At 34.5% G+C, this 50,459-nt stretch carries 38 protein-coding genes; 5 read left to right on the top strand and 33 right to left on the bottom strand.

From position 1 onward, the window contains the following. Both B3L86_RS05720 and B3L86_RS05715 read right to left on the bottom strand, forming a co-directional pair. Positions 1-3,370 (bottom strand): lamin tail domain-containing protein (locus B3L86_RS05720; protein WP_291116173.1); only part of this gene is annotated, 3,370 nt, incomplete at its 3' end. A gap of 219 nt (positions 3,371-3,589) precedes the next feature. Next, positions 3,590-5,842 (bottom strand): inorganic phosphate transporter, encoded by a 2,253-nt coding sequence (locus B3L86_RS05715; RefSeq protein ID WP_291116172.1) that lies wholly within the window; start codon positions 5,840-5,842, stop codon positions 3,590-3,592. 394 nt (positions 5,843-6,236) lie between these two features. Between B3L86_RS05715 and B3L86_RS05710 the strand changes: the two genes are divergently transcribed. The 3 genes from B3L86_RS05710 (at position 6,237) to B3L86_RS05700 (ending at position 9,698) form a co-directional block, all read left to right on the top strand. Then, positions 6,237-8,261 (top strand): thioredoxin domain-containing protein, encoded by a 2,025-nt coding sequence (locus tag B3L86_RS05710; protein ID WP_291116170.1) that lies wholly within the window; start codon positions 6,237-6,239, stop codon positions 8,259-8,261. A 54-nt stretch (positions 8,262-8,315) separates the two neighbouring features. Beyond that, entirely contained in the window at positions 8,316-8,780 is a 465-nt protein-coding gene (locus tag B3L86_RS05705; protein ID WP_291116168.1) for a YtxH domain-containing protein, read from the top strand. An 81-nt stretch (positions 8,781-8,861) separates the two neighbouring features. Next, complete coding sequence (locus B3L86_RS05700; RefSeq protein WP_291116166.1) at positions 8,862-9,698, top strand: mechanosensitive ion channel family protein; 837 nt, start codon at positions 8,862-8,864, stop codon at positions 9,696-9,698. Here the strand turns inward: B3L86_RS05700 and tsaB are convergent. From tsaB to B3L86_RS05685, 3 genes are all read right to left on the bottom strand, one after another. After that, complete coding sequence (gene tsaB / locus B3L86_RS05695) at positions 9,695-10,357, bottom strand: tRNA (adenosine(37)-N6)-threonylcarbamoyltransferase complex dimerization subunit type 1 TsaB (RefSeq protein WP_291116164.1); 663 nt, start codon at positions 10,355-10,357, stop codon at positions 9,695-9,697. The genes B3L86_RS05700 and tsaB overlap by 4 nt on opposite strands. Before the next feature lie 88 nt (positions 10,358-10,445). After that, positions 10,446-11,738, bottom strand: coding sequence for an efflux RND transporter periplasmic adaptor subunit (locus B3L86_RS05690; protein WP_291116162.1), 1,293 nt, complete (start codon positions 11,736-11,738; stop codon positions 10,446-10,448). A 3-nt stretch (positions 11,739-11,741) separates the two neighbouring features. Then, a complete protein-coding gene (locus B3L86_RS05685; RefSeq protein WP_291116160.1) occupies positions 11,742-13,181 on the bottom strand; it encodes a TolC family protein in 1,440 nt (479 codons plus the stop codon). A gap of 135 nt (positions 13,182-13,316) precedes the next feature. On the opposite strand from B3L86_RS05685, the gene B3L86_RS05680 reads away from it, so the two are divergent. Next, positions 13,317-14,726 (top strand): DUF4403 family protein, encoded by a 1,410-nt coding sequence (locus B3L86_RS05680; protein ID WP_291116158.1) that lies wholly within the window; start codon positions 13,317-13,319, stop codon positions 14,724-14,726. Positions 14,727-14,732: 6 nt separating this feature from the next. Here B3L86_RS05680 and B3L86_RS05675 read toward each other — a convergent pair whose 3' ends face one another. From B3L86_RS05675 to B3L86_RS05595, 17 genes are all read right to left on the bottom strand, one after another. After that, complete coding sequence (locus B3L86_RS05675) at positions 14,733-14,966, bottom strand: hypothetical protein (RefSeq protein WP_291116157.1); 234 nt, start codon at positions 14,964-14,966, stop codon at positions 14,733-14,735. Beyond that, on the bottom strand, positions 14,956-15,501 hold the full coding sequence (locus tag B3L86_RS05670) for a DUF420 domain-containing protein (RefSeq protein ID WP_291116155.1): 546 nt from the start codon (positions 15,499-15,501) through the stop codon (positions 14,956-14,958). The genes B3L86_RS05675 and B3L86_RS05670 overlap by 11 nt, the downstream gene beginning before the upstream one ends. Before the next feature lies 1 nt (position 15,502). Further along, positions 15,503-16,234, bottom strand: coding sequence for an SCO family protein (locus tag B3L86_RS05665; protein WP_291116153.1), 732 nt, complete (start codon positions 16,232-16,234; stop codon positions 15,503-15,505). After that, positions 16,224-16,877, bottom strand: coding sequence for a hypothetical protein (locus tag B3L86_RS05660; RefSeq protein WP_291116150.1), 654 nt, complete (start codon positions 16,875-16,877; stop codon positions 16,224-16,226). Before B3L86_RS05660 ends, B3L86_RS05665 begins: the two co-directional genes overlap by 11 nt. A gap of 77 nt (positions 16,878-16,954) precedes the next feature. Then, positions 16,955-17,395, bottom strand: coding sequence for a cytochrome C oxidase subunit IV family protein (locus B3L86_RS05655; RefSeq protein WP_291116147.1), 441 nt, complete (start codon positions 17,393-17,395; stop codon positions 16,955-16,957). 19 nt (positions 17,396-17,414) lie between these two features. After that, on the bottom strand, positions 17,415-18,428 hold the full coding sequence (locus B3L86_RS05650; RefSeq protein WP_291116143.1) for a cytochrome c oxidase subunit 3: 1,014 nt from the start codon (positions 18,426-18,428) through the stop codon (positions 17,415-17,417). A gap of 47 nt (positions 18,429-18,475) precedes the next feature. Beyond that, positions 18,476-19,054, bottom strand: a complete 579-nt coding sequence (locus B3L86_RS05645) for a cytochrome c oxidase subunit 3 (protein ID WP_291116140.1) — start codon at positions 19,052-19,054, stop codon at positions 18,476-18,478. A gap of 2 nt (positions 19,055-19,056) precedes the next feature. Then, positions 19,057-19,974 carry a heme o synthase gene (gene cyoE, locus B3L86_RS05640; protein WP_291116175.1) on the bottom strand — a complete coding sequence of 306 codons (918 nt, stop codon included), beginning with the start codon at positions 19,972-19,974 and terminating at the stop codon, positions 19,057-19,059. 111 nt (positions 19,975-20,085) lie between these two features. Continuing rightward, a complete protein-coding gene (locus tag B3L86_RS05635; protein WP_291116137.1) occupies positions 20,086-22,197 on the bottom strand; it encodes a gliding motility protein RemB in 2,112 nt (703 codons plus the stop codon). 15 nt (positions 22,198-22,212) lie between these two features. Then, positions 22,213-22,956: a deoxyribose-phosphate aldolase gene (gene deoC / locus B3L86_RS05630; RefSeq protein WP_291116134.1), complete on the bottom strand. Its 744-nt coding sequence runs from the start codon at positions 22,954-22,956 to the stop codon at positions 22,213-22,215. Between the two features lie 55 nt (positions 22,957-23,011). Continuing rightward, positions 23,012-23,746, bottom strand: coding sequence for an energy transducer TonB (locus B3L86_RS05625; protein ID WP_291116131.1), 735 nt, complete (start codon positions 23,744-23,746; stop codon positions 23,012-23,014). Between the two features lie 94 nt (positions 23,747-23,840). Further along, the gene (locus B3L86_RS05620; protein WP_291116128.1) at positions 23,841-24,557 is read right to left on the bottom strand and encodes an energy transducer TonB; all 717 of its coding nucleotides are present in this window, start codon (positions 24,555-24,557) and stop codon (positions 23,841-23,843) included. 52 nt (positions 24,558-24,609) lie between these two features. Then, positions 24,610-24,990, bottom strand: coding sequence for a VanZ family protein (locus B3L86_RS05615; RefSeq protein ID WP_291116125.1), 381 nt, complete (start codon positions 24,988-24,990; stop codon positions 24,610-24,612). Continuing rightward, entirely contained in the window at positions 24,980-25,360 is a 381-nt protein-coding gene (gene gcvH / locus B3L86_RS05610) for a glycine cleavage system protein GcvH (RefSeq protein ID WP_291116121.1), read from the bottom strand. The genes B3L86_RS05615 and gcvH overlap by 11 nt, the downstream gene beginning before the upstream one ends. Before the next feature lie 70 nt (positions 25,361-25,430). Further along, entirely contained in the window at positions 25,431-32,687 is a 7,257-nt protein-coding gene (gene sprA, locus B3L86_RS05605) for a cell surface protein SprA (RefSeq protein ID WP_291116119.1), read from the bottom strand. A gap of 3 nt (positions 32,688-32,690) precedes the next feature. Then, a complete protein-coding gene (gene ruvA / locus B3L86_RS05600) occupies positions 32,691-33,272 on the bottom strand; it encodes a Holliday junction branch migration protein RuvA (protein WP_291116116.1) in 582 nt (193 codons plus the stop codon). Positions 33,273-33,349: 77 nt separating this feature from the next. Next, the gene (locus tag B3L86_RS05595) at positions 33,350-35,647 is read right to left on the bottom strand and encodes an NADP-dependent malic enzyme (RefSeq protein WP_291116113.1); all 2,298 of its coding nucleotides are present in this window, start codon (positions 35,645-35,647) and stop codon (positions 33,350-33,352) included. A 494-nt stretch (positions 35,648-36,141) separates the two neighbouring features. Between B3L86_RS05595 and B3L86_RS05590 the strand changes: the two genes are divergently transcribed. Next, positions 36,142-36,528, top strand: a complete 387-nt coding sequence (locus B3L86_RS05590; protein ID WP_291116111.1) for an outer membrane protein — start codon at positions 36,142-36,144, stop codon at positions 36,526-36,528. A gap of 80 nt (positions 36,529-36,608) precedes the next feature. On the opposite strand, the gene B3L86_RS05585 is transcribed toward B3L86_RS05590, so the two are convergent. From B3L86_RS05585 to B3L86_RS05535, 11 genes are all read right to left on the bottom strand, one after another. Then, entirely contained in the window at positions 36,609-37,172 is a 564-nt protein-coding gene (locus tag B3L86_RS05585; protein WP_291116108.1) for a hypothetical protein, read from the bottom strand. Positions 37,173-37,292: 120 nt separating this feature from the next. Beyond that, entirely contained in the window at positions 37,293-38,213 is a 921-nt protein-coding gene (gene queG / locus B3L86_RS05580; protein ID WP_291116105.1) for a tRNA epoxyqueuosine(34) reductase QueG, read from the bottom strand. Further along, positions 38,210-39,544, bottom strand: a complete 1,335-nt coding sequence (locus B3L86_RS05575; protein WP_291116102.1) for a cytochrome P450 — start codon at positions 39,542-39,544, stop codon at positions 38,210-38,212. The genes queG and B3L86_RS05575 overlap by 4 nt, the downstream gene beginning before the upstream one ends. Positions 39,545-39,565: 21 nt before the next feature. Beyond that, a complete protein-coding gene (ruvB, locus tag B3L86_RS05570) occupies positions 39,566-40,591 on the bottom strand; it encodes a Holliday junction branch migration DNA helicase RuvB (RefSeq protein ID WP_291116099.1) in 1,026 nt (341 codons plus the stop codon). A 112-nt stretch (positions 40,592-40,703) separates the two neighbouring features. After that, positions 40,704-42,500: a cytochrome c oxidase subunit I gene (locus tag B3L86_RS05565; protein WP_291116096.1), complete on the bottom strand. Its 1,797-nt coding sequence runs from the start codon at positions 42,498-42,500 to the stop codon at positions 40,704-40,706. A 31-nt stretch (positions 42,501-42,531) separates the two neighbouring features. After that, positions 42,532-43,686 carry a cytochrome c oxidase subunit II gene (locus tag B3L86_RS05560; RefSeq protein WP_291116094.1) on the bottom strand — a complete coding sequence of 385 codons (1,155 nt, stop codon included), beginning with the start codon at positions 43,684-43,686 and terminating at the stop codon, positions 42,532-42,534. Positions 43,687-43,705: 19 nt separating this feature from the next. Beyond that, entirely contained in the window at positions 43,706-45,040 is a 1,335-nt protein-coding gene (locus tag B3L86_RS05555) for a quinol:cytochrome C oxidoreductase (protein ID WP_291116174.1), read from the bottom strand. Between the two features lie 26 nt (positions 45,041-45,066). Further along, positions 45,067-45,630, bottom strand: coding sequence for a c-type cytochrome (locus B3L86_RS05550; RefSeq protein ID WP_291116091.1), 564 nt, complete (start codon positions 45,628-45,630; stop codon positions 45,067-45,069). A 9-nt stretch (positions 45,631-45,639) separates the two neighbouring features. After that, positions 45,640-46,164: a DUF3341 domain-containing protein gene (locus tag B3L86_RS05545; protein WP_291116088.1), complete on the bottom strand. Its 525-nt coding sequence runs from the start codon at positions 46,162-46,164 to the stop codon at positions 45,640-45,642. Positions 46,165-46,185: 21 nt separating this feature from the next. Continuing rightward, positions 46,186-47,586 (bottom strand): NrfD/PsrC family molybdoenzyme membrane anchor subunit, encoded by a 1,401-nt coding sequence (nrfD, locus tag B3L86_RS05540; RefSeq protein ID WP_291116085.1) that lies wholly within the window; start codon positions 47,584-47,586, stop codon positions 46,186-46,188. 36 nt (positions 47,587-47,622) lie between these two features. Continuing rightward, positions 47,623-50,459, bottom strand: a 2,837-nt coding sequence (locus B3L86_RS05535) for a 4Fe-4S dicluster domain-containing protein (RefSeq protein WP_291116082.1), incomplete at its 5' end; no start/stop codon positions are given.

Raw genomic sequence — 50,459 nt, 5'->3', positions numbered from 1 at the left:
TTAATGGCGTTGGGGTGTTGGCAATTACATCAAAATCCAAAATCACAATCTCAAAAGAGGCAGAATTTGAAACACATCCGGTAACGGCATCTTGAACCACAACTTCATAGTTTCCTACCGGTAAATTGGTAAAAGTAGGACTTGCTTGAAATATTCCGTTTGTAACACTATACACAAATTGGCTACCTAAAGGTGAAGTCACTTCTATACCGCCCGTTGTATTTTGACATCCTGCTTGAAACAACTGAAAGGATGGAACTGCCGGATTTGCCGGTAAATTGTCAATGGTTTGATTGGTAGGGTTGGAAATACAACCCGTAGTGCTATCTTGAACTAGGATGGAATAATTACCCGGAAGTAATCCTGAAAAAACAGGACTTTCTTGAAAAGCACCACCATTTATAGCATAATTGAAAGTATTTCCAACTGGAGATTGTACTTGAATGGAACCCAAAGGCTGAAAACAACTAGGCTGTTGAGCACTCACTACAGGAGCATTCGGATTAGCTGGAATTGAATTTATTAGAACATTCACAGCGGTTGAAACGCATCCGGAAACGGCATCAAGAACAGTTAAAGAATAATTCCCGGAAGGAAGACCGGCAAAAGTGACAGAAGATTGATAGTTAATCCCATCTAATGCATATTGATAGTTGACACCTATAGGTGAAAGTACTTCGATAGTTCCTGTTGGTATTATACAATTCGGTTGAGCAAGCACTGAAAATGTTGCCTCCGGAACAACTGCTATTGGGTCAATAACAATCGTAATGCTATTGGAAACACATCCTGTTGTGGTATCAAGTACCGTAACGGGATAAGTTCCCGGTGGTAATCCTACAAAAATGGGACTAGTTTGATAAGTCACACCATCAATACTGTATTCATAAGCAGATGTTAAAAACTGATAAGCACCTATATTTGAATAATCTTGTGGATCAATTGCCAACCAATCAGAAGGATTCCAAATTAAACTTGGCGGATTAGAATTGCTTAACCTTCTGTAAGTATAGCCCGGAAGATTTGATGGTGTAAAAGCAACACCATCGGTTCTACCCCATAAATCTATCTCAACATCAGTATTTGTTGTTAATCTGATATTATCGTTATTATTGATGCCCGAACAAGATGCGACAACCAAATTAGGGATCACTCCTCCTTGATTAACAACAGAACCTACTGAAACAACATACACACTATTATTCGCTAAAATACCTGACAGTGGAATCTCACACGAAAAAAATGCATTGCCGTTATTATATATTTTGATTTTATAGTTAGCTAAATTAACCGGATTGCCGGTGCCATTAAAAATTTCTACATAAGTTAAAGCACCAACATCTTCATCAGTTACTTCAGAAATAAATAAGTTAGTTGGAGGTGGCGTTGCTGACAAAGGACTTACTACTTCAATTGACCCAACAGTTGTAACACAATTTGGTTGCGAGGTAACAATAACATCAGGTGTTGGAGGGGTGGGACTAATTTCAATAAAGAAAGAAGAACTGGCCCCATTCAAACAACCATTAGCCGTTATTAAATATACTACTTCATAAGTTCCCGGAGTGCTCAATGACGGTGAAATTGCTCCGGTCAAGGAATTAATTGCCAATCCACTTGGTGAAGCTGAAAATTGACCCCCTTCGGTAAAACCGGTAGCTAGGTTTGGCACTAACGTTGTTGAATTACTAGTGCAAACCGGAGTGGTATAATTAAATGCAGTTATTGGATCTGCGGTGGTTACTGTAACGGTTACATTTTCAGATAAAACACAGGTTACTGTAGAAGTAAAAGTAATATCATCTATAGCAAAATCATTTCCGTTTACTGTTGTAATTCTATCATATATGCAAATTTCTGCAGTGGTATTGGCTCCTGAATTCCATGTATAGCTCCGTTGCACCCAACCACAGGTTGTGGAAGGAGCAAATGCAATCCCCACTGAAAAGCCATTTATCAACACTTCAATATTAGCGGGATTTGGCATTGCAATGGTTTGTACCCAATAACTAAATGTGTAATTTTGTCCGGGCTGAACGGAAACCGTTTGACACCAAACTTTATCATTCCCTCCGTTAGAAGTTGAACCATCAACTATCATCATGTTACCTGAACCCGTTGTATGATCGAAACAATTCGAAAAAGGAGAAAACCAAGCTTGTGAATTGGTGGCAATGGTATATATTTTTTGACCTCCAGATGGGTTTGAAGGCGTATACAAATAGTCAGTAGTAAAACCAGTATTTCCTTGTGAAAAATCACCATTAAAAATTAAATTTTGGGTGGTTGATGTGCTGGAAGTAACCGTATATGTTGTTGTTTGAGTGGGTGAAACTGTTGGCGAATCGCTTGTTGGAGTCGTCAAAGAAGGGTCAGCAGGAGATGCTGTCCAATTATAAACATTTCCTCCGCTGACATTTAATGTTATGAAATCACTCAAACAAATTTCCGCATCAGGAGATACCGTTAATCCATTTGGTTGTGTAAGCACAACATTGGATAAACTCACTACGGATGGCGGAGTATTACTATCAGTAACTGACAAGGTATAAGTTCCGGGTAATAAATTATTGAAAACTCCTGTGCTGTTTGTTGCATTTACAGGACCACTTATGGAATAGGAAACATAAGGCTGCAGACCTCCGTTTCCGGAAACAATTAGTGAGGCATCATTTGCATTAAAGCAAGAAGAGTTTGTAGAAGTATAGGTTATTGAAAGCGGTTGTAACGGAGCTAGTACTGCAAAGTCATCCACAGCAAAATCATTACCAACTGCATTCGTATTATTGTTGAACAATTCTATATTAACACAAGCATTTAAAGGCACAAAACTATACACAACTTGTTGCCATCCTGCCGCCGGCAAAGGGGCCAAAGCTGAACCGGAAATTAAAGAGAAAGTACTAATATTACTAAATTGAACACCAATATCCGCTCTTGTTCCATTATCTACAACTGTTGTCGCAACCGATTTTATCCAATAACGAAAGGTATAAGTGGCTCCAATTGTCAATCCGCAAACACCACCACCTGAGTTTCCGGCTCTCCAAAATCGTTGTTGACCACCTGTGGTGTTACCGTCAATCACCATCATATTTCCGGTTCCGGTAGTGTGATCGCCACCACTAATAAAAAATGCAGTATTTAATGGTTGTGGGTTGGTTGTGAATGCATAATTTCCCGCTGTAGTAGTTCCTGAATATGGAGGCGTTAATAAAGTGTAACCCGCCCCATTTAAATTAAAGCCAACACCATTTCCACCACTTTCAAAATTGCCATTAAACAATAAATTTTGCGAAAAAGCAGGTATTGAAAAAAGTAAAAAAAGTAAAAGAATAAAATTTACTAGGGCTTTAAATGTATTATTCACGATTCTTTGAATTATTTTGAATTTTAAGACCCTTAAATTATGAAACTTCTAAATAAATAGTCTTAAAATTATTATTTTTAACCCTTTTAGCAAAAATACTTTTCAACTAAAACGTTTGCGTGACTTTTTAATTAAGTAATTACTTACGCTATTTAAATAAAAAAAATCCTGAGTTCTATAACTCAGGATTTGATATAAAATGTGAAGTATAAAAATTAATTATAACTTCGATTTTGCATGTAAGTTAAACTCCTGAAACAACTCGAGTAAGTTCATAGTCGCTTTTATTAAATCATTCGATTCTAATAGCAACGCAAAATATAACTTACTGTTTTTAGGGCTTGTCTCTACAGTTCTGATTCGTTCAATTTGTTTTTGAATCAAGTTAGAAACATGCATGTGAATTTCAGCTTTTTGTTTGATAACACCATCAAGCTTGTCAAATGTATTCTGATCAAATATGACTTGAATATCATCAAAAAGTTTTTGCAATTCTATATCAACACTTTTTAAATCTCTTATTTGATTGAATTTGAGCTGTTTGTGGTTGTTATTAACATGAGAATGACTGTTTTGAGTTATAAACCCTAACGATTGAATCATGTCTTGTAAATAACCCAATATCATGATATAAAACTTACTGGCTTCTACTGAGGTTTCGTCAAGATTTTTGATGAAATAATACACATTACTCTTAAGTTCATCAACTTCTTTTTCGAGTTTCTTAAGTGCTTTTTTATTTTCTTTTAATTTACCTAAATCTTGTAAACCTAAATTATCAATAACATCACTATAAATCTTGTTTGTAGTTCCAATTACTCTTGAAATTTGATCAGAACACTCACTTATAATTTCATTAATAGTAACAATGTCTTCTCGTTTCAATTTCAACAATTCTTCTTCTTCTTTCTTCTTCTTAGTGTGTCTTCTCGCACTTCTATAAAGCAATAAGGCTAGAGTTATTAATAACGCTATAAATGCAAACACTTCACCTATTTTTAAGAAATAGGCAACAACAAATGCAGAAACAAAAGCCACCAAAGCAGTCACAAACCATCCACCAATAACGTTAAAAACACCGGCAACTCTATAAACAGCACTCTCTCTATCCCAAGCTCTATCAGCAAAAGAAGAACCCATGGCTACCATAAAAGTTACATAGGTTGTAGATAACGGTAATTTTAATGATGTTCCTATTGAAATCAAAATACTGGCAACCATTAAGTTTACAGAAGCACGAACCATATCAAAAGCAGGTTCGTCTTTTTTCTTTTTACCTTTAACAACCGGTTTTTCAAACTGTTTATCAATTTTTAATTGCACAGATTGAGGTAAAAAATAGTTAATTCCTTGACCTAAATAAATCCCCGAACGAACTATAAATCTAGATAAAATATTTGGCGAAAAACGCTCTACACCATCACCTTGTCTTGATAAATTAACTCCTGTGTCAATAACACTTCTTGCTTTTTTTGAAGTCCATAATGTAACTACCATCACCAATCCGGCAAACAATAGAAAATAAAACGGAGCAACAATTGCCTCATCAGCCAAACCTCCCATCATGAAAGAATCTCCTGAAACACCTGAACCATTGAAAATTTGATAGGAATTAAAAGCAGCTATAGGGACACCAATAAAGTTGACTAAATCATTACCGGCAAAAGCAAGAGCCAAAGCAAATGTGCCAATAATAATAATAACTCTCAGAATATTTACCTTAAAAACACCTATTAACAATTGAGAAAGCAACGTGAAGAATAGAAAGTTAATCCCGATTATAACCCACTGATTGTCAACTATCATTTGATAATTTTCTTTTGAAATAAAAGAAACACCTTTTAATCCTTTAATCAAAATGAAAAAAGTTATGGCTGTAATGGCTAAGCCCCCAAAAATAGCCCCAATATATTTAACCCTCTTTTCATATTGAAAAGTAAATATCAGTCTGGAAATATATTGAACTAAACTACCGAGGGTAAACGATAACACAACTGACAAAAGGATACTGGTGACAATTTCTGTTGCCTTTTTGGTATTGATATAAGCACTTAAATTATCAAAAGTATCGTCTGTAGTATAAATTTTATAAAGAGCCAAACACACAGCAGCTCCTAACAATTCAAAAATAATGGATACTGTTGTAGAAGTTGGCAATCCCATTGAATTGAAAACGTCCAGAAGTAAAATATCCGAAATCATTACCGCCAGAAAAATGATCATAACGTCATTAAAACTGAACATGGAAGGGACAAAAATGCCACTTCTGGCAATTTCCATCATTCCACTTGAGAACAAAGCCCCAACCAAAACGCCTAGGCTGGCAACAATCATTATAGTTTTAAAGGAAACCGCTTTTGAACCAATTGCGGAATTAAGAAAATTAACAGCGTCATTACTAACACCTACAACTAAATCTGTAATAGCTAAGATGCCCAAAACAACAAGCATCACAATATAAATTTGTTCCATTATAATGGTTAAATAAGTTGTGCAAAATTCAGCTAACTATTTCAATTTAATGTTAAGTGAATGTTATCAATTAAAATTGAAATGATTTTATAAATTTAATAAAAAATAGCATACTAAAATCTCTAAATTATATAATTATGAACCTGTTGCAAGTCATCGAAGTCTTTGAGAGTTAGAAAATGAGTTAGAAAAAGACCACTCGAACAGCGGATATTAAGGCGACAAAATCCAAAAAAAACAATAGTTCTGCTAATGTGCAATAACAAAGTGCCGTTTTTAAAAAAGATCACTTCTATAAAACCTTTTCTAAATCTAAAGATCACTTTTGAATTAGAATAATCAATTAAAATTGTACTTTTAAGCATTCTCAAAAAGAACGCTTTTTTATAAAACCATGTCAAACGAACTACACAAAGAAACAAGTCCTTACCTACTCCAACACGCTACTAATCCTGTGCATTGGAAAGCTTGGGCACCGGAAATTTTCAAAACTGCCAAAGAAAAAAACAAACTCATATTGGTTAGTATTGGTTATTCAACCTGTCATTGGTGCCATGTGATGGAACATGAAAGCTTTGAAAATGTTGAGGTGGCAGAACTAATGAATCAAAAATTTATTGCCGTAAAAGTAGACCGTGAAGAACGCCCCGATGTGGATGCTATCTACATGAAAGCCGTTCAATTGATGACCGGTAGAGGCGGCTGGCCACTTAATGTAGTATGTCTTCCGGATGGGAAACCGGTTTGGGGGGGCACCTACTTCAGAAAAAACGATTGGACAAATACACTAGAACAACTTTACGAACTTTATGAAAACCAACCTGAAAAAATGTTGGACTACTCCGAAAAATTACACGACGGAATTGAAAATTTCGGATTAGTAGAGCAGCAATTGGCTTCAGAAGACATTGATCTTGATAAAATAAAAGACTTTATTGCCAAATGGGAAAAAAGTTTTGATTGGGAATTTGGAGGTTATACCCGTGCACCAAAGTTCATGATGCCTACCAACTACCAATTTCTACTTCAATATGGTTATTTAACAAAAAAGGAACGATTGCTTGATTATGTAAATTTGACGCTCACAAAAATGGCATTTGGGGGTATTTTTGATACAGTAGCCGGAGGTTTCTCCAGGTATTCGGTGGATTTAAAATGGCATGTGCCGCATTTTGAAAAAATGGCTTACGACAACGGTCAACTGTTATCACTCTATGCCGATGCCTATAAAATGAATAGAAACCCAATCTATAAAGAAGTAATAGAAAAAACAATTTCATTTATTGAACGCGAATGGCTTAACGAAAAAGGTGGCTTTTATTCCGCTTTAGATGCTGATAGCCTGAATACAGAAAATCATTTAGAAGAAGGTGTTTTTTATGTTTGGACTAAAGAGGAGTTGCATCACATTTTGAAAGACGATTTTGAATTGTTTAGTCAAGTTTTTAACGTAAATGAATTGGGTCATTGGGAAAACGAAAATTATGTTTTAATCCAAACGAAAACCCTTGAAGAACTGGCCAGTCAGAATAATTTAACACTAGAGGAACTTCAAGAAAAAAAGAGAAAGTGGGAAAAAAGCTTGTATTTAGAAAGAGAAAAAAGACCAAAACCAAGATTAGACGATAAATGCATAACCTCATGGAATGCTATTTTATCCAAAGGATATATTGACAGCAGTACAGCTTTAGAAAATGAAAACTATTTGAATATTGCCATCAAAAACACAAACTTCATTTTAAATCATTTAATGTCAGAATCAGGGAGTTTATTTCATACTTACAAAGGCGAAAAAGCAACCATCAATGGGTTCTTAGAAGATTATGCCTTTGTGATTGATACCTTAATAGCTCTTTATGAAACTACTTTTGATGACAATTGGCTTTCTCAAGCAAAAAATTTAACCAATTACTGCATGGATCATTTTTATGATAATGATAAAAAGTTTTTCAGATTTACTTCAAATTTAGATGCTGCTTTAATTTCAAATCATTATGAATTAGAAGACAATGTGATACCGGCTTCCAATTCAGTAATGGCATCCAACTTATTTAAATTAAGTATTTATTATGAAAACACTTTTTATGAAGCTATTGCCAAGCAAATGACAGCAAGTATTTTTGCCTCTATCGATTATCCTTCTGCTTTTTCAAATTGGCTCTCTGTTGCACTACATTTTTCGGGTTATCAAAAAGAATTAGCTATTTGTGGTGAAAATCATATTGACTTTTTAAAGGAAATAAACGCTAATTACTATCCAAAAGTTGTACTTGCAGGTTGTGATAAAAACAGTGACTTACCCTTTTTAAAAAATCGATATACCGGACCAAAAAACACATTTTATCTATGCCAAAATAAAAGTTGCTTGGCTCCAACAAACAGCATTGAACAAGTTTACAAAGATTTAAATTACTTATAATAAAATCGTTAGCTTTTTTTCGTAGATTTGACATTCACCAAAAAAATAAACACAATGGGATTAGGTAATTTTTTTAAGAATTTATTTGGCTCTGCCAAAGAAACAGCATCTGAAGTAACCGATAAAGCAGAAGCGGTTTTAGACCAAGCGAAAGAAAAAGCTTCGGAATATGCTGCCAAAGCAGAGGATTACATTGAAAAAACAGTTGAGAATGCTAAAGAGTCCTATCCTGAAGTTAAAGAGAAAGTAACAGATTTTGCCGAAAAAGCAAGAGAATCTGTAACTGATTTTGCTGAAAAAGCAGAAGAAAAGTTGGGTAATTTAGCAGATGATGTTAAGGAAAAAATCCACATCTACACGGCACCTGCTGCCGAAAAAACCGAAGAGGCTGTTTCTAAGTTTGCGGAAGAGGCGGAAGAAGTTGCAGAAGAAGTAAGAGAAAAAACAGACGAAGTAACGGAAGATTTAGAAGAAAAAATTGAAGAAGTTAGAAGAGCTGCAGATGAAAATGCGGACTAAATTTTAATCTTTTTTTAAAATAAAATAAACTTTAAAATAGTATATTGCACTCTCAAATTAAAGTTTTTGAGAGTTTTTTTTATGGATTTAATTACAGTAAACGCCGACCTTGTCACCAATTATTGGGATTATTTTACTAAAACTTTAATGGAGTATTCGCCTAGATTAATTTCTGCAGCCATCATTTTTTTTATAGGTTGGACTGTGATTAAATTAATCAAAAAATTAATCATGAGCGTCATGGTAAAACGTGAAATGGAACCAACCCTTTCAAAGTTTTTGGCTGATATTTTAATTTGGACTTTAAAAATATTATTGTTTGTAACGGTAATTTCCAGGTTGGGTGTTGAGAATTCTTCGTTTGTAGCTATTATTGGTGCTGCAGGTTTAGCAATTGGCTTGTCATTACAAGGCTCGTTAGCAAACTTTGCAGGTGGTGTTTTAATCATCATGTTCAAACCTTTTAAAGTTGGGGATTTTATTGAAGCTCAAGGCGTAATGGGAACAGTGAAACAAATTCAAATATTTGTGACGCAATTGTCAACAACAGACAATCAAACCATATTTATACCTAATGGAGCCTTATCCAACGGAACGATAATCAATTACACTTTTGCCACTACGCGTAGAGCAGATTTAACCATAGGAATAAGTTATAGTTCAAACATAAAATTAGCAAAAGAATTAGCACTAGAAGTAATGCTGAATCACCCTAAAGTTCTGGAGGATCCAAAACCAATAGTTTTAGTTCGTGATTTGGCAGACAGTTCAATAGATTTGGCCGTTAGACCGTGGTCAAAAATTGAAGACTTTTTTGAAATGCGTTCTGATATATTGGAGCAAATAAAACTTAAATTTGATGAAAATGGAATAAGCATTCCATTCCCTCAAAGAGATGTACATATCAAACAAAGCTAGCCTTTTGAAGTGTAAAACTCTTTTAAATAAAAAGGCTCAAAATAAGCTATATCAACAAATTCATTTTTCTTGAAACTAGCATAACTCAAATTACCCATTTGCAATGCAGATGGGTAATTTGCATTAGTAAATATTGTAAATTTTGGCTGATTTAAAATTCCTTCACACTTCATGGCTCCATCACCCAAAAGGGTTACTTTTCCATCTTTATTTTTATAAAAATCTTCAGAAATAATTTCCGCTTTTGTGGGACCTATTTTAATGTAATCTTTATCAAAAGTTGCCGTATACACCTCCATTCTTCTCGCATCAATCATTGGTACAATTACTCCTTCGCCTACTTGAATTTGACGTGCTAGTATTTCCATCGTATCAACAGCTATTAGTGGAATATTCGCAGCATAGGACAAGCCTTTGGCAGCTGCAACTCCAATACGTAATCCCGTATAAGACCCAGGACCCGAACTAATGGCTACAGCACTTAAATCAGAAACTTGAATAGTATGTTCTGCTAAAACTTCTGAGATAAACACATGCAATTTCTCAGCATGAGAATAACCCAAATCAGCCACTTCTCTACTGCTTATAATTTCGCCATGCAAAGCCAAAGAAACTGAACAGTTCTTTGTGGATGTTTCGATATTTAAAATATAGCACATACGTTCAATAAAGTCACAAAGATACTATAAAATAAAAAGGATTTAAAACCGAAACTTTAAATCCTTTTTTATATTAAACTCTAAAAAATTATTTTTTCTTTTTTTCTTTTTCCTCTTCCCCTTTTACAAAAACCTTATCTCCTGAATTCAACTCTTTAGTAACCATGGTATAGGAACCCACTATAATTACTTCATCCTTTTTCAAACCTTCTAAAACTTCTATATAAGTATCATCTTGAATGCCCGTTTTTATAACTCTGATTTTAGCTACATCACCAACTTTTACAAAAACGCATTCCATTTTCTTGTCTAATTTAGATGTGCCTTTAGTTTCGTCGGCTATTTCATATTTTTTTCCTCCCGTGGTATCTGTTTTTACAACTACCGAACTAATCGGAACAGCCAATACATTTTCTTTTCGTTTGGTAATAATATCAACTGTAGCTGTCATTCCGGGTCTGAAAGGCGAAAAATTTTCAGGCTTACCTTCTGTTAAATCAGCATACGATTCTTTTAAAATTCTAACTTTCACTTTAAAGTTAGTCACCTGATCAGCTGTTACAGCATTGCTGGCCGAGTTAGAAATACTAGTAACAACACCTTTAAATTGCTTTTTCAAATAAGCATCCACCTCAATATTGGTCGAATCGCCAATGTTTATTTTGACAATGTCATTTTCATTGACATCTACTTCCACCTCCATATTATTCAAATTAGCCACACGAAGAATTTCGGTTCCTGCCATTTGTTGGGTTCCAACAACGCGTTCTCCAAGTTCTGCATCTAATTTTGAAATAGTTCCGTCAACCGGAGCAAAAATGGTAGTTCTTCCTAAGTTTTCTCTGGCTTCAGTTACTGTTGCGGAAGCACTTTGAACCATATAATAAGCAGCATCTTTTGCAGCTTTAGACGATTCGAATGCAGCAACAAAACGATCCCATTCTGATTTTGAAATAACGCCTTTTTCAAAAAGTGTTTTGTTTCTTGAATAATTGGCCTGTGCTTCTCTAAATTGAGCTTCAGCCTGACTTAATCCGGCTTTTGTGTTAGACAAACTAGCAACAGAACGATTAAGTCCTGAAGTATAAAGATCTGGATTTACTCGAACTAACAACTGACCTTTTTTAACCACATCGCCTTCTTTTACAGCTAATTCAATAATCTCGCCCGAAACTTCAGAAGAAATTTTGATTTCTGATTCCGGTTGAATTTTTCCGGTAGCTGAAACAGTTTCAATTAGCGTAATGGATGTTACTTTGCTAATTTCCACTTCTTTTCCTTGGTCTTTTTTGCCTATTATACCCGCTTTTGACAACACAATTAAAAGAACAATCAACACTACAAAAACAGCAATAACTCTATATAATACCTTTTTTGACATAATTTATTTATTTTGAATAATTGGAATTCCGAAGTAAAACTCTAAAATTTTGGTTCTGAAAATATAATCATATTTGGTTCGCAACACTTCTGACTGAGCGTTTGCCAACAACGTTTGTGATTGATTAAAATCGAAAGCATTCATTAATCCCACATCAAAACGTTCTTTTGCATATAGAAACGATTCTTCTCTGGCTTCTAAAGTGGTCAACGCTGCTTCATGAGCATTTAAAGCTCCTTTAGCATCAGTAAAAGCGGTAAAGACATTTCGTTCTAAAGTTAACTCTTCTTGCTCATAAAAAATTTTACTTCGCTCTAAAGCCACTTTTGAACGTTGCACATTAGTTCTCACAGAGAATCCATTTAAAATTGGAATGGTTAATTGAAATCCAAAATTTTGTCCTTTGTTGTTTTCAAATTGATCTAATATGGGAAGAGCTCTACCTAAAACCGGATTAAAATTAGGTTGCACCACATTTTGTGAAGTGTCTTCAACAAATCCAATAACACTAGTTGGATTGGTAGGGTTTAATGCAATTCCTGTAACTCGCTCTAAACTGGTTGCCCTGGTACTAAAGCTATAAAAACCTTGCAATCTTGGTTGATAAGCTCCTCTTGACATGGCCAAATCACGCTGTGCAATTTCCAGATTTGTTTTTGCTATTTTTAATTCGGTTCTGTTTTCTTTAGCTTTTTCATAAATTGATTCAGGCGTTTGTAGCAACAATGGACTTTGCACCACATCATATTCCTGATCAATAATGTCGAAAGTTTTAAAATCTTCTAATTGTAAAAGTTGAGCCAAACTTAATTTAGATAGTAATAAAGCATTTTCAGCCAAAATAACACGTTGTTCATCTGAAGCAACGGTTGCTTTCATATCTAACAAGTCACCCCTTGGAATAACACCTGCATCAAGCAATTGTTCGGAACGGTTCAATTGTTTTTGATTATTGGCTAACTGTTCTTTTTGAACTTTAAGGTTCTCTTTGTTGAATAAAATTTGCAAAAACGAGTTGGCTACATTCAATGCGATATCTTCCTGCATTTTGGTCAACTGATACTGAGATGCTATTCTTGAAAGATTGGCTCTTCGCAATCTATTTTGATTCGCTAGACCATTATAAATATCTACTCCCACATTAAATCCGGCAGAGGTAAATTGTGTGGTTTGATTTTCTAACAAACCTGTTGTGATATTTTGATTTAATCCAATGTTCCAACTATGTGAAGAAGAGGCATTGGCCGAAGGTAGAAAGTTTCCAATTGCTCCTTTCTTTTCTATTTCAGCCAAATCGGTATCTAAAACAGAACTTTTTATAGAAATATTGTTCTCTAGAGCATAGTTAACACATTCTTGAAGCGTCCATTTTTTATTTTCCTGAGCTGAAATAATCGAAAAAGAAATCAGAAATAAAGCTAAAACTATATTTTTTATATTCATGTAAATTCTTTTCTAGTAATCTATTTAAAAATTATCTTGTCAACGTTGATTTGACGCATAAAAATTATTTGTGTTACAGATATATGGAAAATATTTCAAATAAAATTTACATTTACACAAAATTACTTATGTCAAATGAAACTACTTTTAATTATAGCTCTCTTTTTTTTAGTTCTTTTTGGGTTTATTAGTTGCTCCACTTTACAAAAAATTGAAACGTTAAAACCCGAACCCGATGAAGCCAAATCTGTAGCTGTTGAAAGTGAAACATCCTTTATAAATGTTCCGGTTACCATAAAAATTAAAGATATCGAATCTCAAATGAATAAGTATTTAACAGGCCTTATTTATAATGACAGTATTTTGTCTGATGACAATTTAGAAATGAAAATTTGGAAACAAGCTCCCATTAAAATTTCATCAGTAGTTGATGGAAAAACCACCAAAATTAAAACGGTATTACCACTAAAAGTTCAAGCAAAATACCGTTATGGCTTTGACAAAATGGGAATTCGACTCTATGACTATAAAGAATTCAATCTTAACGGAATTGTTACTGTTCTGAGTGATGTAGGATTAACAAATTGGCAATTAAAAACCAACACAACGCTTCAATCCTTAGAATGGAGCGAGAGTCCAAGTATTGTAATTGCAGGAAAAAATATTCCGATTACGTATATTATTAATCCAACTATTAGAATTTTCAAATCCAAAATTGAAAAAACAATAGACACTTCCATCAAAGAATCGCTAAACTTCAAACCACAAGTGCTTGACGCCTTAGACCAACTTGCTACTCCTTTTGAAATGAGCGAAACCTACGAAAGTTGGCTGCGATTAGTGCCAATTGAAGTCTACAGCAAAGAAGCAACAATTGATGCACAAGCAATTCAGATTGAAATGGGATTAAAATGTTTGATGGAAACCTTTGTTGGCAATAAACCCGAAAAAAAGTTTGAAAAAAACAAAGTGGTTCTAAAACCTGTCTCTTCAATGCCGGACAAAATTACGGCCAACATTATTGCCGTTTCAACTTATGCCGACGCTTCAAAAATTATGACTAAAAATTTTAACGGTCAAACCTTTGGTGATGGGAGTCGAAAAGTAAAAGTCACTAAGGTAAACTTATGGCATAAAAAAGGCAAAATGATTATTGCTTTAGACATGAGCGGCTCTATAAACGGAACCATTTATTTATCCGGATTTCCGCAATATAATGAAGCAACCAAAGAAATTTATTTTGATCAACTTGATTATGTTTTGGACACAAAAGGCGTTTTGACACGAACAGCAAATTGGTTGGCTCAAGGATATGTTTTAAGAAAAATTCAAGAAAGCTGTCGCTATTCCATCAAACCCAATTTGGAAGAAGGCAAACAAAATGTTTTGAATTATTTGAACAACTATTCCCCCATGAAAGGTGTCTTTTTAAATGGAAATTTGGATGATTTTGAATTTAAAAAAATACAATTAACAAACGAGGCGATTATTGCCTATTTGAAAACAAGAGGTCAATTGAATATTACAATTGATGGGATGGAATAAAGAAATTTAAATTTCTTTATTGGTTTTGTATTTCATTTTATACACCACATAAAACACAATAGCTACCATCACATAAGGAAAAATCATCAGGTAAACTATTCCGTCATTGACTGCTTCAGCTTTAACTCCACCTTCTTCACTTTCCAAAACTGCTCTACACATAGCACATTGAGCGGCTGTTGAAGCGGAGTATAAGAATAGTGAAATTCCGAGTAAGTATTTTACAAATTTATGAAACATAATACGGAGCAATCATCAAATATACCACAACACCTGTAATGGCAACATAAAGCCAAATAGGGAAAGTAATTTTTGCTATTTTTTTATGTTTATCAAATCGCTCTGCTAAAGCTTTCACATAAGTAATCAAAACCAATGGAATTACAGCTATAGACAAAAGTATGTGCGATAGTAAAATAAAAAAATACACATATCTAATAGCTCCTTCTCCACCATAAGGTGTGCTGTCAGATGTCATATGATAAGCAACATACATCACTAAAAATAAAACAGAAAGCATAATGGCGGATTTCATAAAGCGTTCGTGTGTTTTTCTGTTACCTTTCTTAATTGCCATTACTCCAAGTATTAGAAACAAGGCGGTAAAACCGTTTATTGTAGCATAAATTGGAGGCAAAAATGATAAGGGCTCTACATTGATTCCGTAATCTTTCAATTTTACTGTAAAAAGCAGTGCGACCACTACTGGGATAAGTATAGAAACTATAATTATCAATTTATTGAACTTGTTTTCTACTGAATAGTTTTGATCCATATTATTTTTCTTCTAATAAAACTTTGATATCTTGTTTTAGTGCTTCAATTCCAGGTTTAAATGGTCCTGAAAAATCTTCTTCAAATCCTTCAGCATCCAAATAATTTAATCCTGAATAATAAATTATCGGATTACCGAAATTATCTTTTCGGGAACGCATTTTCCCATTTTTATCAATTAATGCAAAAAATCCTGAATGTTCAAATCCACCATCGATTGTTTTATTTTCGGCGGCATATAAATTGAATCCTTTATTTGCAATGGAATAAATATAATCTTTCTCTCCGGTTAAAAAATGCCACTTTGGAGAAGTAACCCCTAAGTGTTCTGCATGTGATTTTAAAACCTCTTTGGTGTCATAATCCGGATTAATAGTTACAGAGACAATGCTAAAGTTAGGGTGACCCTTAAAATGATTTTGAAGTAAAACCATATTTTGATTCATAACCGGACAAATGGTTGGACAGGTGGAAAAGAAAAATTCAACTACATAAACATCGCCTAATAGTTTTTCATTAGTTATAATTTCTCCATTTTGATTGGTTAGCGAGAATTTTGGAACGCTTGCAATAGTCTGAAGCAAATCTTTGGAAGTTTCGGCTTGACCGGAAACATTCAAGCGATCGTTTTCTTTTATGGTATTGTTAGAAATCCGATCAATAATTCGAGGAATGAATATAATCCCAAAAATTAAAATGATAAACGATATTCCGATGTAAGATTTATTTTTCACGGTTTGCTGAATTTTTTTTCAATGCCAAACGATACTCGGCTAAAATAACTTTGATATCATCTGCCATTTCATTGTGTAAATCTGCGGCTGAAATAGTGTTGTAACCTTCTTTATATTCTTCTTCCCCTTTTTTGTTTTTACCTTTTCTGCCTCTCAGACTTAATTTTTTATCAATAATATAAACATTAGGTGTCCCTAAATTTTCGTCAAGTGTTTCTTGTAACTGCAATTGATAATGAAATTCTTTTAGAACCTCAGTTTGAATAGCAACATAATGCCACCGTGACAAATCAGAAACTTGACTTAATTCTTTTGTTAATTGATGAGCTTGTTCTTCCGTTCCTTCAGGAATTAGCATCACTAGTTGGAAGTCTTTAAAATCTTTTACTTTATCGTAAATTTTTTGACTCAAATTGAATGCATTGCCTTTGTTAAGCAACAATTGCGTCCCCGGAAAACCAACAACAGTAATCTTTTCTGAAAAAGAAATTGGATTGCCATCAATATCTTGAATATTATTAAGCTCTGCAATGTTTTCAGTAATAGTAGGAAGTTTTACAAAATTGTTGACGCCACTTGCAAAAAAAAGATAAGCAACAATTGGTAAAACAAACAGCACAAATAGAACAATATTTTTTTTCATAAGGCAGAGCCAATTTGGTTTTACAAAAATAAAAAAAGGTACGCATTGCGTACCCTTAATCACTGTAAAATATTATGTTAAAAATTCCACTTGATTGTAGAAGATTTATAAACTTCATAAATATAATCACCTTCAATTAAAAATATTAAAGCGATATACAATGCTAAAAATACAAATGTCCAAACAACAGCTCTTCTTAGGCTTGAACGCTCATCTCTCATGTGCATGAAATCCCAAGTAATGTAATAGGCTTTTACTATGGTTAACACTAAGAAAATTAAATTTAATGGTATCAGAAAAACCAAAGGAGAAAGTATAATATTCATCAATGTAGCTCCAAAACCTCCTTCAAAAGGAGTGATGAAAGGCTTCATTAAAAAACCAGGTTTGATAATTCCTAAGACTACTTCTACTATAGTTACTATAGAAAGAAAGATAAATACACCCCAAATTTTATGTTCGTTTGATTTAAATTTGAGTTTGCCTCTAAATATTGCAAGATTATGATCGTGTGCCATTATTATAAATCGTTACTGATTAAACAAGATAGAAGAAAGTAAATACAAATACCCAAACTAAGTCAACAAAGTGCCAATACAATCCCACTTTTTCAACCATTTCATAACTTCTTCTTTTTTCGTAAGTTCCTAAAATTACATTTAGGAAAATAATAAAATTAATTACTACTCCTGAAAAAACGTGGAATCCGTGGAATCCTGTAATGAAGAAGAAAAAGTTGGCAAATTGTTTATTTCCGTATTCATTTCTAACTAAGCTAGCACCTTCAACTACGTGAGCTGCTTGGCTTAAACGCTCTAAAGAAGCTTCTCTGGTTAAAATTGTTTTGTGTTTTTCTTTATTCAAACTAGGATGTAAATCATCACCGGTATGACTGGTATGATATAAAGTTTCTGTTCTGATTAACAAATCAGGATTTGCTTTAAAACCTTCTACTACTTCAGCTATTGAATAAGAGGGTAATGAACCTTCGCTTGCAAACCAAATTCCTTTACTACTTTCATGATGAGCTCTATCTCCGGGAATCGAAGCTGCAAACTTATCAAGTGCAATTCGTTTTCCGTCTTTATCAACAAACTGGATGATACTTCCGCCTCTAGTTTCTATAGCTCCATATTCCCCTTTGATAAAGTTTTTCCATTCCCAAGCTTGAGAACCAACGAAAATCAAACCTCCAATAATAGTTAAAAACATGTAAAAAGCAACTTTTCCTTTTTTCATATGATGTCCTGCATCAACCGCAAGCACCATGGTTACCGAAGAAAAAATTAAAATAAAAGTCATCAATGCCACATAATACATTGGAGCATCTACTCCATGCATAAACGGAAAGTGATTGAAAACTTCGTCGGCAATTGGCCAACTCTCAATGAATTTAAATCTTGAAAATCCATAAGCTGCAAGAAAACCGGTAAAAGTTAAAGCATCTGATAATATGAAAAACCACATCATCATTTTTCCATAACTAGAACCCATTGGCTCGTTGCCGCCTCCCCAGATTTTTTCTTCAGTTGTAGTAACTGTCGCTCCCATAAATATAGTCTATTTTAAAAAGTGTCCAAATTTACATTTTTTTTCTATTAATAGAAATAGAAAAATAAAAACAATAAAATCCACAAAATTCCTAAAAAATGCCAAAACATCTCACCTAGTTCAATTCCAAGGGGTTGAGAAGCATTGTACTTTTGTTTAAAATGATTATAAATTATAACCAATAATGCAATCAAGCCTCCAAACAAGTGAGCCATATGCAAAATGGTTACAATATACAAAAATGAGGTTGTAATTGTACTCTCACTTCCGGTGAAAAAATAACCATCTGCTATAATTTGCCCGAAACCAACAAATTGTAACACTACAAAAGTAACACTTAAAAACAATGTTGCCAATAACCACAAGGAAGTTATTTTGTGTGCATTAACTTTTATAGCCTTTTTTGCCAAATAAAAAGTCACGCTACTTAAAATAATTACCAAGGTGCTGATAAAAAAAGCAGTTGGCATTTTGAAATCCTTCAACCAATCAGCTCTCGATGAACTTACTACATAAGCACTGGTTAATCCGGCAAACATCATAACCATACTTATCATTGCAAACCACAACAACAATTTATACGATTGTGATTTCCGTAAATTGTGTTCTTGAATTGACATTTCCATAATTATCTTAAAAATTTATCTGCTACAAATACAATTTGCAACAAGGTGATATAAAATACACTTACTATCATTAAACTCTTTGCCGCTTTTGCATCTCGCTTTTTATAGAGCTTAAAAGCATAAACCAACATCCAAATACCTAATGCAAATACCAAAACTGCTGCTATCGGCGACAGATACAATCGGCTTCCCACAATTCCTATGTGAGGAAAAATAGCAGGTAACAAAGAGGCTACAAGCAACCAAACCGTATATAAAATTATTTGAAGTGCTGTTGCGGCATCTCTTTTTCCGGTGGGCAACATAAAAAATCCGGCTTTTTTATAATCCTCAAACAAAAACCATCCAATAGCCCAAAAATGTGGAAACTGCCAAAAAAATTGAATTAAAAAAAGTGTTCCGGCTTCTAAACTAAAATCATTTGTTGCTGCAACCCAACCTAACATAAACGGTATGGCTCCGGGAATGGCTCCAACAAAAACAGAGAGTGGCGTTAGGGTTTTTAGTGGCGTATAAACACTTGTATACAAAAAAATCGAAATAGCCCCAAACATAGCGGTTTTAGGATTGATGCTATATAAAACCACCAAACCGATTAATGTCAAAATGATAGCTATTACCAATGTTGCTGAAACCGAAATTCTACCAGCTGGCAATGGCCTGTTCTTAGTTCGGTCCATCAGAGCATCCAAATCTCGCTCAATAATTTGATTGTAAGCATTGGAAGCTCCAACCATGCAATAACCACCAATAGCTAATAGGGCTATAATTTTCAAACTATCCAAAGAAAAATCAACAACCCCCAACAAATAGCCCGCAAGAGATGAAAAAACAACACTAATGGATAATCCCGCTTTAGTGATTTCTTTAAAATCTGTAAAAAGAGCTTTTGTAGAAATGGAATTTTGAGTTACGTTCAATGCGGTTTTCATTAATTTTTTAAAAACTTCGGCAAAGATACAAATTAGAAATTTGAAATCGAATTGAACAATTTAGAAAAAAGATTAAATTTTGAAATTCTGATTTAAAATTTAATAATCAAAATACCAATTAAACAAATCGGCTCTAATTCCAACAGAAAACCAAGTAGTAGTATCCTTAGAAGCAGTTAGTGTATTTTGAGACGGATTGAAATTGCGATAAATTAAATTTCCGAAAAGTTTTAAATTGGATGTTGGATTCACTAAATATCCGGCTTGTAAATCTGCAATAAAAATAGTTGTTGCATTTCCTTGACCAATTGCAACTCCGGTATCAAAAGGTCGGTCTTCGTTATAATTTTTATAAATATTGCCGCCATAGTTAAAACCATCTTCCTCCGTGTCAAAATCAAATCCTCTTTTACCAACAGTCAATTTTGCATCACCAAACCATCTTCCTTTAAAGTATCGGGCAATAGCAATAAATTCCCTAAAATTTCCACCCCATTGATGGCCTAAACTTTGGTTGTTGTGAGCATAATTAGTTAGTGGGTTGCTATGTGCATAAACATAAGGTCGCACTTGATTGTACTCAACTTGAAGCAATAAGTTTTCTATTTTGAAGGCATTAAAGTATTTGGCTCCAATTTGATAGCCAAATTTATTTCGCCAACTTTTATTGTTTTCTTGCACATCACCAAGAGCGAATTCATCCAATATAAATTGTCCGTAAAGATTAATTTGATTGTTCCATTTGTATTTTGAAGTCAACCCAATGACAGCATTACCACTTTTTGAAGAAGAAGAAAATTCTACAGCTCTATAAAAAATAATAGGATTTACAAAATTCACATCAAATCCACGGTCATTGGTGTTAGCCCAAACAACAGATTCAAACAATCCAATATTTAAACGTTTGGAAACATTCCAACTCAAATAATGGTTGGCCATATATTTTGTAGCATAAGTTCCTTCATTCGTAACATCCTCTCGAACGTCTTTTAACCACATATAAGTGTTGGTATATTTGATTTTCCAAAACGAGGTGTTTATTTTAAAATAGGGATACGGACTGGTTCCATCACCCATCAACAAGGAACGATAACCATCACCAATAAAATTTCGGTTATACCCGAGCTGTAAATTGATAAACTGGCTTGGCGTGTAAGTCAAATTGGCTTCCGCTAAAGGAAAATCATATGAATCTGTTTTGAACTCTTTTGCAATTCCAACTCCGGGAATGATGGCCGGATTCCCACCGGAAGGACGAATACTCTCAGCATATTGATTAAAATATGGAGCAAATCTTCCTTGACTTTCATATATTGTTGATGTGAAATTAAGTTGACTTCCTAAACCACCTTGAATTTGAACGCCTCTTGTGTTTTGATACGTATAACTCGCAGCACTCGGATCACTTTTCCCAATTCGCAAATCAACAATCGGGTTTAGCGTAAACCAATACTCTTCACCTTGAATGGCAACCATGTGTTCATTCCAAAGTTTTTTTCCCCACCAACCGGATTTGTCTTTCAGAATTTTTTGATTGGCTGCTTCAAAATCATAATATTTTGCCACTTCAGCATAAGTCAATGGTTTGGAAGCCGTATGATTATTTGTTCCCACTTGATTCATCTGACTATCAAACTGTGAATAGAACTGATGTGAAAATGGAATGTTTAAATTGCTTTTAAATTGAGGATTAGAAAAAGCAGCATATTTGATATCATCAAATTCTGTTAACTCTTTTTGTTCCCTAATTACTTTTTCAGGTTTTGTTTTTACCAAAGTTGGTGATGGCAAAATTTCATCTCGAGAACCGTCCAAAGGGATAAAGATTTTAATGGTATACCTAGAATACGTTGGTTTTCCGGCATAAGTTGGTGGTCCAATTGCCGGCAATTCTTCAATAACTCTTTTACTTTCTGCAACCAACTCAGCATCTGTTGCATCAACGTATTGTACTTTAAATTTTCCCTCTTGATTGACTTCAAACAAAACTGTAATTGTTCCTTTGTAATTAGATTTTATACTACTTTCGGGCACAACAAACGATCTGTAAACCACGCTTTGCAACTGAGCATTGAAACATTGCTCCAGTTCTTTATTAGATTTTCCGGCACAATCCGGAAAAACAGGATGTTGTTCTAACGTTTCACTGGTACTTTGTGCAAACAAAGCAAAAGAAAACAGTAAAAAAAGGGTTTTTAAAAATGTGCTCATTTGAAGTTGAAGGCATTAATAAGAATTAGTCGCATTATAACCGGCTGCAATGGCTTTGGCGGAAGAAGTACCGATTCGTTTTACTCCAAGTTTTATCATTTCTATCGCTTCATTATAATTTTTAACACCGCCGGCCGCTTTTATCGGTAAAGGCGAAGCATTTTCTAACATCAAAATGATGGAAGGCACAGTAGCTCCATTTGGCAATCCGTCTGTGGTTTTATAAAAACCGGTAGATGATTTCACAAAAACACTTGAATAGCAATCTTCTTTAAAATTAGAAATAACTATATTTTTGATTAAGGCAGCTAATTGTATAATTTGTTGATCGGTTAGAGCAGCAACTTCAATAATCCATTTAACTGTTTTATTGTGTTTTAACCCTAAGCTTGTTCCTTGTAATATTTCATTTTTTAATAAAGCAACCTTTCCATCAATAAAAGCTTGATAATTACAAACAAAGTCCAAATCGTCTGCACCATCATCAATTGCTTTTTGGGCTTCAACTAATTTGTCTTCAATTGATGCAATCCCTTCAGGAAAACCAATCACGGTTCCAACAAGCACTTTAGATTGAGCTTCCACAATCATTTTTTTTGCCATAGCAACCATGTTTGGTCTAATCATAATTAATTTGAATCCTTCATGTATTGCTTCTTGAACATAGCTTTGTACAACTATTTTATTTTCATCTGCAGACAAACCTGCATGAGTCGCTGTTTTTAAATAGGTTGAATCGAGATAAGGTTTTATATTCATGGTATAAAAATAAAAAAAAACCACGCATTGCATGGTAGTTTCTGAATAATATTTATTAATTGGGTATTTTAAAAGAAATAGGAATGGTATATCTCACATTTACTGTTTCATTTCCTTGCTTTCCCGGTGCCATTTTTGGAAGTTTAGACACCACTCGCAAAGCCTCTTTCTCAAGATCTTTATTACTGGTATTTATAGTTTTAACATTGGTTATAGCCCCGTTTTTATCTATGACAAATTGAACCGCAATGCTACCTTCAATACCTCTATCTAAAGCTTTAGCTGGATAATTCAAATTACTTAAAAGAAATTTTTTTAATTGCTCGTTAAAACACTTATCTCGTTCAATTCCTTTTAACTTAGCACAAATCATGAAAGTAGGTGATTCTTCTACCACTCCTCTTTCAAAAACATCAGGCTTTGTTGGTATTGGCAATGGAACACTTTCAACAGGTTCTGCAGGTTTATCAGTTGTAGGTTCAGCTGCTGGCATTGTTGTCTCTATAGGCTCTTTTTCATCAGGTTTGGTTTGTTCAACAGGCTTTACTTTGTTTACAAATTTTGGCTTACTTTTTTCTACAATTGGCTCTATTACCTTCAGTTTTTCAACGATAAACTTTTGATTGTACACCTCTGTAATATCAACTTCTTTATTTCTAATCACGTTATTTTCATTAATGGTTTGAAATTCAATCTCAATAAACAGATAAGCTACTATCAAACTTAATGTTAATCCTACTTGAAAATAGAGTGAACTATTTTCAATTCTTTTTTGGTCATTTGCATTCATGGTTTGTGGTTTTAAGGTTATAGTAACTTGAAACCAAAATACATGCCAAAAAAAAGCTACGCAATTGCGTAGCTTTTTATATGTCGAAATAAAATTAATCTAATTTAAAAGTAATAGGAATACTAAAAGGAACACGTACTGCTTTACCTCTTTGTTTACCCGGCGTCAACTTAGGAATTTTGTTGATAATTCTTGCTGCTTCTTTTTCAAGGACAGGATAAGGGCCTCTTAAATTAGCAATGGTAATAGAACCATCTTTTTCAATAACAAAGTTTACGAATACTCTTCCTTGTTGCCCTGCATCCATTGCTGCTTCAGGGTATTGGAAATTCTTTTTAATGTGCTGATTAATCTTTTCATTAAAACAATCTCTTCTTTTATCTTTTGGTACATTTTCACAACCAGGGAAAATTGGAACATCTTCGATAATTGCAAAAGGAACGTCTACTTCAGGTTCTTCTTCAATCACTTTTACAGTTTCTACTTTAACAACTTCTTCACGTTGGTTGGTTTCTGTAGATTCTATGATTGTTTCTTTAATGTCTTTTTTGTCTTCAACAATCTTAATAATTTCAGGTGCAGGCGGTGGCGGTGGCGGTGGCGGTGGCGGAACATTTAATTGTTGCGTCATTGGTACTTCTTCGTCTAAAAAACTATCATCCACTTTTTTTGTCAATCCAGACAAATCTTTTTCATACGTTTTTAATTCAATAGCAACATAGGATAAAACTACCATAGCCATTAAACCTAAACTGAAATAGAGGAAACTATTTCTTCGGGGATCAACATTAGGATTCTTTTTTGGTTCCATTATTTATAATTTTTGAGATGCTAATATATGTATTTATCGAAAACAATCGAAATTATTTTAAAAATTTAACCCTAGGGAGCAAAAAACAAATAACTAGTACAGCTAATAAGCTTCCTAAAGTATTGGCAAAAACATCCAATATTTCAGGTTGTCTTTTGGCAGTTACAACCCCTTGTAACACCTCAATTATTATGCCATAAATAACTGAAAATGAAAAACTAAACAAAAGCTTAAACCTTAAACTTAATCTTTGTTTAGGCAAGGCTAAAAACAAAAAAAAAGTAAGCAAAAAGTAAAAAACAAAGTGCCCAAATTTATCTGAATTTTTCACCTCAAAACTAGGTAATTTATCTGTTTCTACTAAACTTAATAAAGTAATAGCAATAATCCAGAGTATAAAAACGACTTGAAATATCTTTTGTTTATAATCCAATTAATTCTTTATAGGAATCACTATCTAATAAATCTGCCACTTCAGAAGGATTCGAAATTCGCATTTGAATCATCCATCCATCACCATAGGGATCATTGTTTACTTTCTCTGGATCTGCTTCCAAAAGTTCATTAAAAGCAATAATTTCTCCTGAAACAGGTAAAAATAAATCTGACACTGTTTTAACGGCTTCAACCGTACCGAAAACTTCATCTCTATCTAATGTTTGGTCTAGCGTTTCTACTTCAACATAAACAATGTCTCCAAGTTCTTTTTGAGCAAAATCAGTAATTCCAACAGTAGCTATATCACCATCAATTTTAATCCATTCATGGTCTTTGGTGTACTTTAAATCAGCTGGTATATTCATATCTTAATTTGTTTTAGCAAATGTAATTTTTAGTCGCTTAATTATAAAATCTTTTTTGAACTATTTCTACTTAATTTCCAAAATTATATCGAACAGTAAATCCGGTTCTAATATTAGTCATTGGAAATGAAGTAGATATTACCGCTTTAGAAAACATATGATCATAATAAAAAATTACAGTCAATTCTTTACTAAAAGAATAATCGGCAGTTAATTTTGCTGACCAAAGATTTTGTCCGCCTGCTAATTGATTGTTATCATAATCTAAATAACGAACAATTGTTGTATTATCTCTAAAAGACAAATCGGTTCTAATGTTGATATCACTTTTAATTACACCTGTTGGATTATCGGCTAATGTGGATGAAAAAATAACATCTTTAATTCGATAACCTAAACCAACAATATATTCAACTCCTTTTTGTTCTGTCAATAAATTATTGTCAAAACTTAAAGAAAGAGCTCTGTCTTTTTTCATTTCGGCCAATATCTTAAAGGAATTCTTCATCTCCATATCTACTCGAATCAAAGGATTGAATTGTTCTACCAAATTGATATTTCCAATTAAAGTCTTGTTATAATAATTACCACTAACCGGATCTATTGTGTTAGGATTTAAATCATATTCAAAATTAGATCGGAAAGAGTTTATAGTATAAGAAGCTCTATAGCCGTGTTGCAAAGAAAATCTTCTGAATTTATCTTTAAAAAATTGATAACGCATCAAACCACTATATTTAACCGTCCAATTAGGAATTGGTACATTTCTGAATGGACTTAAGGAAACATCAGAAGCATCTTTGCCTGTGTAAGCGGATAAAAATGCAGGTATCAAAACAGCTTGATTATTTTTTCCATAGCCAATTGGGTAGCCTTCCGAATCTAAATTGGATGGATCAGAGATATCAATTCCTCTTTGAACCGCTAATCTGTTGGCTATTTGCAACCTGTTTTGTCTAAACTCATCAAAAGGTGCAGAACCATTTTCATCACTACGGCTAAATGAAGTTTTAATCATTGAGGTAGTTATAGAAAAGTTACCGAAAGTATATGGAGATCTTGAATTGTAAACTCCATCTATCACATCATATTGCTCTGAGAAATTTTCCATATAATTTCTGTCTGCAACCAAATCAATAGTAAAATCTGGAAATAAATCAACTTTGGCTGTCAAATTAAGCTGCTTGGTAACTACTTGCGTAAAACTTTGATTGAAATCAGGATAGTTGGTTAACCAACCGTTTTTTGCAGCTTCATATCGCACCTCATCCTGTGCTCCCATAACGAATGCCATAGAAGGACGAGAAGACCCAAAGAAACCAATTGTTGGCAAATAACCCGGAAGCATTGCCCCTGTGTTATGTGTATAATTTGCCTGAATATTTTTTACACTGGTTGCAAATCCTATTAAACCATCTAAAAATACATTACTTTCTTGTGGAACCGGCTGTCTGGTACTTACAATTTTTTCACCAGGTTTAGGAGGAGCAGGTCTAGGGGTTTGAGCCGGTTTTTTTGGTCCTTTTGTCAATCCAACATACTTATAAAACATGTCCATATTCAGTGTCGCATTTATTCTGTGTGATCCTGAATTTTGAATGGTGTTTCCTAGATTATAGGAGTTGCCATCTTCGGCTACATAAGTAGCCAAGGCCAACGAAGCTCGCTGCCAATTGTAAGTACCCGTATAGGAATAATTAGATTTTAAGAAACTTAAAAACGGTATTTTATTTAATGGCAATTCATAATTTAAAACTAATTGTTGGTTGTGTTGGTTTGGTGTTCCAATACTCCAATAATCATCCCAAATGGTATTGGTATTGTCCGGAACATTTTCTTCATCCATATAATTTCTAACAATATTACTGGTTGAAGCAGTATAGTTTAATTTTAATGATTTTGTTAGATTAAAATTAAATCCATATTGGTAATTAAACAAATAATTTCTTCTGTATAAAGCATCCAATGGAATTCCGGTTACCTCTACTTGTCTGAATTGTTGCCTGTTGTATTGTCTTAAAATATTTGAACTAAAATTAATAGACGATGGTAAATAATTAAAATTAAAATCACTCAATAGTTTCCAGTATTGTGATTTTTTCATAGTAGCATTGTTTTTCAATGGCTCTATTGGTTTATTTTGAAAGGCATAAGCATAGTCAACACCGGTTCTTGTTTGCTTATCAATATAATCTTCAATTTCAAAATCATGACGTTCAACTTGATTGAAAGAATGCGAAAGCGTTATATTTTCAACATCGTAAACTCTTGGTTTTTGTTCTGGTGAACGATCTTTTCTAACACCAATAAAATTAATGCTTTTTCTTTTGGTATAATCAATTGCTCTATTTCTTATATTTTCTCTCTCAGCCGCATCAGCGGTAACATTTAATAATTGATCCAATCGAATATCTTGATTGAAAGGGTCATATTCCGGTGTAATAATTTGTTCGCCAATTGCATAATTGAAAGGGAAATTCAAACCCCATTTATTAGGCAAAAATTTTCCAAAGTTAACATTGGTTACAATATCATATTGCTTCATGTCTTCACGACTTCTCTCATTTGCTCCTTGTTCTAAAGAACCAAATCCAATGGTGCTCATTCTTCCTACTGCAGAAACCGATACGATATCGGCCATATTAGAATCCATGTTCAAAATGGCTGCCATACCTCCTTGGTTATTCATGTCTGACACACGAAGTTCATTAAACCAAACCTCCCCTCGAATATCTCGTTCCATGGAATGCACTTCTTGATTGGTTGTACCATTTTTTAGACCAATCATAATCGTTCTCACCAAACCAAAATTTGGATTTCCTTTTATCCCCAAACGAAGTTTTGCAGTTTCTTTATTTGCCATTGAAGGATCTAACTCTGTTTCATCAACAAAACTAATTCCAAAAGCGTCAGGAGCAGGAGCTGTTCCGTTAATGTTTAAAACTTTCAGTTTAGTCAACAAGGCCATGGTTAATTCCATTTCATTTTCTTTGGGCCAAATATCTTGAGGTGAAGCACTAAAATGAGGTGTTACTTTTAAAGGTACTTCAACTTGATAGAAATTTTCAGTAAAGTCATTTCCAAAACGAATAAAAGCAATCATTTCATCGTCTTTCAAACCATTGGCATCATTACCTTCTGTTGGCAGGGCTTCAGCATGTAAAAACATTCTCAGTTTATTAAACTGTCTGAAATCCATTTCAATGTTTTTAAAAACCGCTCTTGCATCACCCGGCTCTAATCCTCCTAATCCCGGTTCTGATGGTGTTTTTTTAGAAATACGCAGCGAAAGAGATTGTTCATTTTGATTTACAACTGTATTTTGATTGTAAAGTTGCTCACGTTGAACCCCGGGAGGCAACACATAATTTATCGGTTGCCTGTTACTGTTTTCTAAAATATTTACAGAAAGTACATCTAAAGCAGTATCATCTTCATCGTTTACTTGAGTTGTTTCATTTGGATCTAATGATCGTTCAAAACGTCGCCATTCTCCTCGTACTAATTCTAAAACACCAAAACGCATGGTAACTTCCTCTGTAAATTCAGTTAAAAACATACGCATAAAACGAATGGATCTAAAATCGGAAATGTTGCCAATAATATTTTCAGGTTGGGTCACCGGAATTTTGAATTGAATCCAACGAGCATCTGTTGTTTGGTTACCAGGACCAGGTATAACTGGCGTAGTTTCAACAATATCTGTAATGTAATTTTCTCCCACTTGCATTCCCGGTCTTACATCAATGCTATATTCATAATAGGCATTAATCGTATTCATGGTATTGTCACGATTGATGTCTTCGGTATCAGGAAGTGTGGTATTTCCTCTATTATTATCGGTAACCGTTACCGGAGAATTTCCTTGAACCCCGTTATAATTTTTATATCGCTCTATAATGTTGCCTTGCGAATTTAAGTAGAATTGATAATTATCTCCTGCCGGATCGGGAAGGCCTGCAAAAGCAGGAAATTGTAAAGCTTCTTCATCATCTGTTAGACCATCCAATCCTACATCTTGCGAAGCTCTATTGGCACCATCAGCATCAAAAGCATAAATCAACGATTGTGATGCAGGAACCTTACCCCAAATGGTTGGAATAGTGGGTTGGGATGAACCCGCATTTGGCAATCCGTTTTCATACATCTTTCTACCGTCTTTTAAAACGTCTTCAGAGATTTCTCCTAAGTTAAAATATATTTTTCCTTGATTTGATATATCAACTGCTCCTGCTCCAACATAAGGATCTAAAATCCAAAACTGAATGTATTCAACGTTTCCTTGTTCAAAGTTGGTTGAATTTATGGCACGCATAATTCCCCCAAAATTGGTCTCCGGATTTGGTAAGGTATTGCTTCCGTTTGCAGCAGTATTGAAATTATAGGGTCCTCTTTCCCTAGGGTAATACGTTAAATCTAACGTGTTGATTACAGTAGTTTGACCTTGAACAATATCAGTTACAGGAAACAATTCATTGATAAATACACGTCTTGTTTTATTAGTTGCTAAATCAGCATCAGAAATTGCAGAAGGGCGTTGTGAGGTATAAAATATTGGATCAATACTATACCAAGATAATTTGGCTCGCTTGAAACCATATTCCAAAGGAATTTCTGAGTTTTCTAAAAAATTGTAGGTGCTGGCTGCATTTCTTGCAGGCACACTCGCTAAACTCCAAGCAAAAGGAGAACGCATATCAATTGTGGTTTGCGAACCTTCAAAATCATCAACATAGAGTGTCGCTTCTCCATTAAAATTATCTGCTTTTGGCGAATCCGGTTTTAAGAAAGCAATTTCTCCACGAAGTGATAACATAGAAGGCACATCAGTATCAACAAAAGGAAGCTTATTTGCTAATCGAGTCAAAAAGGGTAATTCCGATGAATAATTGGCATTTACACCATAAATAGTATTGTTAACCGACTCCTGTCCAAACGTTGATTTTTGTGTAAAAGGTCTCTCGGTCATACGAAGAAACGTACCCCCAACTTGGAAGTTTTCGGAAATTTGATGCTCAACATTAACCCCAAAAAATCGACGGGTTTGTTGACCAAAAACGGCATTATTTTCTACGGAAACTTCAATAGGTGTATTTGATAACGATGGGTCTAAAATTCGTACTCTTCCCAATTGGTAATTGACGGTATAATCTACTCCTTCAATTAAAACCCTTCCTCCAGCAGTAACCACTACTGAACCTTGTGGAATATTAAATCCTCCAATTGCAATACCATCACCTCCGGTAGATTTATAACGTCCTTTTAATTGGAATTTATTCTTATCACTGTCTTGTAAAGCGGCCGCTTGTGTACTCCTATACATGCTTTGAAACACATATTTATTTTGATTTGTATTATAGGTGCTTGGAACATCATAATCTTGTGCTCCGTCAATCAATTTATTAAATAAGGTTCTTCCGAATGGCTCAACAGTTGTAAATATAATTCTACCATTTTGAGTATCTACTGTTAAACCGGGAATAAAGTCAAAGAAACCATCTCCTCCTACTTGTGGATCATTGTTGTAATTCAATCGATCAACATTAAACACTTTCAAAAGTGGTGTTTCTGCTACTTCATTTCCTAAAGTTGGATTTGGTGGAAAATTGCTTCCCGGAACCGGAGTAATATAATTTAAAGGTGAAGGGTCGGTATATAAAATGTTAAACCTAAAATCATCCTGACTCAATTGAAAAGCTCCTTGAATTTGATAGATATTTTTCATCATCAAATTCCAAATCGGTTGATTCACGTTAGTTAAATTACTTTTCAATAATTTTAACACCAAACTTTGTGTTGAAGGCACACCATCAGGATCAACAACGGTAGACTCAACTCCGTCATTACCAAACTCCCCAACTTGATACACTTCGTCACCTATCGTATATTGATAGGCAACAGCTAACACTTCGTCATTGGTGAGTCGTTGTTGTAACGAAATATAACCCAATTGCGGATGATAAGTAAATTCATTTGACGTTAATTTTCTGGCATTCTCCAACTTGGAATAATCCCTTCCTTCACTAACGGTTGTTGGCGGTAAATTAAAACCAAAATCTGTAGTTACAATTTCACGAATCTCAGGACGCAACAAACCTTGTGGATCACCAATTAATCTTGGGTCAAAAAAGTTATTGGAGTTTTTAGACGGCGTATTTGCTTGTATCAATGGATTAAAAACAACTGCAGGATCCAATCCAACAACTTGATTGTCAGGAATACCTAAAAGTCTGGCTTCACCTAAATCCTGTAAAGCCACAATATTTCTTAAATTATTTCCTTCCTGGCCTGGTGTAACGCGGTTTTGACGATTAGTTATCCAAACTTCAATTCGGGTAATTTGAACTCTACTATCAATGAACGGATAATTTCGTAACGACGCATCATAACGACTTCTGAAATATTGCGAAAGAAAAAAGTGTCTGTCAGCATCATAATCTAAAGCGAAAAGCTCAAAATCCTGAAGCGTTCCTCCTCCTTGTGCTGTTACGGAACGTGTTTGCGATTTTTGTTCAGAAAAAATACCGGTAATAGTTGTTTTCCCAAATTGGAATTGGGCTTTTGCTCCAAACAAACTTTGTGCACCTCTAATCAAAGTATTATTAAGTGGCATACTTACATTACCAACTTCCAGCTTTTGAAGAATAGCATCCTCATCAGGAGTATATTCTAATTTTATTAAATTTTGAAAAGCAAAGGTAGATTGCGTATCATAGTTAGCATTTACGTTTAATCGTGTTCCTACTTTACCCGTCAAACTCATACTGATTCTTTGATCAAAATCAAAGGTAGTATTGGTTCGGTTTCTTGGTGAAAATGATGGATTATCTTGTTTGGTATAGCGAACGCCTAAATCCATTTCAACGGAACCTCGCGGTTGCACATCAATGGTGTTACTACCAAAAATGGTTTCAAAAAAACCGGAGTTAACATAATATCTTGGTAGTAAATCTTTTTTTGCCGCTTCGCTACCGGCTTTTTTCCCTTCAATAGCATCTAATTTTTGCTTGAAATAATTACGCATCGCTTCTTTTTGAACCAAATCATGATATTCTTTTGGGGTCAAAATTAAAGGATAGGTAATGTTATATTCACCAATAGAATTGTTGTAAATATAGCGATCAGTGATAGGGTCATAAGTATAAGCAGCCAGGATACTGTTTGGATTGTTTAACAAAATTTTTCCAACAGAAAAACCTGTTGAATCCTGTGGGGTTTGCGTGTCTTCATCAACCTGAGAAAAACCAATAAAACCAGAACAAAAAACCAACAAAAGCAGTATGATTCTTTTTACAAAATGTATTCGATTATGAGTAACCTTTTTCAAGAGTTATAAGTTTTTTAAAGCTTGTTTTATAATTGTTTCAATTGTTGCGTCTGGATTTTCTTTGACCATTCTATCTACTACTTTTTCTGCTAATTTTTTGTTAAATCCTAAAACCTCCAAAGCAGATAACGCCTCATCTTTATTTGTATTGTTTGTAACGGTAGAAACTTCGTTTAAGTCGTAAATTTTTATCACTTTTTCTTTCAAATCCAAAATGACTCTTTGAGCTGTTTTGGTTCCAATTCCTTTAATGGATTGAATGGAATTCACATCAGCAGTTGCAATGGCTTGAATGATTTGTTTGGGATGCAGGGAAGACAACATGGTTCGTGCAATGGAGGCTCCAATTCCGGAAACAGACAACAAAAGTTTGAAAAGTTCTTTTTCAGACTTCTCTACAAATCCAAATAAAGTATGGGAATCCTCTTTTACTTGAAGGAAAGTAAATAACTTTATGCTTTCGGAATCGGGAAGCAGCGAATACGTATGCAAAGAAATGTTGATATCATAGCCAACCCCATTGCAGTCAATGACTACAGAAGTTGGTGTTTTTTCTGCTAATCTCCCTTGAATATACGCTATCATTTACCGGCTTAGTTACTTTCAAAAGTAACAAAAAACTTTAATTTACAAACAAATAACATCAGAAACACAAAAAAACTTTACAAACTGACTTTAGTTGACTTAAATCGTTTCTCTTTTTCTTGTGCATCAACTACGGCAACTGCCGCCATGTTGACCATTTCTTCAACACTTGCTCCCAATTGAAATATATGAACCGGTTTGTCTAATCCCAACATAATTGGGCCTATGGAGTCTACACTATAAAGCTCTTTCAGCATTTTATAATTGATATTTGCCGCTTCTAAATTTGGGAAGATTAAGGTGTTTACTTTTTTTCCTGCTAATTTTGAAAACGGAAATTTATCTTTAAGCAGTTCTGAATTCAATGCAAAATCCGTTTGAATTTCTCCATCCACAATTAAATCAGGATAGTATTTGTGCAAATAAGCAACAGCTTCTCTTACTTTTACCGCACTTGCATATTGTGAAGAACCAAAATTAGAATAGGAAACCATTGCGATAACCGGTTCCACTCCAAACATGCGAGCCGTTCGAGCGGTCATCAAAGCAATTTTTGCTAAGTCATCTGCACTAGGATCAACATTGATGGCCGTATCCGATAAAAACATTGGACCGCGTTTGGTCATCATCAAATTAGTGGTTGCAATTCGAGTCACACCCGGAGCTTTATCAATCAACTGCATGATTGGCTTCACTACTGACGGATAACTTCGTGAATAACCGGTTATCAAAGCATCTGCTTCGCCTTCATTCACCATCATTGCGGCAAAATAATTGCGTTCCCGCATCCACTTTTGAGCATCTAACAATGTTATTCCTCTTCGTTTTCTGCTTTCCCAAAAGGTTGCGGCATATTGCAACCTTTTTTCGTCGCATTCACTGGTTTTAGGATCTAGAATTGGCACATCGGCAAAGAAACCAATCTCTTCTTTTAACTCTAAAATAATTTCTTTATTCCCTAATAATATTGGACTCCCAATGCCTTCTTCTAAAACAATTTGAGCGGCTTTTAACACATCTAAATGATCGGCTTCGGCAAAAATGATTCGCTTTGGATCCGTTTTAGCTCGGTTGGCCAACAAACGAACCATTTTATTATCAGAGCCCAAACGCTCTGCCAATTCTTCTTCATATTTTTCCCAATCTAAAATGGGATGTTGTGCCACACCTGAATCCATTGCTGCTTTTGCAACAGCAGGAGCCACAATCGTAATCAACCTTGGATCAAATGGTTTTGGGATAATATAATCTCGACCAAAATTCAACTTGGTTTCACCATAAGCAATATTCACTTGTTCGGGAACAGGCATTTTTGCCAAATGGGCTAATGCATGAACGGCAGCCATTTTCATCGCTTCATTTATTTTAGTAGCTCTAACATCCAATGCTCCTCTAAAAATATAAGGAAATCCGAGTACATTATTTACTTGATTCGGATGGTCAGAACGACCGGTTGCCATGATAATATCTTTTCGGGTATTAATTGCCACATTATAATCGATTTCAGGTATGGGGTTTGCCATGGCAAAAACAATAGGATCATTGGCCATTCCTAAAAGCATTTCGGGCGTAAGAATGTTTCCGGCTGATAAGCCAAGAAACACATCGGCATTAATCAAGGCCGTTTTCAAATCAGTCCCCTTTTTTCCGAAAGTATAGTTGCGTTGTAAGGGCGATAAGTCGGTTCTTTCTACATGAAGGACTCCTTCTTTGTCAAACATCACAATGTTTTCTGCTTTTACGCCTAACAATAAATACAAATTCGCACAAGCCAAAGCCGCTGAACCGGCACCGGAAACCACTATTTTGATTTCTTCTGCTTTTTTACCCGCCAATTCTAAAGCATTTAATAATGCCGCCGAAGAAATAATTGCCGTACCGTGTTGGTCGTCGTGCATCACAGGGATGTTTAATTCTTCTACCAATCGGCGTTCGATTTCAAAGGATTCGGGTGCTTTAATATCTTCTAAATTTATTCCTCCAAAAGTAGGAGCGATATTTTTTACGGTTTCGATAAAAGCATCAATATCTTTAGTACCAACTTCAATATCAAACACATCAATATCGGCAAATATTTTAAACAACAAAGCCTTTCCTTCCATCACGGGTTTTGAGGCTTCCGGACCAATATCGCCTAACCCTAAAACTGCCGTACCATTGGTAATAACGGCAACCAGATTCCCTTTTGCGGTATATTTATAAACGTTATTGACATCTTTGGCAATTTCCAAACAAGGTTCTGCTACTCCGGGCGAATAGGCTAACGACAAGTCACGTTGGGTAGCATATTTTTTGGTGGGTACCACTTGAATTTTACCGGGAGTCGGTTTGGCGTGATACAATAAGGCTTCTCTTCTTTTACTATCTTTATGCATGGTTAAAGGTATTCTTCGAAATGACTTACAAAGGTAAAAGAGTTATGGGAATAAGGAAATTTTATCGGAATTCTTTTGGTGTTAAATTTTGAAATAAAATGTATTAGAAAACAAATTATTTGGTTTGCATTTTAAAGAAGAGTTATTTGGTTAAAAATTAGAAATTGTTGATTTATGATATTTGATTTATGATATTTGATTTATTTCAAAAATAGTAAAAACTTTGCAAGTAATTGTTAAGTTTGTGGCTACATGAAAGGATTCGGCTACGGGGTTTATAATAAAAAACAATCAGCTCTAAATTAAAAACTTATGAAATTAAAATTTCTAATATTATTAATATTTATAACCGTAAGTTCTTTTAGTCAGAATTCTAAATTAAGTTTAGAATTAAATTACCCAATACCATTTGACCATAATTATATTGCAGATAATTATAAAAGCATTATAGATGTTGGTGAAAATACAGATTCATTACTTCCAAAGTTATAAACGTGGGAGTTGCATTAAACGCTGGTGTTTTATATTTTAATAATGATCAGCGTTATTTTCAAGATTATAGTGTAACCAATTACATGATTCAACCAAAAATATTTGGAGAGTTTAATATTCAAAAAGTTAATCCTTTTTTTGGAATTGGTTACACATCAATGATCTTTGATCATTCAGGTAATAATAATCGTTATACTATTATTAAGGAGAGTGTAACTCAAAGTGGAATTGACTTAAATTTAGGTATAAAATATCAGACATTAAAAAACATTTTTGTTCAAATACAATATGACTACATTATACTTGACGTAGGCGATGAAATTCAAAGAATCAAATACAACACGAATGTCAATTTATTTAAAATAGGAGTTGGATATAATTTTAATTAAAACACAGTGCTATTTTTAGAAGGTACAGTTTTATTGAGAGTGAATAATCTATAACATCTTAAAAAAAGACCTTTATTAAATTAAAATGCTTTTGTATATTCACGAGTAATTGTGATATTTGTTTTTATCCATCTTTGATTTACAGCATCATAAATTGTTGGATATAATGAATTTGTCACTTTAATTAATTTATCTCCTACAAGTGTGTATTCCTCTTCAACAGGACCTGTACCTCCAACTACAAGTACATTATGGTATTTAAATTTTATTTTATTACTAGCTATCATTTTGTAATCTCCTATCATAGGAAACGTTGGAATCAACTCTTCTTCTTCAATACAACTGAAATTAAAAACGACAAATTCATTATCTATATATTCTCCTTCTATGTTCAATCCTGAATTAAAATATCTAACCAAACTGGGAGGAATGAAACTATATCCTTCATTTCTCATACATTCAAATTCCAATACCATATCTGTAGATGCAATCCCATCTTGGTTAAGATCAATAGGAACACTTGTTATAAAAGAATTTAATTTCCATTCATAATTTGTTATTGGTGAAGAGTCAATTTCATCACTTTCACTTGCACACGAAATCATTATAAAAAAGAAAAGTAGACTTAAAAATGTTGTTCTCATGATTTAGATTTGGATTTTAATAAAAAAGGAATTGTTTAAAAAATCTATTTAATTTCATCAAATGTATTGAATTTTAAATTTATAATAATATGATTCTTTTATTTTATTGAGGCTATTAATTTACTTTAAAAACGCCACATTCCTCCTCAACCCTTCCAACTTCGTTCGTTTCACAGCAGAATTTCTAAAAACTTCTTTAAAAACTTCTTCGGTGATTTCTTCCCAATCTTTTTTGGTGAAAGAAAGCAATTCAGGACTTGCTTGAAAAAGCGGTTCGTTATGCGATTTTGAAAAACGATTCCAAGGACAAACATCTTGGCAGACATCACAACCAAAAACCCAATCATCAAATTTGCCTTTCATTTCCGTTGGGATATTTTCTTTTAACTCAATGGTAAAATAGGAGATGCATTTACTTCCGTCAACAACATAAGGAGCAACTATGGCTTCTGTTGGGCAAGCATCAATACAAGCAGTACACGAACCGCAATGATCGGTGGTTGGGGTGTCGTATTCTAATTGTAAATCAACAATCAATTCGGCAATAAAATAAAAAGAACCCACTTTTTGAGTAATCAAATTGGTGTTTTTTCCCATCCAACCCAAACCACTTTTGGCAGCCCAAGCTTTGTCTAACACCGGAGCCGAATCAACAAAAGCTCGTCCGGAAACTTCACCAATTTCGGTTTGAATAAAATGCAGTAATTCTTTGAGTTTTTCTTTTATGACAAAATGATAATCTTGTCCGTAAGCATATTTGGAAATTTTATAGCTGTCTTCGTTTTGAAATTCAGAAGGATAGTAATTCAGCAACAATGAAATGACGCTCTTAGCTCCATCAACTAACAAAGTCGGATTCAAACGTTTGTCAAAATGGTTTTCCATATAGCTCATTTGACCGTTCATGTTATTGTTGAGCCATTTTTCTAAACGCGGAGCTTCTTCTTCTAAAAATCCGGCTTTGGAAATACCGCATGAGAGAAAACCGAGCCTAATCGCTTCTTGTTTTATGAGTTTTGTATGGTTCTCTTTCGCATTCATGTTCTGCTCTTAAATTCCAAAATAGCGTTATGCGGTTTCAACGTAATTAATGGTTTTATTTGAATGGGCTCCTTCTTTTCTACAATTTCAAATTGTTCAACCAAGGCAATCATGGCTAAAATCATTTCGTACATTGCAAAATTATTCCCAATACACATTCGTGGTCCTGCCCCAAAAGGAAAATAATTTTTTGAAAACTTGGTGTTCTCATCCAGAAAACGTTCCGGAATAAATGCTTCAGGGTCTTTCCAAAAGTTGGGATGGCGATGAATTTCATAAACTGAAAACAACAATGTGGAGCCTTTTGGTAAAACCATTCCATCAATAGTATCTTCCTCTATATTCACCCGATCAATAAAATAGGCCGGAGGATACAATCGCATGGACTCTTCGATAACTAACTTGGTATAAGCAACATTTTTTATCCAATGCATGATGTCATCCGACTCACTTTTAATTTGAAGTATTTCTTCTAAAATTTTGGCTTGAGCTTCAGGGTTTCTAGCTAATAGTTCCGTTGTAAAAGTTAATGCATTGGAAGTGGTTTCATGACCGGCAGCAAATAAAATTAAAATTTCATCTACCAACTGATTTTCTTCCATGCTCGAACCGTCTTCGTATTTTGCACTTAAAAGCATATCCAACAAATCATCATGCTTTGTGTTGCTTTGCTTTCGTTCTTCAACTAATCGTCTAAGAATGGTTCTAGAATTTTGGGTCAAATCTAAGTGCTTTTTAGTTTTTCCTGATAAATTAAACCACCAAACCAGAAAAGGTTGTCGCAGTTCCTGCACTAACATTTGTTGCGTTGCTTCGGTAGTATGTTGCAACGAAGCAATATCAGCATCAGAAATAGCAATATTAAAAATGGATTTGACTACAGTTTGAAAGGCCAAATCATTGAAAACCGGAAAAACATCCATTGGTTTTCCCGTTTTGATATTTTTTAATTCCTCTAAAATCGTATGTTGAATAGTATCCAACAACAAAACCAGCTGACTTTTATGAAAAGCCGGTTGGATTAATTTGCGTTGTTTTTGCCAATGTTCTCCTTCTGCTGTTAACAATCCTTTTCCAATATATTTGGCTACATCTTTTGTTTGAATATAGGATTTGGTATAATTTTTTTGATTCTTTTGAAGTGCATGTTGCAACAATCCGGCATCTCTACAAAACAAAACCGATTTCCCCAATCCGATATTTAAACGAAAAATATCCCCTAGATTTTCAAAATTTGCCGCATGAAAAGGTAATGGGTTTTTTAAAATGTTGTTGGCATGATTAAGAAACCTAAAAAAAGAAACTTCAGGGATTGAACTGGGTAAACTCATAGTTTTTTTTATTGCATTTCGCTATTCGAACAATCCGCCTTGAATATTTGTTCTAATTTTTCCCAAGTGTTTGTATGCTTTGTCTGTTACTTCTCTTCCTCTAGGCGTTCTCATAATAAAACCTTCTTGAATCAAAAACGGTTCATAGACTTCTTCAATAGTTTCGCCACTTTCTGAGACAGCCGTTGCCAAAGTTGACAACCCAACCGGACCTCCTTTGAATTTATCAATGATGGTGGTTAAGATTTTATTATCCATTTCATCCAAACCGTGTGCATCAACATGCAATGCTTTCAAAGCATAACGTGCAATTTCGATATCAATTTTTCCATTGCCTTTTATTTGAGCAAAATCTCGAACTCTACGTAATAAAGCATTAGCAATACGTGGTGTTCCACGACTTCTACCCGCAATTTCAATTGCAGCTTCCATTGAAATGGGAACTTTAAGAATAGAGGAACTTCGTTGAACAATGGTAGTTAATAATTCTGTGTTGTAATATTGTAACCGACTTTGTATCCCGAAACGAGCTCTCATAGGTGCAGTTAACAAACCCGAGCGAGTAGTAGCACCAACTAATGTAAACTGATTGAGATTAAGTTGAACCGTTCTCGCATTGGGACCTGATTCAATCATGATATCAATTTTGAAATCCTCCATGGCAGAATATAGATATTCCTCCACAATTGGACTCAATCTGTGAATCTCATCAATAAAAAGCACATCTCTGTCTTCAAGATTGGTAAGCAAACCCGCTAAATCACCTGGTTTATCCAATACCGGACCTGAAGTGATTTTTATACCAACACCTAATTCATTTGCTAAAATATTTGCTAAAGTAGTTTTTCCTAAACCCGGAGGTCCATGAAACAGGGTATGATCTAGAGCTTCTTCTCTTTGATTAGCGGCTTCCACAAAAACTTTTAAGTTTTCAAGCACTTGATCTTGTCCTGAAAAATCATCAAAAGACAGCGGTCTCAACTTTTTTTCTAAGTCAAGTTCGTCAGGATTGTAGCCTTTATTAGTGGGATCTAAATAATCATTCATAAAAACAAAGATAGAAAATGTTTTGGCTTTTGATAAGGTTAGAAAATGATATAAATAAAAAAACCTTTCCAAAAAGGAAAGGTTCTTTAAATGAATTAATAATACTTATATATTAGTGATGTAATTGCTCTTCATCTTTACCCATTGGTACAGTTTGAGGCACAAAATCTTCATCATGACCGGGCTTACTATAATCATAAGGCCATCTGTGTACTTCTGGAAGAGCTCCAGGCCAGTTTCCATGTATGTGTTCTACAGGAGCGGTCCATTCTAAAGTGTTAGATCTCCATGGGTTCATTTCAGCTTTCTTACCATAGAACATACTATGGAAGAAGTTCCAAATAAAAACCAACTGGAAAGCACCACCAATTAAAGCAAACATGGTAATGATAACATTTACATTTTGTAAATCATCAAACAATGGGAATGCGGTGTTGGTGTAATAACGTCTCGGTAAACCTGCCATTCCGATAAAGTGCATAGGGAAGAAGACACCATATGCAGAAATCGCCGTAACCCAAAAGTGAACATAACCTAAATTTTTATTTAACATTCTTCCGAACATTCTTGGATACCAATGGTAAATTCCGGCAAACATTCCGTAAAGAGCAGAAATACCCATTACTAAGTGGAAGTGAGCAACAACAAAATACGTATCGTGAACATTAATATCAAGTGTACTGTCTCCTAAAATGATTCCTGTTAAACCACCGGTGATAAACGTTGAAACCAATCCAATTGAAAATAGCATAGCTGGATTCAATTGTAGGTTACCTTTCCACAAAGTTGTGATATAGTTAAATGCTTTTACTGCCGAAGGAATTGCAATCAATAACGTTGTAAAGGTGAACACAGAACCTAAGAATGGATTCATTCCTGAGATAAACATGTGGTGACCCCATACAATCGTAGATAAAAAGGCAATAGCTATAATGGAAGCAATCATCGCACGGTATCCAAAAATTGGTTTACGTGCATTGGTTGCAATAATTTCTGAGGTAATACCTAGTGCAGGTAATAATACAATGTATACTTCAGGGTGACCCAAGAACCAGAATAAGTGTTCAAAAAGTACAGGGGAACCACCTTGATAATGTAAAACTTCACCTGCAATAAAAATATCTGACAAGAAGAAAGAGGTTCCAAAACTTCTGTCAAAAATCAACAACAATGCTGCTGATAATAAAACCGGGAACGAAACGATACCAATAATAGCTGTAATAAAGAAAGCCCAAATAGTTAAAGGTAATCTTGTCATTGACATTCCTTTTGTTCTAAGATTGATAACGGTTACAACATAATTCAAAGATCCCATTAAAGAAGATGCAATAAAAATTGCCATAGAAACCAACCACAGCGTCATTCCTGTTCCTGAACCTGGTATAGCTTGTGGTAAAGCACTTAAAGGAGGATAGATGGTCCAACCCGCTGAAGCAGGCCCTGACTCAACAAACAAAGAGCAAATCATTACAACACTTGACAAAAAGAACAACCAGTAAGAAATCATATTTAGAAATCCGGATGCCATATCGCGTGCTCCAATTTGCAACGGAATTAATAAGTTACTGAAAGTTCCACTCAAACCGGCTGTTAATACAAAGAATACCATAATGGTACCATGTATGGTAACAAGTGCTAAATAAATATCGTTTTTCATCACACCGTTTGGAGCATAGTTATCTCCTAAAAGTATGTTGAATATTTGAAACGATTCTTCCGGCCAGGCTAACTGCATTCTAAACAAAAGAGACATACCTACACCAATAATACCCATAATCAACCCTGTGATTAGGTATTGCTTCGCAATCATTTTATGATCGATACTAAAAATATACTTTGTAATAAAAGTATCTTTATGGTGGTGTTCATGCTCGTGATCGTGATCGTGTGCGTGATCGTGTGCTGACATAGTTCGAATTTTTATTTTTTAATAGCTAATTTTATCGTAATACTTGTGCTAATGAAGATGAATCAGATACCTGAGCATCAATTACTTCCTCTGTCTTAACTTCTTCTGGTTGCTGTTGAGCTTTTAAAACTTGTCCAAAAGTTTGTTTTTCTTTCAACCAAGCTTTGAATTCATTTGGTTCGGAAACTACAATCTTCATTTGCATGTTATAGTGCGAGCTTCCACAAATTTTATTACACAACAACAAATAATCAAAAGTATAAGGATCTAAACCTTCTTCATTTTTTGCGTTTAATGCTTTGCTTTTCTCTGCTCTGATTCTATTGATTTCAGCAACTTTCTCTACCATTTCTTTAGAGTTTCGCATCTCCTCAGTAGTTTTATTAGGCGTAAAAGCAAATTGTGTAACCATTCCAGGAACACAGTTCATTTGGGCTCTGAAATGCGGCATATAAGCAGAATGCAATACATCTTGAGATCTGAATTTGAATAGTATCTTTTTTCCTTTCGGTAAATGCAATTCATTAGCTTGAATATCATCTTGTGCATTAGGGTCTGCAGCATCAACACCTAAGGTATTTATTCCTTCAATGTATCGAACATTTGCTTTTCCTAAAACATTATCCTCTCCGGCATAACGCACTTCCCAGCCAAATTGCTTCGCATAAACTTCAACAATTAACAAATCCTCATTTTCTTCATCAACAAACATAATGTTTGTCCATGCATAAAGACCGTAAAGAATTAATCCGGCAAGTGTAATGGCGGGAATAATACTCCAAATCATTTCCAACTTATTGTTGTCAGCAAAGTATAAAGCAGTATTTCCTTTTTTCCCTCTGTATTTAAAAGAAAAATAATGTAGTAACGCTTGCGTAATGGTTTGAACAAAGAAAATTAAAATCATTGAAATCCACATCAAACGATCTACGTCGGCACCATGTTCTGCCGCAGAATTTGACATTAAAGGAAAGTGACCATATTGAACCACACAAAAAATGGTAGTTAAATAAATGAAAATCAAAAATGCGAACATCAAATAACCATTCACATTATTATCATTGTCATTTGCCACTTGGGAGTTATCTACATTACTTCCCACTTGAGTTAAATCAAATATTTTGGTCAACTGCCAAATTGCAATTGAAACTAAGGCTATAACAACTAGAACTAACAAACTTGTCATCTGTTTAAATCTTTAAATATTAATAATGAAAATGTTTACTTTCTTCAATAAATGGATTTCTCTTAGGCACCAAAGGCGATTTAGTTAAAGCTGAGAATACAACAAATATAAACAACCCTAAGAAGAAAGCTAACGCTCCTAATTCAGCCGCACCAATAAACCATTGATCACCAACAGTTGCAGGCATAATCATATTGAAGAAATCGATATAATGTCCAAACAAAATAACAATTCCGGCCATAACTAAAATCCATGTAATCCTCTTGAAATCTGTGTTGATTAAAATTAAGAAAGGGAAAATGAAGTTCATGGCTAACATTCCGAAAAATGGCAAATTATATTGTTCGATTCGTGTGATAAAATAAGTCACCTCTTCTGGTATATTTGAATACCAAATCAACATAAATTGAGAGAACCATAAATACGTCCAGAAAATACTAATCCCAAACATAAATTTCGCTAAATCATGAATATGACTTGTATTTACATGCTCTAAATAACCTCTTGATTTTAAATACAATGTAGTTAATGCAATAACTGTAATTCCGCTAACAAAGAACGAAGCAAAAACATACCATCCAAATAAAGTAGAGAACCAGTGTGGATCTACAGACATAATCCAATCCCATGACATGATTGATTCTGTTACTATAAAGAAAACTAAGAATCCTGCAGAAATATTGAAGTTCTTTTTAAAGAAAGTATTGTCAGATGCTTCATCTTGAGCCAAACAATTTCTTCTTGAAAAATAACGATATAAATTCCATCCAATTAAGAAAATGGCAGCTCTGATTAACCAAGCATACTCGTTCAAATAACCTGATTTATTAGCAATAAGCTTATCGAATTTTGGACTTTCAGGATTGATTAAATCAGCATCCATCCAAACAAATAAATGGTTGAAATGAAAAGCAGATAAAACCAATAAGATAAAAAAGATAACAGAACCTACAGGCAAATAAGCCGTAATTCCTTGCATAACTCGAAACAAGATGGGAGACCAACCGGCTTGAGCCACATTTTGAATGGCATAAAACGCCAAAACACCAAGGGAAATTAACATAAAGAATAAAGCAGAAACATATACCGCTGCCCAAGGTTTATTTTGCAATTGGTGCAAAACATGCTCCAGATGCTCTTGATGTTCTGCTTCATGAGCAGCATGATCATGACCTTCTGCTTCTGAAGGATGTGCATCCGCATGAGCATCATGTCCATGATGTTGAGCCTCAAGTATTTTTTCAACTTGCTCTGTGTTTTTTGGGGCTGTGAAAAAACCATAACCAATTCCTAACAAACCAACGGCCATTAGAACAAAGGATACTATTTTTAATTTACTGGAAAAGGTATACATATCTAAATATAATCTAGTTGTCAATATTATAATTTACTTTTTAATTGAAGCACGTAATCAGTAACTAACCAACGTTCATGTTGCGAAAGTTGATTAGCATGTGAACCCATAGCATTTAATCCATGAGTGATAACATGGTAAACACTACCTTCCGTAACCGGACGATCGGCATAACTTGGTACACCAAGGAATTTTTCTCTTTCTACTAATTTACCAACTCCATTTCCGGAATCGCCATGGCAAATGGCACAATAAATTCCATATAATTCTTTACCTTTTTTTAAATCCTTTTCAGAAATTGAATCTAAAGGTGATTTTAAATTTGCTTTAGCCAATTCATAACCCGCTGTTGAGTTTTCATAATCATAAATTTCGAAACCTCTTTTAACGGTACCTGCAGGTGGTTCTTGAGCGGTTTGTCCTTGTAACTGATTATCTCCGTTAAAGGCTGCAGATTCAGCATAGGTTTCATAACCAACTGACTCATACATATTAGGAAAAAATTGATAATTTGGACTCTTCTTATCAAAGCAAGAACTAACCGAAACGGCTAAACCAAATAAAAGTGATATTTTTAAAACGCTTTTCATATCTATAAATTAGTGTTTTTCAACAACTTTAATTTCAACTGCACCTGTATTTTTCAAAAATGAAGTTAGTTCTTCCTCGTTATTATTAACTGCTACTTCCATTAAAAAATGGTCATCGGTTGTTCTAACATCAGGATTTTCTGCTTGTTTGAATGGCCACAATTTACTTCTCATGTAAAAAGTAATAACCATTAAGTGAGCAGCAAAAAACACCGTTAATTCAAACATAATGGGAACAAAAGCCGGCATGTTTTCAATATAACTAAAACTTGGTTTACCTCCTATATCTTGTGGCCAATCTTGAATCATGATAAAATTCATCATCCAAGTAGCAACTGCTAATCCAACAGCTCCATACATAAAGGAGGCAATGGCTAAACGAGTGGGAGCTAATCCCATAGCTTTGTCCAATCCGTGAACCGGAAAAGGAGTATAAACTTCTTCAATATGATGATGAGCTTTGCGTGTTTCTTTCACGGCATCCATCAGGATGTCATCATCATTATATAGTGCATGTATTACTTTAGTACTCATAATTTCTTACTACTAATTATCTTAATGATTGTGATGTCCTTCTTCTTCTCTTTTCTTTTTATAAAACTCACCTGAAGACTTCAAGATTGTTTTTACTTCTGCTTGAGCAATCACAGGGAAAGATCTAGCATATAAAAGGAATAATACAAAGAAGAATCCAATTGTTCCAATAAAAATTCCGATATCTACAAACGTTGGAGAGAACATAGTCCATGATGATGGAAGATAATCTCTGTGTAATGAGGTTACGATAATTACGAAACGCTCAAACCACATTCCAATATTTACAACAATCGAGATAATGAATGAGAACATGATGCTGGTTCTTAATTTCTTGAACCACATGAACTGAGGTGAAAACACGTTACAAGTCATCATCGCCCAATAAGCCCAAGCATAAGGTCCGGTTGCTCTATTCAAAAAAGCATACTGTTCATATTCTACTCCCGAATACCAAGCTACGAATAACTCAGTAATATAAGCAACCCCCACAATAGAACCTGTAATCATAATTACAATGTTCATTAATTCAATATGTTGAATTGTGATGTATGCTTCTAATTTAGATACTTTTCTCATGATAATCAACAACGTATTTACCATAGCAAATCCTGAGAAAACCGCTCCTGCAACGAAGTAAGGCGGAAAAATGGTTGTATGCCAACCCGGAATTACAGAAGTAGCAAAGTCAAAAGATACAATAGTGTGAACAGAAAGTACAAGTGGTGTTGCTAAACCTGCTAAAACTAATGACACTTCTTCAAAACGTTGCCAGTCTTTAGCTCTACCGCTCCATCCAAAAGATAAAGTGGAGTATATTTTCTTTGTAAAAGGAGTAATCGCTCTATCTCTAAGCATTGCAAAATCAGGAAGTAAACCTGTCCACCAGAAAACCAAGGAAACAGAAAGGTACGTTGAAATTGCAAATACGTCCCAAAGCAATGGCGAGTTAAAATTTACCCACAACGAACCAAATTGATTTGGAATTGGCAATACCCAGTATCCTAACCATGGACGACCCATGTGAATAATCGGAAATAAACCCGCTTGCATTACAGAAAAGATGGTCATTGCTTCTGCAGAACGGTTAATGGCCATTCTCCATTTTTGACGGAATAATAAAAGTACCGCTGAAATCAAAGTTCCGGCGTGACCGATACCAACCCACCAAACGAAGTTAGTGATATCCCAAGCCCATCCAACAGTTTTGTTTAATCCCCATGTTCCGATACCGGTAGAAATGGTATAAATCATACAACCAACTCCCCAAAGAAAAGCGGCTAATGCGATTGAAAAGACAATCCACCATTGTTTATTTGCTCTTCCTTCAACAGGAGCAGCTACATCTACTGTTACATCGTGATAAGATTTATCACCTATAACTAAAGGTTTTCTAATGGGTGCTTCGTAGTGAGACGACATAATCCTTTATAGTATTTCTTATTAATTTAATTTTAACTAGGTATTTCTAACTTTTACGTGATAGAATACGTTTGGTTTTGTACCAACATGCTCTAATAAATGATACATTCGATCATCTTCAGCCAATTTAGCAACTTCACTTTCTTTGTCATTTACATCTCCAAAAGCTAAAGCTCCTGTTGAACAAGCATTTGAACAAGCTGTTTGGAATTCGTCATCGTTTACCGGTCGACCTTCTTTTTTAGCTTTTAAGATAGTGGCTTGTGTCATTTGAATACACATAGAACATTTTTCCATAACCCCTCTTGAACGAACATTTACGTCTGGGTTTAATACCATACGTCCTAAATCATCATTCATGTGGTAATCGAATTCACTGTTTTTGTTATACAAGAACCAGTTGAAACGACGCACTTTATAAGGACAGTTGTTTGCACAATAACGTGTTCCAACACATCTGTTGTACGCCATATGGTTTTGACCTTGACGGCTGTGAGAAGTCGCTGCAACCGGACAAACTGTTTCACACGGTGCGTGATTACAGTGTTGACACATTACCGGTTGGAAAGCTACTTGTGGATTATCCGCAGGGTCTTCCATTTCGCCAAATCCTCCTAATGAACCTTTATCTCCAAATAAACCATCAAAATTGTCTTTTTTCTCGTTGTCTTGAGCAAAAGTATCCTCAGAAGAATAATATCTGTCAATACGCAACCAGTGCATATCTCTACTTCTTCTTACTTCAGATTTTCCAACTACAGGCACGTTATTTTCTGCGTGACATGCTATTACACAAGCACCGCAACCAGTACATGAATTTAAATCAATCGATAGATTAAAATGATGTCCAACGGTTCTATCAAAACTAGTCCAAAGATCAATTTTATTCGCTTCAATAGGCTTGTGATCAATAGAAACCATGGCCGGTGGATTCCAAACTTTAGAATCTTTTTCATTTTTGAAAACATCTAAAGTAGTTTCCTTAATGATATCTCCACGACCCATTAATGTTTTTTGCAACTGAACACATGCAAATTCATGCTCTCCGGCTTGTTTTGAAACAGTAACTGTTTGAACTGAATTTGAATTAGTATATAAAGTGTAAGCATTAACACCTACTTGCATTTCTTGTTTTAAAGCAGCTTTTTTTCCATATCCGAGAGCCAAACCTAAAGTACCTTTAGCTTGACCCGGCTGAATAATAACAGGTACGTTTTCTAACTTAGCATTACCAACGGTTAAGGTAACATAACTTCCGTTAAGTCCACCATTAGCAACATTTCGGTTAATTAATTCTAATTGTTCAGCATCTGCTTTTGAAACCGTAACATAGTTATCCCAAGACACTCTTGTGATTGGATCCGGAAACTCTTGTAACCATGGGTTGTTTGCTTGTTGTCCGTCACCCATTCCGGTTTTGGTATACAAATGCAATTCTAACCCTGTTGATTTTGCTTGAACTAATGCATTGGCAGCAGCAGAAAAATCAGCAGAACCTGCACTGTTTGAAGAAGTAGTTCCAGATACAAAAACACCATCATGAATAGTTTGATTCCATGTTTTACCCGAAAGTATTCCTGACCAATTTTGTTTTAAATAATCATAATATGTTCCTTCAACACCATTCCATACCATTAAAGCTTCTTCAAACTGTCTGGTATTAAATAAAGGACGGATTGTAGGTTGAGTCAAACCATAATTACCTTTTACAATTTGTACATCTCCCCAACTTTCTAGGTAATGCGGAGTTGCAGCGGCTATGGTAGTTAAAGTAGCGGTTTCATCTTCTTTCATCGAAAAAGAAACACTAAACTTAACTTTTGACAATCCATCAGTAAAGTCTTTACTGTTTGCTAGCGTGTAAACAGGATTAACACCACTCATAATTAAAGTGTGAACATTCCCTGCTTTCATATCTGAAATTAATTCTGCTACTTTTTGAGCAGAACCTTTACGGATTTGTCTGGTTTGATTTGTATTGAAAGCTTCGCTGTTTAAATTAGCATTAATGGCTAAAACTAACAACTGAGCATTGATATCATCTAATCCTGAAACAAGAACACCTTTTGAACCGGCTGCTTTTAATTGCTCAGCTGCTTTCACAACTTCAGCCTCATTAGCAAGTTTTCCGGTTGCAACAGAAGCACCTGTAACTATATTGTAAATTTTTACTAAAGCTTGTTTCTGATCAGCAGCAGTCATTGGAACACGCTTGTCTGCAGCAGCTCCTGATAACGACAGGTTAGCTTCAAACTGAACATGTTTGGACATTTTGCCTTGTTTTGGCACTCTGCCTTGAGCATAAGCCGCATCATAACCCCCACCTTGCCAATCACCAAGGAAATCAGCACCTACTGAAACAATTGTTGAAGCTTTTGCAAAATCATAGTCTGCCAAAGCTCTTTCGCCATAAACAGCCTCAAAAGCATCTAAAGCAGTTGATGAAGAAACTGCATCATATACAACATGAGAACTTCCCGGATTTTTAGCTAAAAACTCAGCAACTAATTTCTCAGCTGATGGACTAGCCAAAGTTCCTGTTAAAAGAACAGTTTTCTTTCCTGTTGCTTGAGCTTCTGTCAATGCTGCTTTTACTTTACCATCAACATCGCTCCAAGTCGCGTCTTTTTTATCAATTTTAGGTTGTTTCAAACGCAAGTTATCATACATTGACAATACCGAAGCATGTACTCTTGCATTTGCATAAAATTTAGAACCTTCAATGGTATTATTTTCTATTTTAATAGGACGACCTTCTCTTGTTTTCACTAATAAGTGAGCAAAATCAAAACCGTCAAACATAGTTGTTGCATAATAATCAGCAACCCCCGGAATAATTTGCTCCGGCTGAACCACATAAGGAATTGATTTAA

Source organism: Flavobacterium sp. UBA6135 (assembly GCF_002428305.1).
Taxonomy (GTDB): domain Bacteria; phylum Bacteroidota; class Bacteroidia; order Flavobacteriales; family Flavobacteriaceae; genus Flavobacterium.
This window is presented reverse-complemented; position numbering and strand designations above follow the sequence as displayed.

Coding starts and splice junctions, on each gene's coding strand:
- B3L86_RS05715 (WP_291116172.1), bottom strand. CDS start 5,842: ATGGAACAAATTTATATTGTGATGCTTGTTGTTTTGGGCATCTTAGCT.
- B3L86_RS05710 (WP_291116170.1), top strand. CDS start 6,237: ATGTCAAACGAACTACACAAAGAAACAAGTCCTTACCTACTCCAACAC.
- B3L86_RS05705 (WP_291116168.1), top strand. CDS start 8,316: ATGGGATTAGGTAATTTTTTTAAGAATTTATTTGGCTCTGCCAAAGAA.
- B3L86_RS05700 (WP_291116166.1), top strand. CDS start 8,862: ATGGATTTAATTACAGTAAACGCCGACCTTGTCACCAATTATTGGGAT.
- tsaB (WP_291116164.1), bottom strand. CDS start 10,357: ATGTGCTATATTTTAAATATCGAAACATCCACAAAGAACTGTTCAGTT.
- B3L86_RS05690 (WP_291116162.1), bottom strand. CDS start 11,738: ATGTCAAAAAAGGTATTATATAGAGTTATTGCTGTTTTTGTAGTGTTG.
- B3L86_RS05685 (WP_291116160.1), bottom strand. CDS start 13,181: ATGAATATAAAAAATATAGTTTTAGCTTTATTTCTGATTTCTTTTTCG.
- B3L86_RS05680 (WP_291116158.1), top strand. CDS start 13,317: ATGAAACTACTTTTAATTATAGCTCTCTTTTTTTTAGTTCTTTTTGGG.
- B3L86_RS05675 (WP_291116157.1), bottom strand. CDS start 14,966: ATGTTTCATAAATTTGTAAAATACTTACTCGGAATTTCACTATTCTTA.
- B3L86_RS05670 (WP_291116155.1), bottom strand. CDS start 15,501: ATGGATCAAAACTATTCAGTAGAAAACAAGTTCAATAAATTGATAATT.
- B3L86_RS05660 (WP_291116150.1), bottom strand. CDS start 16,877: ATGAAAAAAAATATTGTTCTATTTGTGCTGTTTGTTTTACCAATTGTT.
- B3L86_RS05655 (WP_291116147.1), bottom strand. CDS start 17,395: ATGGCACACGATCATAATCTTGCAATATTTAGAGGCAAACTCAAATTT.
- B3L86_RS05650 (WP_291116143.1), bottom strand. CDS start 18,428: ATGGGAGCGACAGTTACTACAACTGAAGAAAAAATCTGGGGAGGCGGC.
- B3L86_RS05645 (WP_291116140.1), bottom strand. CDS start 19,054: ATGGAAATGTCAATTCAAGAACACAATTTACGGAAATCACAATCGTAT.
- B3L86_RS05635 (WP_291116137.1), bottom strand. CDS start 22,197: ATGAGCACATTTTTAAAAACCCTTTTTTTACTGTTTTCTTTTGCTTTG.
- deoC (WP_291116134.1), bottom strand. CDS start 22,956: ATGAATATAAAACCTTATCTCGATTCAACCTATTTAAAAACAGCGACT.
- B3L86_RS05625 (WP_291116131.1), bottom strand. CDS start 23,746: ATGAATGCAAATGACCAAAAAAGAATTGAAAATAGTTCACTCTATTTT.
- B3L86_RS05620 (WP_291116128.1), bottom strand. CDS start 24,557: ATGGAACCAAAAAAGAATCCTAATGTTGATCCCCGAAGAAATAGTTTC.
- gcvH (WP_291116121.1), bottom strand. CDS start 25,360: ATGAATATACCAGCTGATTTAAAGTACACCAAAGACCATGAATGGATT.
- ruvA (WP_291116116.1), bottom strand. CDS start 33,272: ATGATAGCGTATATTCAAGGGAGATTAGCAGAAAAAACACCAACTTCT.
- B3L86_RS05595 (WP_291116113.1), bottom strand. CDS start 35,647: ATGCATAAAGATAGTAAAAGAAGAGAAGCCTTATTGTATCACGCCAAA.
- B3L86_RS05585 (WP_291116108.1), bottom strand. CDS start 37,172: ATGAGAACAACATTTTTAAGTCTACTTTTCTTTTTTATAATGATTTCG.
- queG (WP_291116105.1), bottom strand. CDS start 38,213: ATGAATGCGAAAGAGAACCATACAAAACTCATAAAACAAGAAGCGATT.
- B3L86_RS05575 (WP_291116102.1), bottom strand. CDS start 39,544: ATGAGTTTACCCAGTTCAATCCCTGAAGTTTCTTTTTTTAGGTTTCTT.
- ruvB (WP_291116099.1), bottom strand. CDS start 40,591: ATGAATGATTATTTAGATCCCACTAATAAAGGCTACAATCCTGACGAA.
- B3L86_RS05565 (WP_291116096.1), bottom strand. CDS start 42,500: ATGTCAGCACACGATCACGCACACGATCACGATCACGAGCATGAACAC.
- B3L86_RS05560 (WP_291116094.1), bottom strand. CDS start 43,686: ATGACAAGTTTGTTAGTTCTAGTTGTTATAGCCTTAGTTTCAATTGCA.
- B3L86_RS05555 (WP_291116174.1), bottom strand. CDS start 45,040: ATGTATACCTTTTCCAGTAAATTAAAAATAGTATCCTTTGTTCTAATG.
- B3L86_RS05550 (WP_291116091.1), bottom strand. CDS start 45,630: ATGAAAAGCGTTTTAAAAATATCACTTTTATTTGGTTTAGCCGTTTCG.
- B3L86_RS05545 (WP_291116088.1), bottom strand. CDS start 46,164: ATGAGTACTAAAGTAATACATGCACTATATAATGATGATGACATCCTG.
- nrfD (WP_291116085.1), bottom strand. CDS start 47,586: ATGTCGTCTCACTACGAAGCACCCATTAGAAAACCTTTAGTTATAGGT.